Source organism: Rouxiella aceris, from assembly GCF_012933545.1.
GTDB lineage: Bacteria > Pseudomonadota > Gammaproteobacteria > Enterobacterales > Enterobacteriaceae > Rouxiella > Rouxiella aceris.
Genome location: NZ_JAADJU010000013.1, coordinates 56,345 through 114,015, shown reverse-complemented (window position 1 = coordinate 114,015; position 57,671 = coordinate 56,345). Strand labels below are relative to the sequence as shown.

Here is a 57,671-nt window from a genome sequence, read left to right as displayed (position 1 = left end):
GATAGGTCACCATCCTCAGGGTAAGGCGCTGTTCTCCCATCGGGTAATGGGGTGTAGTTTCACCTTGCAGGCTGGTCACTACGCGCGGCACCGGTAAGGTACTATCCTGACGGGCAATATGTGCAAGCATGGCGCTTTGAAATGCCATCTCGGCGGGCTGCTCGGCGGCATTGATAAAGCGCAGCATATAGCCCTGATTGTTGGCGGTGAGCAGGCGGAAATTGCTGTCACGCTCACCGGCCAAACCGCTTGGCGTCCCTTGCAAGCCATATAGCTCGGCGGCAATCTGTTGCACCTGCGGCAGCGACACCTGAGGCGCATCGCTGGTTAGCAGCGATGCCTCGGCCAGAGGTTCAGACATGTTGTCCTCCATTGACATGGATCTCGGCACCGTTGACATAGGAAGCCCCCGAGGTACAAAGAAAATAGATCAAGGATGCCACCTCTTCCGCCTTGCCCAAACGCTGCAAGGGAACACTGCGTTCAACGATTTCCCGGGTACCGGGAGAGAGAATCGAGGTATCAATTTCGCCGGGAGCGATGGCATTGACCCTGACGCCGTGAGGGCCAAACTCATGGGCCATTTCTCGCGTTAGCGTCGAAAGTGCCGCTTTTGAGCTGGCATAGGCGGCACCGGCAAAAGGATGAACTTTGCTACCGGCGATGGACGTGACATTAATAATGTTGCCTTGTGCCGCTTTCAGCTCATCAAATAAGCCGGTGGCAAGGATCGCCGTAGAGAACAGATTGACGTTAAATACCGAAAGCCAGGTGGCATAATCGGTATTTAACACCCCCAGGCGACCACCGTCCGGGGTTTTTGGCGAGATCCCGGCGTTATCCACCAGGGCATCCAACCTGCCGCCCAGTCGCTCTTTAATCATCGGTAACGCATGTTGCACGCTATCGATATCTTCGAGATCCAAATGGATATGATTGAGAAAACCTTCCGCCCATGGACATTCATCCACCCAGTTCTGGCGCGAGGCGGTAAAGATACGCCAGCCGGCAGCATAAAAGTGCTTTACGGTGGCATGGCCTATTCCCCGGCTTGCGCCAGTCAGTAACAGTGTTTTTTGCTCATTCATGACCGTCTCCCTTTTACTTTGGATGTTTGATGCATCAAAAACAGTGACAAAAAAGAAGACCACTAAGGTCTTCAGACTGCTGACAAAGTCCGTTATTAGGGAGAGTGCACCGTTGGGGTCGTAGCGGGCTTGCCCGCCGGAGCGCCCCTGGGTGTACTATGCCCGGGTATCTCGATCATCACGACGACTTTGTCATCAAACTCAAGACCACTAAGGTCTTGGACGACTTAAAAGCCCATTGTCAGGGAGAGCACACCGCTGGAGTCTTAGCGGGCTTACCCGCCGGAGATCTCCTGGATGTACTATGCCCTGCATCTCAATCTTCAAGACAAGCTGGTCATCAAATGCAAGACCATAAAGCTCATCTTTATAAAATGATAGTTAATGACCGGCCGTAGCGGTACGCAAGCGTTCACCGCGGCGACGTAATAACTCCATCACCAGTAATAAAATCAGCGAAGCGGCAACCATTAAGGTGGCGGCGGCGGCAATCGTCGGGTCAAGATTCTCGCGAATACCGGCAAACATCTGGATCGGTAAGGTGCGCTGACGCGGGCTGGCCAGGAACAGCGTGACCACCACTTCATCAAAAGAGGCCGCAAAGGCAAACAATGCACCGGAGAACACCCCGGGCGCAATCAGCGGCAGCGTGATTTTTCTAAAGGTGTACCAGGGTGAAGCCCCCAGATTGGCAGCCGCCCGCGACAGGTTTTTATCGTAGCTTTTCAGTACGGCAGTGACAGTGATCACCACAAAAGGCACCCCCAGCAACGCATGAGCCAGTACCAGGCCCAGATAACTGTTAAGCAGCGACATACGCGCAAAGAAGAAAAACATGCCGACGGCGATAATCACTACCGGTGCAATCATTGGCGAAATCAAAATCGCCATCACCAGCGATTTGCCGCGAAACTCACCGCGCGTCAGCCCCATTGAAGCCAGTACACCCAATGCAGTGGCCAGCAAGGTTGCCAGAGGGGCGATCAGCAGACTGTTACCCAGCGAACTTAACCACTCGTCAGAATGGAAAAAAGTATGGTACCAGCGCAAAGAAAAACCGTTTAGCGGATAACTCAGGAATGAACCCGAATTAAAAGACAGTGGCACAATAATCAGCACCGGGATAATTAAAAACAGCAGGATCGCCGAGCTGTAAAAATTAAAGGTCCAACGCCACAGTCTGAGTAAGGTATAACCTTTTGGTTTGATATTCATGTGGTTTTCCTTGCTATTAATGTGCAGCCGCTTCGGCTTTGGTACGGGTTACGCGGATATAGACCACGTAAAGCAAGACAACAATCACCAGCAACTGCGTGCCTAACGCGGCGGCCATACCCCAGTTCATGGTGGTATTGGTAAAGAAGGCCACAAAGTAACTGACCATTTGATCGCCCGGCCCGCCCAACAGCGCAGGCGTGATGTAGTAACCAATCGCCATCATAAACACCAGCAGCGCACCGGCAGTGACTCCGGCATAGGTTTGCGGTACATAGACTTTCCAGAAGGCGGCAAAAGGATGAGCGCCAAGGGAGATGGCGGCACGTACATAGTTGGGTGAGATACCTTTCATCACCGCATACAGCGGCAGCACAATAAACGGCAGCATAATATGGGTCATGGAGATATAGACCCCCAGACGATTGAACACCAGCACCAGGGGATGATCAATAATGCCCGTCGCCAGTAAACCGCGGTTGATTAAGCCACCGGATTGCAGCAGTACGATCCAGCTTGCAGTGCGCACTATCAGCGAGGTCCAGAACGGCAGTAACACCAGGATCATTAATAAATTGGCGCGACTTGCCGGTTGTTTTGCCAACCAGTAAGCCAGCGGATAACCCAGTAATACGCAGCAGAGGGTCACCACCATCGCCATCCATAAGGTGCGTAACAGCACCGAGCCGTACAAGGCCTGATCCGCCGGTAAGACTTTTATTTCTCCGCTCTCGACATCAACTTTTCGGTCAAAGGCTGCCAGCAGGTAATAGGCGGTCAGGGGTTTGGCCGCCCGTTGCAGACTTTGCCAGGTGCTAACCTTGCCCCACAGCGGCAAGGCGCTGATTAGCGTCTGACGCAGTGGTTCATTGTTGGCAGGAACGGCACGCAGGGTGCCGGTAAACAGGCTACGATATTGATCGTCTTCGTAGCTCATGCGTTTGGCCACCGAAGCCATTTGCCCGCTACTGCGCATAACACGCAGGTCGGCAACCAGTGCCGAAAATGTTGCTTCATCAGGAACGGATTGGCCGTCCCATTTCGCCAGTCGAGTCAGGGTTTCCGGCATGGCTTGCCCGACTTCCGGGTTTTGCACGCTTTTGATCAGTATTGAAGCGATCGGAAAAATAAAACTCACCACCACAAACAACAATAAAGGCGCGATCAGCAGTAAAGAGCGCCGCGTATACGCGGCCTCTACTTTACGTAACCGCTGACGGAGAGTCGCGCTTCCCTGTACTTGTTCTTCTGGCATCTGACTCGTCAACAATTCGGTCTGGCTCATGGCATTCTTCCTGCATTAATTTCTTGGCTGTCAGCGGATGACTAAAGTTACTTCGCCGCCCAGGCGTTAAAACGCTGCTCAAGCTCTTCGCCGTGTTCGATCCAGAACTTGGTATCCACCGGCAAAGCGCTGGCCAGGTTCTTGGCAGAGGTAGGCAAGTCTGCGGCGGTTTTCGCATCGATCATGGCGGTAACCGAGGTTTCGGTTGGGCCATAAGGGATGTTTTCGGCATAGACTTTCTGGTTTTCCGGTTTATTGGCAAAAGCAATAAACTGTTCTGCCAGTGCCTTGTGCTTGGAGCCTTTGACGATTGCCCAGTTATCGAGGTCATAGAGGCTGTTATCCCAGACCATCTTGAAGTCATGCCCTTCTTTTACTGCAGCGCTGACGCGGCCGTTGTAGGCAGAGGTCATCACTACGTCACCGGAAACCAGCCATTGCAGAGGTTGTGCGCCAGATTCCCACCATTGAATATAAGGTTTCAACTCATCAAGCTTTTTAAAGGCACGTTCCACACCCTGTGGCGTAGCCAGCACTTTATAAACGTCTTCACGTTTCACGCCGTCAGCCAGCAAGGCAATTTCGAGGGTAAATTTGGCGCTTTTACGCAGGGCACGCTTGCCGGGGAATGCTTTCTCGTTCCAGAAATCCGCCCAACTGGTCGGTGCCTTGGCGAGTTTTTTGGCATCATAGGTCAGCACGGTGGACCAGACGAAAATCCCGGCACCGCATTCGGTAACCGCCGCCGGAACATAGTGGCTCTTATCGCCTAACTTGCTCCAGTCGAGGGGTTCAAACAGACCTTCTTCACAGCCACGCACCAGTTCCGGGGTTTCCACTTCCACGACGTCCCAGCCTACCTGACCGGTTTCCACCATGGCGCGGATACGGGCCATTTCACCGTTATATTCACCAGGTTCGATAGTACCCAGGTTTGCGGCAGCAAAAGGTTTATAAAAGGCTTTATCCTGGGCGTCTTTATTCAGACCACCAAAAGAGATCACGGTCAGTGACTCGGCCTGGACTTGAAACATTAAACCGGCGAGCAGTGTGGTCAGTGCAATTTTTTTAAACATGCTGTGACTCCTTGGAGTTAAAAACGGATTAAAGTGGAAAATATTGCCCGTAACTTGCTGTTATAAAAATATGATGCATCATCATTAAGAAAAGCATAAACCATGCCATTTGTACTGATATAGCCAGGCCGGGAGCCGCAGATAGTACCGGGATGGCTAATTTATTACTGCCCCACGGCCAGCGCGCTGGATTAGCGTTGGACTGGCCGCCAGGTGCACTACTAAGGTGCATTGCCATACAACGGACGCACCGTCCGTTGCAATCAGTCGGTTAAAGCGCGGTCAAGAATAGTGAGTGCCTGTTTAAACTGCGCATCCGGAATGGTCAGCGGATAAAGGAAGCGGATAACGTTGCCATACACGCCGCAACTCAGCAGTAGCAAGCCGGCATCCAGCGCCTTGCGTTGATACCGGCGGGTCAATTCGGCAGAAGGTTTGCCGGTCGCTGGGTCCTTGAACTCCACAGCCACCATCGAGCCACGCGCACGGACATCGGCAATGGCCGGGCAGTGACTTTTCGCCTGCTGCAAGACTTCAACCAGCTCGGCACCCAGTCGTTGCGCCCGCTGGCACAGTTGTTCTTCTTCAATAATATCCAGTACCGCCAGTGACGCAGCTACGGCCAGCGGGTTACCGGCATAGGTGCCGCCCAGTCCGCCCGGTTCTGGCGCATCCATCACCGCCGCGCGTCCACTAACTCCGGAGATTGGCAGTCCACCGCCCAGGCTTTTGGCCATGGTGATCAGGTCCACTTTGGCATTCGGGTAGTAGTCCATGGCAAACATTTTGCCGGTGCGGGCAAAGCCGCTCTGCACTTCATCGGCAATCAGCAGCATGCCGTGGCGGTCGCACAGCTCGCGTAAGCCGTTAACAAAGGCTTCCGGAGCGATATTAAAGCCGCCCTCGCCCTGGATCGGTTCAAACAGAATGGCGGCGACGTCTTCAGGATTAATATCGCTACGCAGCAAATACTCAATGCTTTCCAGCGCATCCTCAACGCTGACACCTTGCACCGCATTAGGGTAGCGAGCATGGAAGATGGAGGCCGGGAAAGGACCAAAGCCTTTTTTGTATGGCGAAACTTTGCCGGTCAGCGCCATGGTCAGTAAGGTACGGCCATGAAAACCACCGGCAAAGGTGATAATGCCAGGACGGCCAGTAGCGGCGCGGGCAATCTTCACCGCATTTTCCAGTGCTTCGGCACCGGTCGTAAAAAATGTGGTTTTCGCCGGACCTTCAACGGGGGCAACGCGGTTGATGCGTTCAGCGAGGGTGATATAACTGGCGTAAGGCACCACCTGATAGGAGGTATGGGTAAATAAATCGAGCTGTTCTTTCACCGCGGCCACCACTTTCGGGTGACGATGTCCGGTGTTCAGCACCGCAATGCCGGCAGTAAAATCGATATACTCGCCACCTTCTTCATCCCACAGGGTGGCGTTTTCCGCTTTGCTGGCGTAGAAGTTGCACATCACTGAAACGCCGCGTGGTGTGGCTGCCTTGCGGCGTTGTTCTAATTCGCTATGATCCATTTCTTACTCCTGCCCTTTCGTTGCGTTGAATCATTGATCCAGTTAAATCGTTCGATGCGTTAATCATCACCCTTGCTTTTTAGCGCCAAACCGGTCCTATAATCTAGAACCAGTTCTATTTATTTTAAGGTACCAATTGCGCTCACTCCTCTCAGATCTGATTTTGCACCGGCTGGGCTCCACCTCCGACAGCAACCTCAACAAGCGGTTGTACCAGGCACTAAGGGGCACGATCCTTGACGCCAGTATCGCGCCCGGCAGCCGTTTACCCGCTACCCGCGACCTGGCTAAAGAGTTGGGCATTTCGCGAAATACCGTGTTGGCAGCCTATGAACAATTGCAGGCGGAAGGTTATTTACAGACCCGCGCCGGCAGCGGAACTTTTGTCAATGCCGATCTGCCCGAGGCGGGAATGGGCAGCGTGCAATCCCGTCCGGCCAGTTTGCCGGTGCGCGCCAACGTCAATCTGTCCAAACGCGGTACCCGCCTGCTGGGCAGAACCGGGGTGGCACCGCACCAGTGGGGGGCGTTTATGCCCGGTGTGCCCGATGTCACCCGTTTTCCCTACGATATCTGGCGCAAGCTGCAAAACCGGCTCAACCGCCGTCTGAGTCCGGAATATCTCACCTACTCCCGTCACGGTGGCTGCTCGCCGTTGCAGCATGCGCTGACCGACTATCTGCATATCGCCCGTTCGGTGAACTGCACCCCGGAGCAAATTCTGATCACCGCCGGCACCCATGAAGCCCTGGATTTACTGGCCAAGGTGCTTTGCGACCATGGCGATACTGCCTGGATTGAAGAGCCGAGCTACTGGGGAATACGTAATATTCTCAGTATCAACGGCATTACCATGAAGGCCATTCCGGTAGATGAAAATGGTATGGATCCTGCTGATATCTCAGGCGAAGATGAGACACCGCCCAAACTGATCTGCGTGACGCCTTCGCACCAGTATCCGCTGGGATCGGTGATGAGCCTGGCCCGGCGGCAACGAATTCTGGCGCTGGCGGTACAGCATGGCAGCTGGGTGGTGGAGGATGATTACGACAGCGAATTTCGTTACTCGGGCAGTCCGATCCCGGCGTTGCAGGGTTTATTGCCCGATGCGCCGGTGATTTACATTGGTACCTTCAGCAAAACGCTCTATCCGGCCATGCGCATCAGCTACGTGGTTTTACCGCGCGCGCTTGCGGCCAAGCTGAAGATCGCTCACTCGGAGCTGTATCGCGGCGGCAACGGGCTGGCGCAGTTGACGCTGTCGGAGTTTATTCGCGAAGGTCACTATGGGGCGCATATCCGCCGTATGCGCTTGCTGTATGGCAAACGACGCAACGCCCTGGCGCGGATGATTGAACAGGAGCTGGGAAAGGATTTTCTTTGTGAATACAGCAACGCGGGACTGCACCTGATTTTATCATTGCCAGATGCCATTGACGACGTGGCGCTAAGTGCCGAGCTGGAGCAGAAAGGCGTACTAACTCGCGCCTTATCAGGCTATTACATGTACAACACCCATCGTCGCGGACTGATACTCGGCTACGGCTGCGTGGAAATTCCGCAAATGGAAACCGCTTTTGCCACCATCGTTTCCTGCCTGAAACGCCGTCTGAAAATGCCGGAATAACGCTTTTTGCCTGTTTTCGGTGCAGCCCTGGTGAGTGATATTGGCTTGCCGGGGATTGCATAATCCTGCTGACAGAAAACCGCTTACAAAAAATGCCAAACAGAAAATTACAATAAAAAACATAAACCTGCGGACTCTCCCTCAGGCTTAAAATTTTCATGATTTTGTCAAAAACTACTTGTCAGAACGCTTTTCACAATGGTAAAGATTTTTAATAGCGCCATCCCGCCACGTTCTGCAAACAGGATCATGCATAAATCATGCCGGGTGGTACCAAACATGTGATAGTCAGTTTTCTGGGAGTAACCGTGATGAAAAGCTATGTCAGCTTTAAAAATATCGTGAAGAGCTACGACGGCGATAAGCTGGTTGTTAAAAACCTCAATCTCGAGGTACAGGAGGGGGAGTTTTTAACCATGCTCGGGCCCTCGGGTTCAGGTAAAACCACCAGCCTGATGATGCTTGCCGGTTTTGAAACGCCGACCCAGGGTGAAATTTTACTGCGCGATAAGCCATTACATAATTTGCCGCCGCATCAACGAGATATCGGCATGGTATTCCAGAATTACGCCCTGTTTCCGCATATGACGGTGGCAGAAAACCTGGCTTTTCCCCTGCGCATTCGCCGCCTGAGCAAAGCGGATATCAAAGCCAAGGTTGACCGCATTCTCGATATGGTAAAACTGACACCTCTGGCCGACCGTTACCCGGCACAAATGTCCGGTGGCCAGCAGCAGCGTGTGGCGCTGGCGCGCGCATTGGTATTTGAACCAAAACTGGTATTGATGGATGAACCTCTGGGAGCGCTGGATAAGCAGTTGCGTGAGCATATGCAGATGGAAATCAAGCAATTACATGAAATGCTCGATCTGACCATTGTCTATGTCACCCACGATCAGAGCGAAGCGATGACCATGTCCGATCGCGTTGCGGTTTTCAATGACGGGGTGATCCAGCAGATGGATACGCCCAATAAAATCTACGAAGAACCCACCAACTCGTTTGTGGCGCAATTTATTGGCGAAAACAACAGCTTACTGGCAACCAATGTACAAGCCGACGGCGATTATTACCGCACCAGCCTTGACGACGGCACGCAATTGGCGGCATTAAAAGTGCGTCCGAGCTCGCCGGGCAAAAAAATCATGTTATGCATTCGCCCGGAACATATCAGCGTCAATAATCCCAGCGCAGGTAGCCAGCAGGTAAAAGCCAAAATTCAGCAATTTATCTATCTGGGCGACCATGTGCGAATGCTGACCGAGGTGGCGGGACAGGGTAACTTTATGGTCAAAATGCCGGCGTCGCAGGTGCATGCCGACTGGACTCCCGGCAGTGATGTGATGCTGTCATGGCAAGCCAAAAATCTTAAAGCGTTGGATGTCGTCACCCACTAATGCCCCGCGCAGACGCAAAATAGCTCAAGCGCCGAGGGTATTTTCCCCCTCGGCGTAAGCGTTTTATGCTTTCGGCAAGGCGATAATAAATCGGGTGACTTGCGCATCGGAGGTCACAGTGATGGTACCCCGATGGGCCTGGATAATGGATTTGACAATCGCCAACCCAATACCGCTGCCCTCACCTTTGCGCTGCCGTGAAGGATCGACGCGATAAAAGCGATCAAACAGTCGATCCAGATGCGCCGAGTCAATGGCGCTGCCGGGATTTTCAACAATCAACTGAATATGATCGCTTAAATCCGTTATCCGCACGCTAACCGCCATACCAGCTGGCGTATACCGAATGGCATTGGAGAGCAAATTGCTGATAGCACGACGCAACATCAACGCATCGCCACTGATTGCCACATTTTGACCAAAGCATTGCAGACTGACCTGGCGTTCTTCTGCCCAGGCTTCAAAAAAATCAAAAACCTTGCCCACTTCTTCGCTCAGATAGAGCGTCACCCGCTCCGGGATCAGCAAATTATTATCCGCCTGAGATAAAAACAGCATATCGCTGACCATCTTTGCCATCCGCGAAAACTCTTCCAGATTGGAATAGAGAACATCTTCATACTCTTTGGCCGAACGCGGTTGACTGAGGGCAATTTCTGTCTGGGTCACCAGATTGGTAATGGGCGTGCGCATTTCATGGGCGATATCGGCAGAAAAATGCGACTGGCGGGTAAACACATCCTCGATGCGCTCAATCATCTGATTAAACGAGATCACCAATTGTGCCAGTTCGATAGGGACCTGTTGCGGCGATAAGCGGCTCGACAGATTCTCGGACGTGATGCCCTGTATTTTACGACTTACCTGCCTGATTGGCGCATGTCCCTGATAGACAATAAATAAAATCATCAACACGATTGCCGCACTAATGGCGATGGCAGTCATGATCAGGTTATCTTTCAGTGCCTGGATATAGTGCAGGTGGAAATCTATCGACAACGCAAGCAGCAGATTATAGCGCGTGGGTTTGCCGTCCACCCGGGTATCAATCGCCAGGGCAACAATGCGGTAACTGGCACGGCGCATGACATCATGCGGCATATTCGTCACCTGCGGATCCTGCCAGACTATCACATCACCAATATCCCCGGCAGCATTGAAAGTTACCGAGCTCAATACCTGCCTGAGATCCGGCCCGTCCGGCGACTGATAGAGTGGCTGATTCTGCGCATCGCCAAGATAAATATAACTGTTACGGTGATTCTCTCGGGCGTTAATTAATTGCTGCAGGCGCGTACTCTGCGATTCGTTCTCCTGGCTTAAAATAGTGCGTAACCCGCTGCTTAACTGGCGTAAATCATCAACATCCTGTTCGGCAAAATGGTTCTCAACCGAGTGGATCATAATCCAGGTGAAGATGGCAAAGGCGGCAACCGTTGCCAGGCTGATAAAGGCGGTTAAGCGCGCAGATAAAGATAAAGGACGACGCAACGTTTTATTCGCCATCCGGCGCCTCAAGAACATAGCCAACACCGCGCACGGTGTGGATCAGTTTCGGTTCAAAATCATTGTCTATTTTTGCCCGTAGCCGTTTTACCGCCACATCAATGGCGTTGGTATCACTGTCAAAATTCATATCCCACACCTGCGAGGCAATCAGCGAACGGGGCAGCACTTCGCCGCTGTGACGGATAAAATATTCCAGCAGGGTAAACTCCTTGCTGGTCAGGGTAATTTTTACCCCGCTGCGCGTTACCCGGCGAGTAACCACATCGAGCAGCAGATTGGCTACCTGAAACTGACTTTCCGCCATTACCACTGAACCACGACGCAGCAGAGTACGCACTCTGGCCAGCAGCTCGGCAAAAGCAAAAGGCTTGATCAGATAGTCATCGGCCCCGAGTTCCAGCCCTTTTACCCGGTGTTCGACGGTACCCAGAGCCGACAGCAGTAAAATCGGCATACCCTTGCCCGCCGAGCGCAGCAATTTGACACTCTCCCAGCCATTGATATCTGGCAGCATAATATCCAGCACCAGCAGATCATAATCCGTGGTCATGGCGTAGTGATAACCGGTCATGCCGTTATCAGCCAGGTCGACCACAAAACCGGCCTCGGTCAGTCCCTTGCTCAGATATTCACCGGTTTTAACTTCATCTTCGACGATTAATAGTTTCACGCGTCCTCCCACAGGTACGGTCAGACCATTCTAGTGTTGCGCTCGCTGATATCAACGACTTATCCGCTAAATGACAGCATTGTCATTTTCCTGTCACGGGTCCAACAGAGGCGATCCGTTAGGGTAGCTATCACCACCACCGCTAACCAATAACATCACTCTGTTATCCGGGGCCATTTGACGGGAAGCAACATGTTGACATTAAAAATAATAACGCTAAGCAGTTTATTGATCCTGCAAGGCTGCACTTCCCTTGCTCCGCAGTACCAGCGTCCGGCGTTACCGGTTCCGCAACAGTTTTCTGTTGGCCAAAATGCCCTGGTGACGGCCCGTGGCATCAATGATAGCGGCTGGCATAATTTTTTTACCGATCCGTTGCTAAAAAGCTATATCAGCGAGGCATTGCAGCATAATCCTGATTTGCGCATGGCGACGCTCAAGGTAGCCGAAGCGCGCTCGCAGTATAAAATTACCGATGCCGATCGTTATCCACAGTTAAATGGTGCCACTGACGGCACCTACTCTGGCCCGTTGAAAGGAAATGCAGCAACGTCACGACAATACAGTGCCGGGCTTGATATCAGTTATGATCTGGATTTTTTTGGCCGACTAAAAAACCTGAGTGAAGCGGACCGGCAAAGCTATTTTGCCAGCCAGCAGGCACAGCGCGCGGTGCATATTTTGCTGGTTGCCAGCGTAACGCAAAGTTATTACAGCCAGCGTCTGGCCTTTCAGCAATTACAGGTGGCCAGAGAAACGCTGATTAATTATCAGCAGTCCTATTCCTTTGTGGAAAAACAGTTATTGACTGGTAGTACCACCCTATTGGCACTGGAGCAGGCCAAGGGGCTGATAGCCACCACCCAAGCCGAGGTGGCGAAAAGAGAGGGCGAACTGGCACAGGCTAACCATGCATTATGGCTGGTGTTGGGAAGATCGAGTGCATTAGCCGAAAATAATAGCCAAAGCATCGAACATCTCGATGAAGTGCAGCTCCCCCCTCGTCTCTCTTCAACTATTTTATTGCAAAGACCGGATATCGCCGAGGCCGAACATTTAATGATGGCGGCCGATGCCAATATCGGTGCGGCGCGGGCGGCGTTTTTCCCGTCTATTTCCCTTACTGGTGATATCACCGGCAGCAGCACTAATCTTTCCAGTTTATTTAATGCCGCCAGCGGCATGTGGAATTTTATTCCTAAAATTGATGTGCCGCTGTTTAATGCTGGCCGTAATAAAGCCAATTTATCACTGGCTGAAGTTCGCCAGCAGCAAACCATTGTCACTTATGAACAGAGAATACAAACCGCCTTTAAAGAAGTCGCGGACCAATTGTCATTAAAAGACAGCTACCGCGCCCAACTTTTGGCACAAGAGGCTTATCTGACTTCGTTACAGGTCAGCCTGCAACGCGCCACTGCGCTCTATGCCCACGGTGCCGTCAGCTATATCGACGTGCTGGATGCCGAAAGAAACTTGTTTGCCACCCGACAGGCTATTCTCGATTTGAAATATGCCCGGCAGATCAATGAAGTTAATTTATTTACCGCCTTGGGCGGTGGATGGGTTGAGTAATTACACATTTACCCTTTATCTGAGGAGATATCATTATGCGTCGTTTAATTCAGGTTGCTTTAATTGCTTGCTCTTTAACCACGATCTTTTCTGTCCAGGCGGCGGAACAGGCTGCTTCTTCTGCCGCGCAACAACAGCTGGTGCAGGCACAAGGGGTAGTAAAAGAAATTGATTACCAAAATAGTAAAGTCAGCATTGCCCATCAGGCTATTCCGGCCATTAGCTGGCCGGCAATGACCATGCGTTTTACCTTTGCCTCGGCCAGTCAATTGTCCGCCATCAAGGTGGGCGATCAGGTTAATTTTTCTTTTGTACAGCAAGGGCCTCTGGCTGTGCTGAAAAATATTGCCGTGAAAAACTAATCAATATCGTCAAAACAACAGTGTCGCCGGGCAATTTATTTTCAGCATTGACCAGGCCGCAAAGCGACACTTTATATTTTTGCATATTATAAATTTACGCACCGGTAAGGTAGCCTATGTGTTCTCTCCTTGTTAAACGCACAGCGATAATAATAAGCAGTGTGCTGGTTATTCTGATTATCGTATTAGCTGCTTTTTACTCTATCAACGTTGTGCATAGTAAACCGGCTGTCACTGAGCGTAAGGTACTCTTTTGGTATGACCCAATGAGTCCCAATACCAAGTTTGACAAGCCAGGTAAATCTCCGTTTATGGATATGGACCTGTTGCCGAAATATGCCGACGAAGAGTCTGCCGGTGGCGTTACCCGGCCCGGAGTGCGTATTGATGCTACACAAACGCAAAATCTGGGTATGCGCACTGAGAAGGTACGTATGGGCAAACTGACCTATGCGCAAACCTTGCCGGCCAATGTCAGTTTTAATGAATATCAGTTTGTTATTGTCCAGTCCCGTGCCGAAGGCTTTATCGAAAAGGTCTACCCCCTTACCGTGGGTGACAAGGTAAAAAAAGCCACTCCGCTCATTGAGCTGACCATTCCGCAATGGGTCGAAGCACAAAGTGAATATCTGCTGCTTACCACTACTGGTGGCACGGCTACCCAGGTCGAAGGTGTGCTGGAACGACTGCGACTCGACGGTATGCCGGAAGAAGACATCCAGCAACTGCGCAAAACCAAAACGATACAAACACACTTTACCCTGCGGGCGCCTATCGATGGGGTGATCACCGCTTTTGCCTTAAGAACCGGCATGAATATCACCAAAGACAGCGTAGTGGCGCAGATTCAGGGGATGGACCCGGTGTGGATCAGTGCCGCGCTGCCGGAATCCGTCGCCTATCTGATCAAGGACTCTTCACAATTTACTGTGCAGGTCCCCGCCTATCCGGATAAAAACTTTAAAGTGCAGAAATGGAACACCCTGCCAAGTGTCGATACCGCCACCCGTACACTGCAGGTTCGGCTGCAGGTAGATAATCACGATGAATTGCTGAAACCCGGGATGAATGCGTCGTTAACCCTGACCACACAAAGCCCGGAGATGTTATTGATCCCTTCGCAGGCGGTAATCGATACCGGCAGTGAACAACGGGTGATCACCCTGAACGCCGAGGGACGCTTTGTGCCGAAAGTGATCAAAATATTTCATGAGTCACAGCAAGAAACCGCAGTAAGCGCCGGTCTGTCGGCCGGTGAGTCGGTGGTGATTAATGGCCTGTTTCTGATTGATTCCGAGGCCAATATTGCCGGTGCGCTGGATAATATGCGCCACGACAACGCGGCTATGGCCGATGTCACCCCTCCTTCATCCGCTGCTACTCAGCAATAAGGAAAGAAAAATGATTGCATGGATCCTGCGCTGGTCAGTGGCGAACCGCTTTCTGGTGATGATGGCAACCCTGTTTCTCTGCCTGTGGGGAACCTGGACCATTGTGCATACCCCGGTAGATGCACTGCCCGACCTTTCGGATGTTCAGGTTATCGTACAAACCAGCTATCCCGGTCAGGCACCGCAGATTGTCGAAAATCAAGTGACCTACCCGTTAACTACCACCATGCTCTCGGTGCCGGGAGCAAAAACGGTACGCGGTTTTTCCTCTTTTGGTGCTTCCTACGTTTACGTTATTTTTGAAGATGGCACCGACTTATACTGGGCCAGATCGCGGGTACTGGAATATCTCAATCAGGTACAGGGCAAACTGCCAACCGGTGTGACGCCGCAAATCGGCCCCGATGCCACCGGCGTCGGCTGGATATTTGAGTACGCGCTGGTCGATCGCAGTGGCCAACATAACCTGGCGGAATTACGTTCGCTACAGGATTGGGTGTTAAAATTTGAACTCAAAACTCTGCCGGGGGTAGCGGAAGTCGCGTCCATTGGCGGGGTAGTAAAAGAGTATCAGATCGTCGTTAATCCGCTAAAACTGGCGCAATACGGCATCCGACTGACGGAAGTCAAACAGGCGATTACCGCCTCCAACCAGGAAGCCGGGGGTTCATCGGTGGAACTGGCCGAGGCCGAATATATGGTCAGGGCCAGCGGCTATCTGCAAACGCTGGATGACTTTAATCATATTGTGTTAAAAACCAACGAAACCGGCGTTCCGGTCTATCTGGGTGATGTGGCTCGGGTACAAATCGGGCCGGAAATGCGGCGTGGCATCTCGGAATTAAACGGTGAGGGCGAGGCAGCCGGTGGCGTAGTGATCTTGCGTTCCGGCAAAAATGCCAGAGAGGTGATCTCGGCGGTTAAAGCCAAACTGGAGTCGCTAAAAGCCAGTCTGCCTGCCGGTGTGGAAGTGGTCACCACCTATGATCGCAGTCAGCTCATCGATCGCGCCATTGATAATTTACGCGATAAACTGCTGGAAGAATTTATCGTAGTCGCCGTAGTCTGCGCGCTGTTTCTGTGGCACCTGCGTTCCGCTCTGGTGGCCATTGTGTCGTTGCCGCTGGGCTTATGCATTGCCTTTATTGTGATGCACTATCAGGGGATCAACGCCAATATTATGTCGCTGGGGGGAATTGCCATCGCCGTTGGTGCCATGGTGGATGCCGCTATTGTCATGATAGAAAACGCCCATAAAAAAATCGAAGCCTGGCAACATCAGCATCCCGGACAACCGCTGGACAGCGCCTCACGCTGGCAGGTGATCACTGATGCCTCAGTCGAGGTCGGTCCGGCGTTATTTATCAGCCTGCTGATTATCACCCTCTCCTTTATCCCGATCTTTACCCTCGAAGGTCAGGAAGGACGGCTCTTTGGCCCGCTGGCCTTTACCAAAACCTATGCCATGGCCGGGGCCGCGGGATTGGCAATTATGGTGATCCCGATCCTGATGGGCTATCTGATCCGCGGGCATATTCGTGCCGAAGCCCGTAATCCGTTAAATCGCCTGTTAATCAAACTCTATCATCCAATGCTGATCCGTGTGCTGAACTGGCCAAAACTGACGCTGGGTATTGCCCTGTTGTCGATACTGACCGTTATCTGGCCACTGGGCAAAATAGGCGGCGAGTTTTTACCCAAAATCAATGAGGGGGATTTGTTATATATGCCCTCTACCCTGCCCGGTATTTCTGCTGCGCAGGCGGCAGTGCTGTTGCAGGCCACCGATAAACTGATTAAAACCGTGCCCGAAGTAGCCACGGTATTTGGCAAGACCGGGCGTGCGGAAACGGCCACCGATTCGGCACCGCTGGAGATGGTCGAGACTACCATCCAGCTCAAGCCGCAGTCTCAGTGGCGAGCAGGTATGACGCTGGATAAAATCATCGACGAGCTGGACGCCAGGGTACGTCTGCCGGGGCTGGTAAACCTCTGGGTGCCGCCGATCCGTAACCGCATCGATATGCTGTCCACCGGGATCAAAAGCCCCATAGGGATTAAAGTCTCAGGTAGCGTACTGGCCGATATCGATGCTTCCGCGCAGCAAATTGCCACGGCAGCCCGCCAGGTCCCCGGCGTGGTATCCGCGTTGGCAGAACGACTGGTGGGCGGGCGTTATATTGATGTGGATATCAAGCGTGAAGCGGCAGCAAGATATGGCATGACCGTCGAGGATGTTCAGCTTTTTGTCTCGTCGGCGATCGGCGGTGCCGAGGTGGGGGAAACCGTAGAAGGCATCGCTCGCTACCCGATTAATATTCGCTATCCGCAGAGTTTTCGCGACAGTCCGGAAACCCTGCGCCAACTGCCGATATTAACTGCGCAAAAACAGCAAATCACCCTGGGAGAAGTGGCCGATATCAAGATTGTCTCTGGACCGCCGATGTTAAAAACCGAAAATGCGCGCCCCACCAGTTGGATTTTTATTGATTCACGCGGGCGGGATATGGTGTCAGTGGTCAATGACCTGAAAAAAGTGATTGCCCGGCAAGTCCATTTGCAACCCGGTACCAGCGTCTCCTTTACCGGTCAGTATGAGCTGTTAGAGCGCGCCAACCAGAAATTGACCTTAATGGTGCCGATGACCCTGATGATTATCTTTATTTTGCTCTATCTGGCTTTTCGCCGGGTCAGCGAAGCATTGCTGATTATTGCCAGTATCCCCTTTGCCTTAATTGGCGGTATCTGGTTTCTGTACTGGCAGGGTTTCCACTTATCAGTTGCCACCGGTACCGGGTTCATTGCGCTGGCAGGTCTCGCCGCCGAGTTTGGCGTGGTGATGCTGATGTATTTACGTCACGCCATTGAACAGGATCCGCGCTTACTCGTCGCCGAAACCTTTACGGTACAGGGACTGGACAACGCGTTGTATCAGGGGGCGGTGATGCGCGTGCGACCAAAGGCGATGACCGTGGCGGTGATCGTTGCCGGATTACTGCCGATCTTGTGGGGCACCGGCACCGGTTCGGAAATCATGAGCAGGATAGCAGCACCAATGATTGGCGGCATGATCACTGCGCCGCTGCTGTCGATGTTTATTATCCCGGCCGCTTATAAATTGATCTGGTTACACCGACGTCGAAACTAGGGAACTAGTGGCAAAGCGGTCTATTATGTTAATAATAAAGTGGTATTTACCTTATTCTACTTACATGCTGTTAACTAATAAGCCGCAGCCAGGTTTATTTCCCCTGTGGAGGAATTATGTTTACTGTCTTACGCGCCGATCTGCGGTCACTCTTCGATTATGGCCCGTTTAAAATTCGCCGTATTCATCCCGGGCAGATCCTGCCCGCAGGCGATAATGACGCCTTTGGCCCGCTCAGTGTGATCGACCATGTCAACCTGGGCGTGGGCGCACAGATCAGTCTGCATGAACACAGAAATGATGAAATTTTCACTTATATCTGGCAGGGCTCTATGGTGCATGAGGAGTCCGACGGTCAACGGACTCCGCTTTCGCCAAAGAAACTGATGATGATTAACGCCGGACAAAGTTTTTGGCATCAAGAGTCAACGCCGATTGTGCCGGCAGAAGTGTTGCAGATATATATTCGCCCCGGACAAGCCGATTTGCCTGCCCGTATCCAGTTTGTAAGCCGTCCTGAGGGGATAGCAACCAATCAATGGACACTGCTGGCCGGTCCCGAGGGACAGTCGGCACCGCTGGAAATTCGCCAACAGCTGTTTATTTACGATATCCGCCTGGATCACCAAAGCCAGAGCCCGGTACCGCAGCAAGAAGGATTGGCCCAATGGCTGTATGTGATGGATGGTGAGGTCGCCATCGGTGGCCATGTGCTCTACAAGGGGGATGCAATAGCCAGTGAAAACCTTGCCCTGCCGGTTGTAACCTCGACGGGTAACAGCACCCTGCTCTGTTTTTGCGTCGATCTGGCGGCTAATGTGGTGACGGATGGCACTGTCAGTGGTTTGTAATCGGTTTCGGCATGGCGAACACGTTATTTCACGATGCCGACCAATGCCCCGGCCATAAACATCTCGACGGCGTTATTGACCAGTTGCCGAATTTGATGGCGTTCAAGGGGTTGCGGTTGGCGTTGATAGAGACGAAGTTCCGTTTCCGCAGTCAGCAAAGATAAAAACTGTAGCGCTCTCAACTGCGGATCGGCATCGGCAATTTCTCCCCGCGTCATCGCCTGGGCCAGTAATTTCGCCAGTGCCTCGATACATTGACTGGGGCCGGAACGATAAAACAACATGCCGACATCAGAATGGCTGGCTTCGGCAATAATCATGCGATAAATGGACAAGGCTTCACCGTCATTGGTTAGCACTACCAACATGCTTTCACCAAAGCGCAGCAATACCGTTTTCAGGTCTTCATTCTGCTGTTCTGTGGTCAAAGAGGTCATGGCTTCGGCTAAATGGCCGGTGGCATAAGCCTGTACCACTGCTACCAGCAGTTCTTCTTTTGAGGAGAAGTAATTGTACAGGGTGGCTTTAGATCCCCCTAAACGCTTCGCCAGTTCATTCATCGACGCACGTTCATACCCCGCCTCCTTAAAGAGTTCGGCGGCGGTGGCAATAATGGCGGATCTACGCGCTTCGCTACGGACTTTCATTTTGACTCCTGCAAATAAACCGCCCAGCTTTTCTGCACATGCAAAGGATAACTGTAATGTACGGTTCAGTTAACTCTAGCGCCCGCTGTCCGTATTGTAAACCAAAGCAGAACGCGTAAAACCGGCAAATAAAATCGACGCCTTACAGTGATAACCATACCGGGTTGTACATTTTATTGACAAGAGAATAAAGATCGCACATAAATGTACCGTACTGTACGGTTTATTTAAAAGCGTTTTTCTTCCTTCAATTTAAGGTTCAGCAAATGTGCAAAAACACCAGGTTTTTTCAGGCAGGGATCGTTTTGATGGCTATGGGGCTGCAGGCTTGCGCAGGGACGCAACCGGTCCCCTATAGCGGAATTTCGTCCTCTCCACGGCTACAACCCAACGCGCAAAATGACGCGGGGCATATGCCCTATTTCTACTCCGCACGTCCGGCATGGCGTGAATATTCGCGGGTGATCATTGAACCGGTTGTCATTTACCACGGCGCAGATAATCAGTTTGGCGACGTCACCACTGAGCAGCAGCAAGAACTGGCCGCTTATATGCAAAAACAATTCTCTCAAACCCTTGCCGAACGTTACCAGATCGTTCATCAGGTCAGTGCGGGCACGCTAAGAATAAGGCTGACATTAACGGGTGCGGAAACCACTACCCCGGTACTGGGTACCTTTACCCGCTTTGATCTGGCGGGGGGTCCTTACAATGTCGTGCAGTCAATCCGCGGCAAGCAAGGTTCATTTACCGGTTCGGTCAGCTATGCCGTGGAAATCTTCGATGCAAGCTCGCAGCAGCTTCTCGAAGCCTATGTCAGCAAGCAATATCCTAATGCCTTGAATATCGGTGCCAGTTGGGGCGCGCTAAACGCCGCTGAAACCGGAATTGATAAAGGAGCGGAGCAGTTGGCGGAGCGGATCAACCCTGCTCACTAGAGCGATGGTGTGGTGTGCTACGAGATACAGGCTTTTGTGGAGGCTGTGGCATATTTTGCACAGCTTTCCCGGTCGCTGGCTTGTTTCCACGAAACAGCGCCACGATCATCTCCAGCAACATCAGCCGCAAATAAAACGGCGAATGGCTGTACAGATGCATAACGCGTCGGATTTTGCTCATAAACTCTCTCGTGTGGCATTGCAAAAAATTTAACGTTGCTTTATTACTCAGGTATAGCACAGGCTATACTCCATAGCCAATGCAAAGTTTTCAGAAATTGGTGGTTCGGCACAGTTGGTTTACAATGCTACATAAATTCGCAAAATGCGTATAAGCGGTGAAAATCGTTGAGAAACCAGGAAGCAGGCGTTATGAAAAATAACAAATCAAATCCATTGCTGGACGTAGAAGAACATGCCCAGGGATTTGTGCAAGTACGCGCTGCCCATCGCCGAGAATTAATGGATGATTACGTCGAACTGATTGCTGATTTGATCCGCGAATTTGGCGAGGCGCGCCAGGTTGAACTGGCAGCAAGGCTCGGAGTTTCGCAGCCGACAGTGGCCAAGACCCTGAAACGTTTGGCCAATGCCGGTCTGGTACGCCAGCTTCCCTATCGCGGGACTTTTCTTACCCCTGCCGGTGAGAAACTGGCGCTGGAAAATCGTGAGCGGCATAATTTGGTCGAGGCATTTTTTATCGCCCTCGGCATTAGCCCGGAAACCGCCCGCCTGGACGCGGAAGGTGTAGAACACCATGTCAGTGAAGAAACGCTCGAAGCTTTCCGCCGTTTTACACAACGGCAAAGTCAATCATTATAAATTTTGCTTCGGCTTTTAAGGACATCACACAATGAAAGTCAAAAACATTACTGCCGCTGTGCTCTGTGCTTTTTTCATACCCTTGATGGCCTACGCCAAGCCGGTTGAACAAGTACAACTCGATGATATCATTCAGCCATTGATGACCAAGTTTCAGATCCCGGGCATGGCGATTGCCGTCAGTATTGAAGGCGAGGATCACTTTTATAATTACGGTGTCGCCTCAAAAGCGAGCCAGCAACCGGTGACCCGCGATACCCTGTTTGAAATCGGCTCGTTAAGCAAAACCTTTACCGGCACGCTGGCGACCTGGGCACAGGGTAAAGGCAAACTCAGCTTTGACGATGCAGCGAGCAAATATTTTCCCTCATTGCAAGGCACGGCATTTGACAATATCAGCCTGTTGCATCTGGCCACGCATACCTCTGGACTGCCGTTATTTGAACCTGAGGGGGTGACGACGGATGAACAACTGATGGTCTGGTATCAGCAATGGCAACCGGTGTTACCGGCGGGCAACCAACGTATCTATTCTAATATGGGCACCGGCCTGTTGGGATTGGCCACCGCCAAAAGTTTGGGACAGTCTTTCAACGACGCCATGCAACAGCGCATGTTACCGGCGCTTGGCATGAGCAACACTTATCTGCAAGTGCCAAAAGAGAAAATGGACAGTTATGCTCAGGGCTACAACCGCAAGGATCAACCGGTACGAGTCAGCCCAGGCATAGTGGATGCCGAGGCCTATGGGTTAAAATCCAGTGCCACGGATCTGATCCGTTTTCTGAATATTAATATGCAGGCTGTGCCTATCGACGCAAAATGGCAGCGGGCGGTGAATGCCACCCATACCGGGTATTACCAGGTAAACCAGTTTGTGCAGGACATTATGTGGGAAAGCTATCCGTACCCGACGCCGTTATCAACGCTGACCAATAACAACAGCCCGCGGATAATTTTTGAAAGTCATGCGGCAAGACTCCTTACCCCACCGCAAGCGCCGCAGCAGTGGGCAATGTACAATAAAACCGGTTCTACCGATGGTTTTTCATGCTACGTGTTGTTTGTGCCCGCCAAAAAGATGGCTATTGTTATTTTGGCCAATAAGTCTTATCCCAATATCGCCCGCGTCAAGGCGGCCTACGATATTCTCGCGTTGGTGGATCCGCAGCTCAAACCCATGGAGTAATCCCTGCCAGGAGTATGCTCGACATACTCCTGGCGAGTCACTCTCAAGCAGCATCAAAAGGTGGCTTGCCAGCCAGCAACTGATCGATAACGTTGAGCACGCCCTGTTCATTATTGCTTGTTGTCCGGTAACCGGCAGCCGCAACTACCTGCGGGCTAGCATTGGCCATGGCAAACCCGAACCCGGCGTGCTGTAACATTTCAATATCGTTATCGCTGTCACCAAGGGCGACCACCTGATTGTCGCTAATGCCCCAGCGGGATTGCAGTAATCTGATGCCATTGGCTTTATGTAAGCCAGGAACAATCAAATCCATAAAGCCAAAACCGCTGGAAACCGGCTTGACGATATCCCCCAGTTGCTCATCGAGTTTCTGCACCAGATCGGCAATCCGGTGGTTTTCCATATTCAGCGAGAATTTGAAGATAGTGTCGTCAATGGCATTGAAATCTTCAATGCGTTGTAATCGACGGTAATGATTGGACATTTTGTCGATCACTGCCTGCGGCATGGCGGTTAACGCATAGGCGCTGTTTTTGGCACAAACCACCAGATTGATATCAGGTATGCCGGTTATAACCGCCAGAATGCGTGCGACCTGCTGTTCAGAGAACTGGCCGCAATGGATTTCTTGCCCGGCATCCACCACATAAGCACCATTCTCCGCCACAAAGGCAATTTCCTGGTGGATCTCGGGAAAGTAGTGCAGCAATTGATAATACTGATTGCCACTGGCGACCACAAAACGGATCCCTCGCTGTTTCAACAGAGCATATTGCTCCAGAAAACGCGCCTTGTCGTAGCGCTTATCGTCAGTAAGAAATGTCCCGTCCATATCTACAGCAAACAATTTTATTGGCATGAAGAGTCCATGATCAGTCAAGGGTCAATAGTGATAACGGCGGATATCCCCCGTACTTAACCCGTTATTTTATCAAATGCAGGAATGATCATCTAATCGATTCTCATTTTTAATTGTCACGCTAAGACAACGACAAAAATGTTATGAAACAGTGTACAGACTTGTCTTCATGTGAAGTTAGTGTAATCTTCCGCACGCAAAAATGTGTTCCAGATCACATCAGCACATTACCAGGGTTTGATAACAGGCCCGGATCATTAACCGGCACGTTATTTTCAGTCAGAGACACCCTCCAGGTGGATAATCTGACGGTGATAAGCAACAGGAAGAGGCATGAAAGAAAAATCAATAAGTTACAAAGGGCCATTGGCGCTATTAACGGCGCTATTTTTTATGTGGGGGCTGATCACCTCTCTCAACGATATCCTGGTTCCCCATCTTAAATCCCTTTTTGCATTAAGTTATGTGCAGGCATCGCTGGTCCAGTTCAGCTTCTTTTTTGCCTATTTTGTGATGTCCTATCCGGCAGGGAAAGTAGTCAGCAAACTGGGTTATAAAACCGGTATCATCCTCGGCCTGCTGGTGGCGGCCGTCGGCTGCGCGCTGTTCTATCCTGCCGCCGCACTGCGCTCCTATCCGCTATTTCTTTTGTCACTGTTTATTCTGGCTTCTGGTTTGACCCTGCTGCAGGTTGCCGCCAATCCTTACGTTAACTCCCTTGGCACTGCCGATACCGCCGCCAGCCGCCTGAACCTGACTCAAGCCTTTAACTCGCTGGGCACCACCGTTGGTCCGGTGCTGGGCGGGATGTTTATCCTCTCTGCCGCCGTACTGGGTGCCGATCAGATTAAGCAACTGCAGGGAGATGCACTTTCGCATTACTACGCCGCCGAATCGGCTTCCGTGCAAATGCCCTATCTGCTGCTGACCGCCGCGTTGATCCTGATTGCCCTGGTAATCAAATTCAGTAAGCTGCCGGTATTAAGTAATGAAACCGAGCAAATCCAGGACGGTAAGGATCACAGTCTGTGGCAGAAAAAACACCTGGTGTATGGCGTGATCGGCATCTTTGCCTACGTCGGGGCCGAGGTTTCCATTGGCAGCTATCTAATCAGTCTGCTTGAACGCCCGGATATCGCCGCGCTGTCGGCAATTGACGCCAGCCAAAAGCTGTCGCTGTACTGGGGTGGCGCGATGGTAGGTCGTTTTATTGGCAGCGTGCTAATGACCAAAATCAAGGCTAACCGTTTGCTGGCAATCAATGCCCTGATGGTAGTACTGCTGATCGCCTTAGCCATTGCGGTCCATAACCGCTTTAGTATGTGGGCGATTTTAGCCATCGGTCTGTTTAACTCGATTATGTTCCCGACCATTTTCTCGCTGGCACTCAATAAGCTGGGCGTGATGACGGGGCGTGCCTCGGGGGTGCTTTGTATGGGGATTGTTGGCGGTGCGCTGGTGCCGATCGTTCAGGCTCTGGTTGCTGACCATCTTTCACTGCTGGCCTCCTTTGTGGTGCCGCTGGTTTGCTATCTGTATATCGCCTGGTATGGCTGCCAGGGCTACCGGCCTGCCCACTGACCGACATGGCAGCTCCTTTATTACACAGGGGCTGCCATGGTTGTTTTCATCGGCTTAATGCACCTATTGTTGCCACAGTGAAACAATCACAGAATGTGACGCTGTATACTCGCGGTTTCGCCAAAAATTGGTAGGATGGGTTCACTGATTCGGTAACCCCGAATGTCCCCAACACGAGCAAGTAAAAGGTATGAACATGACTGATAAAAAAATTCAATGGAATGGTGCCTTACAGCCAGAAGCAGTAGAGATCCTGTCAAAAGATGGCGGTATGATCGTCTGCCCGACTAAAGTTGGCTATATCATCATGACCTCAGATGCTAAAGGACTGGATCGTAAATTTGAAGCCAAAGAGCGCAACCGCAATAAACCTGGCGTAGTGCTGTGTGGTTCCATGGAACAGCTGAAACAACTGGCGCAACTGAACCCGGAAATTGAAGCCCTGTATCAACAACACTGGGATAAAGATGTGCTGTTGGGCTGTATTCTGCCATGGCAAGAAGAAGCTAAAGCGCGTATTCCGGATGATGGCTCCAAAACCATGATGATGGACAAACGCGATACCAGCTGTTTTGTGATCAAATTCGGTAAGCCGGGTGAGATCCTGGCCAAAGAACTGTGGGAAAACCACGGCAAATTCTCCTTTGCCAGCTCTGCCAACCCATCAGGTAAAGGTAACCGCGGTAAAGTAGAAGGCATCGGCGAACGTATCGAACAACGTGCCGACCTGATTATCGAAGCCAACGAATATGTGACCTCCATTCAGCCAAACGAAAGCGAGAAAACCCGCTATGAACAAGGCGTTATGGTGTCAATGGTTGATGAAAACGGCAAACTGGTGCCAGAGCAGAAAGGCCAGCGCAATGTCACCCCTTGCCCAATGCTGATCCGCAAAGGTCTGGATGTCGATAAGATCATGTCAATGATGTCTGATATCTTCCTGACCTGGGATTACCGTCAGGGCAACTACTACTAAGTCCTGTCAACGGGTGCCAATGGCACCCGTTACTTTGATACTGCCATAACCTCCCCACCGGCTCTCTGCAAATCAACCCGGATATTTCTGCCGCAGTCTCTTTTCCAAATCGTCCACAAACAATCTGACCCGCGCTGATAGCATATTTTCCGCTTTAAACAACACCCAGGAATGGTAAGTATCCATCTCCCATTGCGGCAATAAGCGCAGCAGTTTGCCTTCACTGACCGATTCTTGCGCAATATAGTCAGGCAAATAGGCAATACCGCCACCGGCAATCGCTGAACTCATTAGCGCCACGCTGTTATTGACGCGAAAACGGCTGCGCACATCAATATCCATTTTTTGTTTGTCTTTATAAAAAGGCAATGAAATGGTGTGGGCCGGGCCGCGAAACAGAATGTAATTATGGCGAGGCAGATCCTCTGGCTTGCTGATAGTAGGCAGTTGCGCCACATAATGCGGGGCAGCATATAAACCCCAGGTGATGGGAATAAGGGCTTTGACCTGGCCATGTTCGGGTTTGGCGCGAGTGATGGCAATGGCAATATCGTAAGGTTCATCGCTCATATTAACCGCGCGATCGGTAAGATCGAGATCGACATTGACGTGAATATTTTGCGCAATAAAACTGTTGAGTATCGGCACAATGCACTGACAGCCAAAGGTAACAGGGGCAATCATGCGCAGATTACCCATTGGCTCTTCATGAAAATGACGAATAAAATGCTCGGCCCCCTGGATCTCATGCAGGATGCGATTGCAGTATTGGTAGTAACTTATACCAACTTCGGTCACCGCTATCTTGCGCGTGGTGCGGGTTAACAGTTGCGCGCCGAGACGAACTTCAAGATTGGCGATCTCACGGCTGACCGACGATTTTGACAATCGCAACGTTTTTGCAGCCTCGGTAAAACTCAGGGTCTCAACGACGCGGGCAAAAACCACCATCGCCGTCAGGTTTTCAATATTGTCCATATTTTGGTCTGTGGGTAGCCAAGGCAGGCACTAAAATAACATAGTTGCTACCGGACTGCGCAAGTCGGCTGGAACTTATTTCGCTAAAAAATAACCCAAGGTGTATAGCCGGACTATAAATTTTTTCTTATATTTATTTATGTTATTTCCAATCATTGACTTTTATTTTCACCCTAAGGTGAAGGTTTAAACACCAGAAAAGGGCCAGGATGAATAATATTCCATCAGCTAATTTGTCAGCAAAAAGCATCCCCGCTTACACTGGGGCGATGGCGGATAAAAGCAATCAGCAAGCCATTAACGAAATAAAAAAAAGCAGCATTACTTATACCAGTGAAATCGCCCCACGCGGCCAACGCTGTAAAAGAGGTGCCCTTAATGGCCTTACCAGTGGTGACTCCTTTTTCAGGCGCTTATTGCTTGGCGGAATTTTAGAGTTTGTGCCCATTTTGCGACATATCAACCCGCAGGGTGCCGCTTATAACCGGTTATTCCCTGCTGCGTCGCCACCAGTCGCCAGCCAGTCCGCATCACCGGTCAGCAGTACCACCACCAGAGCCAATAGCAGTGCATCGCCGCTGCCACCGCCGATCACCAGTACCCGCAATCCGTTTGCTCAAGAGACAATAAGTATCGTAAAAGAAATAAACAGTAACGTCGTGGCAATTATTGCGCAAAGTGAAAGAGTGACGCAAATCAACCGCATGGTGGATATAGCCATTCAACAAAGAAATAATCAAAGACTTAATGATTATCTTGCAGAACTTATTTCACGGGGAAGTGATATTTTCCGACTTAATCATCAATTGACTTATTTAAGGTGCCAATTGCAGCAGCGCTTAAATCAATTAAATCGCACCGTTGAACAGCATACCTTAATTAATACGCTTAATGATTTATTGAATCAAACCCGGGTGTCATTGGGTCAAATCAACACTCTGTCAACCCGAGTCGCCCAGATTCGTCAAAGCATTTTGCACGCCTTAACGGTATGCAACAACGGCAGGTGCTTTAAGCAACGCAGCCAGTGAGGCGCATGGTTGGATAAAAAAACGGGAGCCAGTTTTGGCTCCCGCAATGATGCAGATTAGAAAGGCAACTTAGTACTGATCCAGCAAGGCATAAGGAGCGTTATTTCTCAACGCCGGTTGCGCCAGGCTATTGGCAGCAGAGTTATCGACTTTGAAAATCGCCATGGCTTCAGACAAACGAACCGCCTGCTCCTCAAGAGACTGGGCAGCAGAGGCAGCCTGTTGCACCAACGCGGCGTTTTGCTGCGTTACGGCATCCATTTGTGTGATTGCCATATTGATCTCATCAATACCGGAACTTTGTTCGGTGCTGGCAATGGAAATCTCGGCCATGATATCCGTCACGCTCTTGACGCTGGATACCACTTCTTCCATGGTCAAACCGGCTTTGGCCACCAGATTACTGCCCTCGTCTACTTTCGAGACCGAGTCTTCAATCAACATCTTAATTTCTTTGGCGGCAGAGGCAGAACGCTGCGCCAGGCTACGCACTTCAGAGGCTACCACGGCAAAACCACGACCCTGCTCACCGGCGCGTGCAGCTTCAACAGCCGCATTCAGCGCCAGAATATTGGTCTGGAAAGCAATACCATCAATAACGGCGATAATATCAACAATTTTACGTGATGAACTGTTGATCGCGTCCATGGTATTCACCACTTCGCTGACCACCTGACCACCTTGAATTGCCACGCGAGATGCCGATGCTGAAAGCTGATTGGCCTGACGGGCATTATCAGCGTTTTGTTTCACCGTTGCGGTGATCTCTTCCATTGCTGAGGCGGTTTCCTGCAACGAGCTGGCCTGCTGTTCGGTGCGGGAGGATAGATCCAGGTTACCGGCGCTGATCTCGCCAGACGCTGTTGAAATGGTATCGGTTCCGGCGCGAACTTCAGTCACAATTCTTAGCAGGTTGCTGTTCATGTTCTTCAGCGCATGCATCAATTGTCCGGTCTCATCGTTGGAGGTCACCTGAATATCGCTTCTCAGATCCCCTGCCGCCACGCTTTCAGCAATCTGCACCGCTTTGCTTAATGGACGCACAATCGAACGAGTCAGGAAAATACCAAGAATAATTGCTACTGCCATCGCCAGCAATGAGAACACCAGGGTGACAGAGATGGCCAGAGAGCCTGCTTGCAGAGCTGCATCGCCTTCTGACTGGAGTTGCTGTTCCTGAGATTTGGCAAATTCAGTTGCCAAATTCAGATAGGCATTCTGTGACGCGGTGAGTGAACGCAGCACATAGTTTTGTGCCCCATCAGTGTTCCCAGCTTTTACCAGTGACAGCAACTCTTCTCGCGCCTTATCAAAGGCAACACTGGCGTCTTGCATTGCCTGAATTTTGCTTTTGCCATCTTCAGATGTTTGGATAGCGGCAATATGCTCTAAAATTTTGTGGGTTTTTTCAGTGGCGGTTGCCAGGTCTAAAAGACGCTGGGCATTCAGATCGGGCCTGGTGATATCAAGCACAATACCGCGCGAAAATTTGATTTGATCGTTCACCCCGTCACGCACATCAAAGGCTAGCCTGACCTTCAAATAGCGATCATTAACAATCTGATCAATCGCGTTGTTAATATTATGGATCTTGGTAATGGCAGTCAGGCTGACGATCACTAAAAGCACGATCACCAAACCAAACGCCGCACCCATGCGGACGCCTACCCTCATATTCTTAATCGCTGCCATTCTTACTATTCCTTCTGGAAGTGTGGAAAACTCTCAAGTGCTGCAAGATGTAAAACCAAGGTTGAATTTGCCTTCATTTCATCTTCGGTCACCGAGTGTCATCGTCGGTAAACTGCAATCATCCATGTAACAGAACTAACATAATTCCGCGCAGCGATGCATTTACCAGGCAATAAGCGAGATGATAAATTTGAATAAAATGAAGTAATTGCAGTAACAGATATCGGCTAAGCGGGCTAAAGCTTTAGAAAATAGCGACGATTATGCTAAGGGGGTCACATAATTGGTTTTTTCTTGCGGGGAAAGGGGGTAATTAACCTCCTGCAGACTGCTGACAAAGTCCGTTATTAGGGAGAGTGCACCGTTGGGGTCGTAGCGGCTTGCCCGCCGGAGCGCCCCTGGGTGTGCTATGCCCGAGTATCTCGATCATCAAGACGACTTTGTCATCAAACTCAAGGAGGTAATTAACCTCCTGGTTTTAGTCAATACTTGCGGCGTTGTCGTTAACAATCACTTCGTGACCAATGGCATAGAAATGGCCACCCGCCACATAATGCAAACTGCGCAGTGCCGGGTCAGCCTGATCAAACTGCCAATGTCCCTGTTTAAATACTCGGCTATCGGCCCAGGCTGCGGTGACCTCGGCGATAAACAGATCGTGAGTTTGCTGGTTGTGCGGCTCAGGGATCAGTCGGCACGACAACCAGGCTGAGCAGCCGCTGACAAAAGGCAAATCCTCGCCTTCCATTGCCAATAACTCAACTCCTGCCCGCTGCAGCTTATCAGCATACTGATACAGACTTTCGCTGCCCAACTGATAGGTCATCTCAGCCAAGGCTACCGTCGGGATCTGAATCACAAACCGTTCACTTTTTTCAATCAATTCCCGGGTTTTGGCGATTTTATCCAGTACCAGGGTCAATTTGGGCGGTGAGAAATCCAGTGCACAGCACCATGCTGCCGCCATCACATTATCGACGCCGTTATAGCGGGCTGAAACCAACACCGTGGGTCCATGATTAAGCAAGCGGTAAGCCTTGTCTAACGGCACCGCAACAATAGAATCGCTCATAAGGTTCCTTGTGACTTACCGGGCAGTATTGGGTGGAACCATTAGTCCATGGTATAGCCGGGTTTTTTCACCAGACTATTCATATTGGCCTGGATAATTGGCTGATAAACTTCACTTTTCCAATCGTCGGCCGGAATTTCATGCATCATGATCGAGACCGAATCGTCGCTGCTATTAAAATGCTTTTTCAGCACCGCGATAAGATCATCTGAAATCGCCTGTTGCTGGTCGGCAGTCAAATTACGGGTTATAAATTTCAGATCAACGTGTGGCATACTCTACTCCGCTGTAGTCAAATGTTTTGCTGCCATCTAAGTGGCGATAGCAATAATTTGTACAGCATTTAAATGGGCAAAAAAAGCGTTAACTCTCGGATATCTGTTAGAAATTGTTAGCATAAACTGTCGACGGGCTTTTTCGATGAGCAGAGTGATTCGGGCGGATTTTGTGGCCATTTTTCAGCACAGCAAGTGAAAAAAACATTAATTGTCTGGCGTAGTCGGCTCTAAAATCAAAAGCCCCAGGACGGGGCTTGTATAACCTTCTGCTTAAAATTTTTTCACTGCAGTTACATTGCAGCCAAAAACACTTCCAGGCCTTTATCTTCAATTACATTGATGATACGCAGTGCAGCCTGATTAGGTTTACTTTCATCACGTTCCCATTTGGATACACTTTCCACTGACATACCGGTAGTAAGGGCAAGAGCCGACTGAGACATTTTATAACGCGCGCGCACTTCCCTGATTTGACTGCCGGTCATGGGACGAACTTTAGGGATACTGCGGGCATCAACCGCAGCGTCTATTGCAAAGACAGTTTCGTCATCAACTACGCCCAATTTGTTATAGCGTTGTGCCATACCTTGTATACGTTTCAGACGCTCACTCATCGCATGTTACCTCTATCAGTTCTTTCTTTTTCAACAAGTTTTGTTTCTTTTCTTTCGACATGTAAAGAAATTGGGGGGCTAGCAAGCAATATGCTTCGATTTCATCATCTTCAAGTTCTTTACCCTTCTTCTTTGATAGCTCACTTTTCAGGTACATATCAAAAAAGTAAACATCTGTTCCATTGTTGAAAAATATAATGGAACGAGCACCATCTCGCGGACTCATCGCAGGTAACGCCAGACGTTTTTTGAATGTAAACTTCCCTAATTGATCACCAGTAAGCCCAGACTGTATAGCCTTCGCCGCCTTGCACAAAATTTTATCACTTATGCGCGCCTTTTTACGCTCATCCTCAAATTCAGGCGTTAAATAAATATCCATTAATCCCTGCGCCTCGCACAAATCCGTAATCTTTACTATAGTCATGATTACGGATTTGTGCAATATTCACCCACTAGAAAAAGTGGCAATGACCGGGTTTATTGCACAGGCTCAGATAAAATAATAATCATATTTATAGCTTCAGGCGATCGGCGGTAAGCCGAGATTTTCACGTAACGTCGCATACTCATAGCGTTCGCGGAACAGGCCGCGCGTTCTGAGTTCCGGGATCACCAGCTCAATAAACAGCTCCAACTGCTCGGGAATAATCGCTGGCATAATATTGAAACCGTCGGCAGCGCCTTGCTCAAGCCACAGCTGAAAATCATCGGCAATATCCACCGCGTTACCCACCACCACACGGTGCCCACGGGAACCGGCAGCAATAGCCGCCAGTTCGCGCAGGCTGAGATTTTCCCGCTCGGCCAGATCGGTAAGCAACTTGACGCGGCTCTGCCCACCTTCACCTATCGGCGCGGAAGGCACTGGCCCATCCAGCGGATATTGGCTTAAATCCATACCAAAGCGCGCCGAAAGCTGCTTGATGCCGTTATCAATATCAACCAGCAGATTCAGTTGCTTCCAGGTTTCCTGCGCTTCTTCGCGGGTGCGGCCGACAATGGGCATCACGCCGGGTAAAATTAACAGGTGCTGCGGATTGCGTCCGGCATCTTTTACCTGCTGTTTCTGCCGCTGATAAAAGGTTTGCGCCTCTTCCAGGCTGGCGGCAGCAGTAAATACTACTTCGGCAGTCGCCGCCGCCAACTGCTGCCCATCTGATGACGATCCGGCTTCAATAATCACCGGTCTGCCCTGTGGCGAACGACTGATATTGAGCGGACCTTGCACCTGATAGTGTTCACCCTGATGATTAATGGCATTAATTTTTTCATCAATAAAATACTGGCCACTTTCGCGATTAGCGATCACCGCCCCTTGCTGCCACCCTTCCCACAGTTTAAATGCCACCTGCAAAAATTCATGCGCTTTGCCATAGCGCTCTGCATGATCGGGCATATCATCACGACTGAAATTGCGCGCTACATCGGTAGAAAATGAGGTCACAACATTCCATGCCGCGCGGCCACGGCTGATATGATCCAGGGAGGAAAAACTGCGCGCCAGGGTAAAGGGATCGCTAAAGGTGGTAGAGGCCGTCGCTGCCAGACCGATATGCCGGGTATTGACCGCCAGCGCCGCCAATAAGGTAAGCGGCTCCAGCCGCGCCATGGTCGAGGGTAGACGATGCACATTGGTGGCCAGCGCGTCGCCAACAAAGAACATATCAAACATGCCCTCTTCGGCCTTTTTGGCAATGGCAATCAACCAGTCAATATCCGTTGGCGAGCCAAGTCGCTGAGTTAATCGCCAGCCACTAATATGATGACCGAGGGGTTGTACAAAAAGTCCAAGGCGTAATTTCCGGCCGGTGTTTGCGGTGTTGGGCATGGTTTTCCTTATTTTTTATTGTAATGACGGGCAAGAGGAGGAATATATTTATTCACTAGCGCACACAGGATGAACAGAAAATGATGGTGTAGCGGCGAGTTGATAGTTGGCACTGTAGTAACCTGTCTACCTTATGCTAATAGCTATCTCAATTGATTAAACCCGGCATCTTGCTGATAAATATTACCCATTGATTTTTATTGTATAAATGGATCACTAACGATAATTAAATCCTGCCATTATGCTACGAGAATTAAATAAATAAGCAATAACTTACTGGCTAATTCCTTTTCTAAAATAATCATTAATATAGATAAAATTTAGCTATAGAAATGAAATGGCTTGCAAATTGTGCTGGATCAAAGAAATGATAGGGGCTGATGAGGCTTATTAAAAAAGCATCCGTAGCGGAATGATTTTAATAAATACTATCTCCGCCGACTTTTAATTTCCCCATCAGGTATTACTGAGGCCCTTATGCCATCCCATCCTATCGACTATCTTTTACTGGGTAATAATTTTGGCACAGCAGAAATGCGCGACATCTGGTCGGAAACAAAACGACTGGAAAAACAGATTGAGGTTGAAGTGGCATTAGCGGTAACCGAAGGCGAAATGCAGATTATTCCTGCCGCCGCCGCACATACCATTGCCGAATGCGCCGATGCCAGCAAGCTGGATCTCGCCGTACTGGCCCGTGATGGCCTGCGGCTGAAACACTCCCTGATGCCAACCCTTAACGCTTTGCAACAGCAATGCGGCGAAGCCGGGGAATATATTCACTATGGCGTCACTACCCAGGATATTGTCGATACCGGAACAGTGCTGCAGTTGAAGCAAGCGCTGGCGATTATTGATCGCGATTGCCGGGCGGTTGCTGCCGCGCTTAAGCAACTCGCCGAGAGCCATCAGTACACATTAATGGCCGGGCGCACCCATGGTATGCAGGCACAACCGACCACCTTCGGTTTTAAAGTAGCGGTGTGGCTTGATGAGTTTATTCGCCATCTCACCCGCATTGCGGAAATTCGCCCAAGGCTGTTGACCGGCAACCTGAGCGGCGCAATCTGTACCTATGCCGCGATGGGCCCCGAGGGACCAGAAGTTGAACGACGTACCCTGGAACGCCTTGGATTGCACTGCCCCAATATTGGCTGGCAGGCAGCACGTGACCGTTTCTCGGAATTCGCCTCGGTGGCAGTATTAATTAGCGGCACGCTGGGCAAAATCGGCAACGAGCTATACAACCTGATGCGCACCGAGATCAACGAGGTCGAAGAGCCTTTCTCGGCAGGCAAAGTAGGCTCTTCTACCATGCCGCACAAACGCAATCCGGCAGCGCTGGAAGGACTGGCCAGTCTGACCGCCCCGGTGCTGAAAAGCGCCTCGCTAATGTACGAATCTATGCACGTTGAACATGAACGTGATGCCATGAGCTGGCGTGCCGAATGGCTGGCTCTGCCAGAAATTTGCATCTATCTTTCGGCCCAGTTGCAGAATGCGCAGGGGATCCTTAGCGGACTGAAAGTGAATCAGGCACGTATGCTGGCCAATCTACAACTCCAGGATGGTTTGTTGATGTCGGAAAAGGTGATGTTTGAACTGGGCAAGAAACTCGGTAAGCAGAGTGCACATCACCGGGTCTATCAATGCGCCATGGAGGCTTTTGAATCGCAGCGCGCCTTTAAAAGCGTACTCCTTGAAGATAGCGTAATAAGTGACAGCGTCACGCCAGAACAACTCGATAGCTGGCTGGATCCGGCGCAATACATTGGCAGTGCGGCGCAAAAAGTGGCGCAAACACTGCGCTTTGCCGATGCGTCGGGCTTTCTTTCTCCCCTTTAGGTAACAGGATTAATGGATCTCGAATTTAGACAACTGACCCTTGAAGACAACCATGCCTATCTGACGCTGATGCTGGCCGCCTATGCGCCAATTCGCGAACTGGGGATCCATTTTGATGCCGCCACCGCCGATCTGGCCAGGGTTAACCGCCATCTGCACGATCACGGCGTCTACGCGCTGTCGGTTGATGGTCAAATGATGGCGTCCCTGACTCTGCGCTATCCCTGGGGGCCGTTGCCTGGTCCTTTTGGATTGCCGCATATTGGCTGGTTTGGCGTCCATCCCGCCTCTCAGGGCCAGGGGTGGGGCAAAAAACTGCTGGAGTGGATCGAAGAAGAGATATTACGCAAGCAGCTTAAAGCCCCTGCGGTCTCTCTCGGCACTGCCGTCAGTCATCCCTGGTTACAGGCCATGTATCAAAAACGCGGTTTTATCCCTATGCACCAGGTGGATCTCGGCAAGGGGCATATCACGCTGTATATGCAAAAGATCCTCGATCCTGCTGGCCATCAACACTGGCTATCTGCTCAAACTACCCGCTAACGGCGACCCGATCCGGTCTTGCCCTACAGGAAAACCATTATGAACATCCTTCCTGAACATCAGGACATCGCGCACTTTATTCAGGCCTTTCGCCTTGAAATGCACCGATTCCCTGAACTATCCAACCAGGAATTTGCCACTACGGCCCGCATCAAGGCAGCATTGGCTAAGCATCAGATCCGCATTCTCGACCTGCCGCTAAGTACCGGGCTGGTGGCCGAACTGGGTGATGCACAGTCACCACATTTGGTGGTATTGCGCGCTGATATCGATGCCCTGCCCATTGAAGAACAGTCTGGCGTCGAATATGCCTCGCAACATCCCGGAGTGATGCATGCCTGCGGTCATGATTTTCACGCCTCGGCGGCATTGGGGGCGGCTATTTTGCTTAAACAGATCGAGCATCGCCTGCCCGGTCGGGTGCGAGTGTTGTTTCAGGCGGCTGAGGAAACCGGTCAGGGAGCACCGGCACTGATCGCTACCGGCGCACTCGATCAGGCCAGGGTGATCTTTGGCCTGCATAACGATCCTTCGCTACCGGTAGGCGTGATTGGCAGTAAGGCCGGAGCCTTAACCGCCGGGGTCGATCGTTTTGATATTAAAATTGCGGCCACCGGCAGCCATGCGGCCCGCCCCCATGAAGGTAATGATCCTATTATTATTCTGGGTCAGGTGATAGGCGCGGTACAAACCCTGCTTAGCCGCAATGTACCTTCCGATCACAACGCCGTGGTGTCGATTACGCAAGTCCATAGCGGCACCACCTGGAATGTTATCCCCGATCAGGCCTGGCTTGAAGGTACGGTGCGCACCTTTAACCCGCAAACTCGTCAACTGATCGAACGTCGTTTACGTCAGTTGTTGCAGGGTATTGGCGAAGCTTTTGACGCAAAAATCACCCTTAACTGGCAGCCAGGACCGCCATCGGTGGTCAATGATGCGCAATGGGTTGAGTTTGCGCTGGCTCAGGGGCCGGCCGCCGGTTTTACCGCACGCATCCTGGAAGCCAGTCCGATAGGTGAAGATTTTGCGTTTTACCAGCAACAGATACCTGGCGCATTTATTATGGTTGGCTCCGGCGGGCCTTTTGCCCTGCACCATCCGGCCTTTCGCGTCGACGATCGGGCGCTGTTCCCTGCTGCTGATTATTTACATCTGCTGGCCGTTAATGCGCTGGAAAAGCTGCAATGAGCCAGCAATCTGAGAAGCAACGGCAGATAACCCGGGACCTGGCTGAATGCATAGTTCATTCCCAACCGGACGCAGAGGCGCGAAGCAAAGCCCGGGCCGGCATCCTCGACTTTACCGCCGTCGCCCTGCCGATTGTTGAGGGCGATATTAACGACAGCGGCTTAGCCGCTGTGCGTCAGGTGTTTTATGGCCAAGACGCACAAACCCGGGCGCTATTGCTGGGTTATGCCGGTCATGCATTGGATTTCGACGATTTTCATGCGGATTTTCGTGGCCATCCCAGTACGGTGATCCTGCCGGTGCTGTTTGCCCTGGCGCGCGAGATCCCCGACCTTGTTGGCGAGAAACTGCTTGATGCCTATATTATTGGCATCGAAACCGCAGGCAGACTGGGACTGGCCGCCGGACCTCGCCATTATCTGGCCGGATTTCATAATACTGCCACTCTAGGTACTCTTGCTGCGGCCGCCGCTGCCGCCAGACTGCTTAACGCCAGCGTTGCCGTTACCGCCAATCTGTTGGGGATTGCCGCCACCCGGGCCAGCGGCCTGCGTGCGCAGTTTGCGTCGGCGGTAAAACCGCTGCACGCCGGCTTTGCCGCCCAGTCGGCGGTGATCGCCTGTCAACTTAGCCTGGCCGGGCTGCAAGGACAACACAGCCAGGTACTGGAGGCTTTTCTTGCCAGCAGTGGCGGCGGACAACAGCGGCCAGATCTGCTGACAGCAAACTGGGCCGCCCCCTGGCGTATCGTTACGCCGGGGCTGGAGTTTAAGCCTTACCCCACCTGCGCGGGCACCCATAGCGCTGCGGATGCTGCCCGGCAACTGCGTACCCAGTGGTTACAGTGCAGCGGTAGACCGCTAGCCTCCCTGTACGACGATCTGAACAGCATAGTTGTCACCTTCCCTCCTGGTGGCGATATTGCCGCGTCAGTACGCCAGCCTGGCAGCGGCGTTGAAGCGCGCTTTAGTCTGGAATATGTGATAGCCGCCAGCTTGCTGAACGGGCAACTGAAGCTGCAGGATTTTGCGGAAGGCCCGGTGCAGGCCGATATCGCGGCATTGGCCACTAAAGTCCAACGCTGCGCGGATATCACTGCGCCGCCAGATGAGATAAACCCTGGCCTGCGTTTTCATCAGGTCACGCTTTATCGACAAAATGGCGAACAACTGCAATGCCGCATTAGCCGCCAGCAAAGCCTGGCGATGGGCATTGACCTGCAACAGAAACTGCATAGCTGCCTGCCAACGCGTAGTGATCAGCAAAGGGATGAGATCGCGCAACTGTGCCAACTGACAACGCCCGCTGCCGTACAACAGTTAGCCCAACGCCTCACCACCTTTGCGATTTCCGCCAACAACTAGCCGATCGCCAATGGTCGGAGGCTCAAACGCCCTGACCTGCGGCGGTGTTCCCTGATAACGGGCAATCTCTACCAGGGTGATCTGCCCGCAGCAGCCTTGCGCCAGCGAGGATGTGCCGATATCCAGGGTTAATACATTGGGATTGCCATGACGGCACAAGGGCTGCGCGGCCTGGGGATCTTGCGGGTCGTACCAGGCCCCGGTGGGTAACTGGATCACCCCGGCCATAATCTGCTCACTGATCTCGACGCTGGCCAACACCGCCCCCCGTGCATTACTGATTTTCACCGTATCGCCATCAACGATACCTCGCGGCGCGGCATCTTGCGGGTGCATCCGGCAAACCTCGCGACCATCCCGTTTCTGGTTGACGCTATGCTGGCCGTAGTCCAGTTGGCTATGCAGCCGTGAAGCCGGTTGATTGGCAATCAGATAGAGTGGATGCTTGGCATCAGGTTGCTGCTGTGGCGTCAGCCATACCGCATGACCCGGACAGTCGGCGTCATTAAAATCGGCGATGGTCTGTGAGAATATTTCAATTTTACCACTGGGCGTCGGCAACGGATAACGTTCGGGATCGCGCCGCAATTGACGCAATAGCCTGCCGCCATCTTTAAGCTGCGGCAGGGTTAGCTGCCCTTGTTGCCAGAAAGTGTCAAAGTCCGGTACCGGGATCTGCTGCTGCTGACATTTTTCCTGCATTTGCTGATAAAGATGTTCTAGCCATTGACGCGCAGTACGTCCTTCGGTAAACGCCTGTTCCCGGCCAAGTTTTTTTGCCAGTTCGCTAAAAATGGCATAGTCATCTCGCGCCTGGCCGTACGGTTCAGCCAGTTGTTGCATGGCAAAAAGATGGCGATCCGTTGGCGCGCCGCCGACATCTTCACGTTCGAGCGTCATGGTGGCAGGCAGGACAATATCCGCATGACGGGCAGTGGCGGTCCAGGCCACTTCATGGACAATCAGCGTATCCAGACGGTTAAATGCCTGCCGTAAGCGCGCCAGATGCTGATGATGGTGAAATGGATTGCCCCCTGCCCACCAGGCCAGCTTGACCGTGGGATAGTGCCGGGTTTGCCCGTTATAGCGAAAGGCTTCTCCTGGGTGCAAGAGCATATCGGCAATACGAGCTACCGGGATAAATGCTTCAACGCCGTTTTTCCCCTGCGGCAGTGCCGGGAAAGAGACCTGGTTATGATGTTTGCCATAATGCCCCAAGGCCCCCAGCGCATAACCATAGCCGCCACCAGGCAGTCCCGGTTGCCCCAGTGCCGCCGCCAACACCAATCCCAGCCATACCGGCTGTTCGCCGTGCTCGGCGCGCTGCAACGCGTGAGCTACCGTAATCATCACCCGCTTGCCATAGAGCTCGGTGGCCAGTGCGCTGATCCGTGCCGCGTCAATACCACAAATGTCGGCAGCCCAGGCGGCGTCGCGCACCAGACCGTCTTCTTTGCCCTGCAGATAAGCGACCATTTTGTCCCAACCAACGCAGTAGCGCGCCAGAAAAGCTTCGTCACTCCACTGCTTGCTAACCAGCACATGTAGCAAACCGAGGATCAGTGCGGCGTCGGTTCCCGGGCGAATGGCCAGCCACTCACCCTGTGCTTCTTGGGGTAAATCGGTTTGCAACGGGCTGACCGAGATAAATTGGGTACCACGCCGGGCTGCCTGCTGAATAAAGCCGCGTTCGGTGTGCTCACTTAACCCACCGCTGGCGACCTGCGAGTTTTTTAGCGCCAGACCGCCAAAAGACAACACCAGTTGGCTATGTTCGGCGATCTCCTCCCAGCTCACGCCACGGCGGGCAATTTCATTCATATCACCGACAATATGCGGCAAGATCACCGACGCCGCCCCGGAGCTGTAACTATTGACCGAGCGGACATAGCCACCAATAGTGGTATTAAGAAAACGGTGAACCTGGCTCTGGGCATGGTGAAAACGTCCGGCACTCGACCAACCATAGGAACCGCCAAACACCGCCTGCGGGCCAAACTCTGCCGCCACGCGCGATAGCTCCCCCGCCGCCAGCTCAATGGCCTGCGGCCAACTAATGGCGATATATTCATCCATTCCCCTTCGATCGTCGGGTCCGGGGCCATTTTCCAGCCAGCCGCGACGCACCATGGGTGTGGCGATGCGTACCGGGTGACGTAAGGCGTTAACGAAGTTGTTTAACAACGGGCTGGGATCGGGGTCGCCGGCAAAGGGGGTGATCAGCAGTTTGTCATCTTGCAGTTCAGCGCTAAAAGCGCCCCAGTGGGCGCTGTGAGTCCTGGGTTTTACCGTCATGGCAGAGGAGTGTCCTGGCAGAAAAAGGGCCAACAACGGACGGGGAACCTGAGGGTTCCCTGAGTTTGATGACAAAGTCGTCTTGATGATCGAGATACCCGGGCATAGCACACCTAGGGGCGCTCCGGCGGGCAAGCCCGCTACGACCCCAACGGTGTACTCTCCCTAATAACGGACTTTGTCAGCAGTCTGGGGGAACCTGAGGGTTCCCTTAGAGTACCGTTGCTAAGAAATTGCGCACGCGAAGGTTTTGGCGATCGTCGAGGATCTCCCGGGTAGGACCGGCGGCCACGATCTTTCCCTCTTCCATAAAGACTATATTGTCTGCCACTTCGCGGGCAAAGCCGACTTCATGGGTGACAATCACCATGGTGATACCGGAATGCGCCAGCTTTTTAATCACCTGCAACACTTCACCCACCAGCTCAGGGTCAAGGGCCGAGGTGGGTTCATCAAACAGCATCACCTCGGGATCCATCGCCAGAGCACGTGCAATGGCCACACGCTGCTGTTGCCCACCGGATAACTGTTGCGGCCAGTCATTTTCCCGCGCGGCCAGACCCACCTGCTGCAGTAGCGAGCGCGCTTTCAGTACTGCCTGCTGCCGCCGCTGGTTTTTGACCCGCATCGGAGCATCAATAATATTCTGTAATACCGTGCGATGCGGAAACAGGTTGAACTGCTGAAAGACCATGCCAATCTGCGCACGCTGGGCGGCGATCTGCCGGCTGTTTAATTCATATAGCGCCTGGCCTTTTTGCTGATAACCCACCAGATTGCCGCCAATGCGGATGGTACCGCCGTCGAGCTTTTCCAGATGATTAATACAGCGCAGCAGTGTCGATTTTCCTGAACCGGAAGGGCCTAAAATCACCGTCACCGAGCCTGCTGCAATATCCAGATTAATACCGTCGAGAATCGTATTGCCGGAAAAGCGTTTGGTAATATTGCGTAACTCAATCGTCTCAGCCATTGCTTACCCTCTGGTGGTTGACTGCCAGCGCCAGCGCTTTGCGTTTGATCCATTCGCGCTTTTCCTGGCGCACGGTGCCGCGGCCAAAATAGCGTTCCACATAGTATTGGCCAATCGACAGTACCGAGGTCATCAGCAGATACCACAGGGTGGCCACCAGTAACAGCGGGATCACCTCGTAAGTCCGCTGATAGATAATTTGCGCCGAGTAGAGCACATCCTGCAGCGAAATCACCGAGACCACGGCGGTCGTTTTTAGCTGACCGATCACTTCATTCCCCGCTGGCGGCAAAATAGCGCGCATCGCCTGCGGCAAGACGGTATAGCGAAAGATCTGTCCGCGGCGATAACCAAGAGCACGGGCGGCTTCAAGCTGGCCCTGGCTGACACTCTGGATCCCGGCACGTACAATCTCGGCGGCATAGGCCGACTGGTGCATCACCAGCGCAATCACCGCCGCGCTAAAAGGACTGATCAGCGAATTGGCAGAAGCACTCCATAAATCGCCAATCCAGGGTAAGGACAGCGAAATTTTCGGATAGAGTGCTGCAATGTTGTACCAGAGAAACAGTTGTACCAGCATCGGCACACCGCGAAAAAACCAGGTATACCCCCAGCTGACCGCCACCAGAACCGGATTGGAAGAGAGCCGCATCAAGGCCAGCAGTGTGCCACCGGCAAAGCCGAGCACCACCGAGATAGCCGTCAGTTGCAGCGTCATCCACACCCCTTGCAGAATGGAAGTTTCGGTAAAGCTATGCGCGATTACCGACCATTCAAAGCGTGGGTTATTGATCACCGAATGGCCTACGGCCAGCAAAACAAGCCCAACCAGCAGCGCACTTAGCCAGCGGCCATAGTATTTTTTACTGATAATACGCAGCTCACCCGGCTGCTCGGCTGTAAGCTTGTGCATTAGAAGATCTCTTGGTTGCGTTTGGCTTCTTTGACCGCGCCGTAGCCAATATTCCACTTATCAAGGATCTGTTGATAGGTACCGTCCTTAATCAGCGAGTTAAGCGCTGCCTGAACCGCATCCTCCAGCGGGGACTGTTTGGCAAAGGCAATAGAGACAGGGGCATCGTTAACGGTGATTTGACCGCTCATGGTCAGAGCATCGACTTTGCTTACCTGATAGGTAAGACCTTCATAAGGTCCAAAGAACATGGCGACGCGGCCACTGACCACGGCCTGGACACCCGCAGGTCGATCGGGGAAAACCGCCACGTCGATAGCTGCTTTACCGGCGGCAACGCACTCTTTACTGGCGGTATCCAGACGCAGCAATTGGGTAGTGCCCGCCCCGGCGCCGACCTGCTTGCCGCAGACATCGGCCAACTGGGTAAAGGGGGCAATGTTTTCATCTTTGCGAGAAATAATACCCAGGCGCGATGCATCGAAGTAGCCAATAAAATCCACCTGATCGAGGCGTTTTTGCGTGGCATTGATATTGGAGAGCGCAACGTCATAACGGCCAGATTTCAGACCAGGAATAATATTGTCAAAACCGCCGGTGTCACGCCACTGTACGCTAACACCCAGCCGCTCGGCGACGGCGGTCATAATATCAATCTCCCGTCCGGCCAGGGTTTTGTTATCTTCCTGATAAAACGTGGTCGGTGGCGTATTGGGATTGGTCCCTGCCACGATATAACCACGCTGGGCAATATCAGCAGGCAGTTTACTTTTTAAGGCATTATCGGCCGCAATATGAAAGGTCGTCGATGCCGGGACATTCTGATCGGCTGCCCAAAGTGTCTGTATATTTCCGGCAATAACCAGCGGGAGCAGCAAGTTTAATAACTTCATTTTAATTAAAACCTTTTTCCTGATGAAAATCCGACAAACGGCAGGAATTTATTTTCAGTGCAGGGCTGTCTGCTTACAACTGCTTAAAAAAGCTAAGTAATGCCAGTTTTTCGATAAGGTGAGGGATGTAAAGAAGGGGACCACGGATAGAGATTCTATGTCGAAAGGGATAGCACATCCTCCACAAGCCAGTCATGGAACATTTTAACCTCATTGCGCATGGCTGATTGCTGCGGAGTGACGATGTAATACGACCATTTCAGTGGCCAGCAATGATCGGGATGAAGTTGGATCAACTGCCCTGTCGCTATAAGTTGCTTAACCAGAGTATGTCGTACAATAGCCACCCCCCTTCCGCTCAGGGCTGAAAGAATCACCGCTGAGGTGGAGTTGATATGCAGGCCATTCTCTCTGGCTTCTGGGGCATTCACGGTAACAAACACATCCTTCCATGATGGAAAATCTGCACCGGGATGGGGTGTGTCATCGTGGATCAGTTTCTGCGTGGCAAGCCATTCACTGCAGGCTATTTTTTCTGGTGGCACAAGACGTGGACTGCACACCAATACAGCTTCTTCATCCATCAGCCAGGTTTTATTTATGCCCTGCCAGGTGCCTTGGCCACAGCGGATGCCAATGTCTGCCTCGCCATGTAAAACATCCATCAACTTTTCGGTGACGTTCAGACGCAGGTCAATACCTTCGTGTGTTTCTGAAAACCGGTTTAGCCGCTCCATCAGCCAATTCATCACCAGAACCTGGGATGCGGTGATCACAATAATTGAACGGGAACGGCGACCGCGGAGTTTATTCAAACCGGTTTCCAATTTATCCAGGCCCTGCGTGATGTCCTGAAGGGCATCCTGCGCTTCACTAACCAGGGTGAGACGTTCTTTCCCTGAGCGGGTGCGATGAAGCAGAGGATGACCAACCCAGTCTTCCAGCGCCCGAACAAGCTGACCCACGGCGGCAGGCGTTACGCCCAACTCCCCCGCAGCACCGGTAAAACTGCCATGGCGAGCAGTAGCTTCAAATGCATGTAACCATTTCAGCCGGTTAAGCGTTCGCATTCCAACTCCTAAATTTTGGTTATGCCAGACAGTATATCTCACCAAGATAGATTTTCTTTCCTGCATCGCAATTTCTTCTTATTCGCCGACTAAATTTAACAGTGGCATTCTGGCTTCACACGATGAGGAGCAGGACTTCTCTGCAATGACAATCACCTGTTGTAAAAGAGGCTAACGATGAATGCATTATTTTCCGGTAAAAAACTATTAGTGGTTGGTGGTACCAGCGGTATCGGTTATGAAACTGCAAAACATGTGCTTAAAAATGGAGGCAGCGTCGTGTTGGTCGGTAACCGTCAGGATAAAGCAGAGCAGGCACGTCAGAGGCTGGCTGCTAATGGACAGATTTCCATCATCGTTGCTGATTTGATGACTGAAGCAGGTATGAAGCACGTTGTTGACACCATCAACGCTGAACACAAAGAGATCAGTCTGCTGGTTAACGCAGCCGGTGTCTTCTTTCCGAAACTGTTCATCGAACATGAAGCCGCTGATTACGATATGTATATGAGCCTTAACCGTTCCACTTTCTTTATCACCCGCGATGTCGTACGTAATATGGTTGAAGCTGGGATTAAAGGCTCAATCGTGAATATCGGCTCCATGTGGGCACAGCAGGCTGTCGGTACCACCCCGTCGTCTGCCTACTCGATGGCAAAAGCCGGTCTGCACGCGCTCACCAGAAACCTGGCGATTGAATTGGGAAGTCAGGGGATTCGTGTGAACGCTGTTTCGCCAGCGGTAGTGCATACCCCAATTTACGAAGGGTTTATTGCTAAAGACGACGTAAAAGACGTGATGACCAGTTTTGACAGCTTCCACCCGATCGGTCGTGTGGGTACTGTCGTGGATATCGCTGAAACCGTGGCATTTCTGCTGTCTGACAAGGCAGGCTGGGTCACTGGTGCCATATGGGATGTCGATGGCGGAGTGATGGCTGGCCGTAACAGTCCGCAAGCAGAATAAGTTCAGGGCTTGCTGGCGCTTATCTTGGGTACACTCCCAGGAACAAAAAAATAAGCGACCCGTCGGCTGACGCGATCGCTTATTAAACGCTATCAGATTTACCCATTAACGGAACGGCGGTTCTTCAAAGGTACGCAGTTTGCGCGAGTGCAGCTTATCGCCTTCGGCGCGTAGCAAATCGATGGCTTGAATGCCGATTTGCAAATGTTCCGAGATGGCACCGTCATAGAAATGATTGGCCTGCCCCGGCAATTTGATCTCACCGTGCAACGGCTTGTCAGATACGCAGAGCAAAGTGCCGTAAGGCACGCGGAAACGATAGCCCTGGGCGGCGATGGTGGCACTTTCCATATCTACCGCCACAGCACGACTAAGGCTAAAACGGCGAGCGGAAGCCGAAAAACGCAGTTCCCAGTTTCGGTCGTCGGTGGTCACCACAGTACCGGTACGTAAACGCTGTTTAACTTCTTCGCCGGGCATGCCGCTGACCAGTTTGGTAGCGTCATAGAGCGCCCGTTGCACTTCGGCAATGCTGGGAATAGGAATATCCGGCGGCAATACCGCATCCAGTACATGGTCATCACGCAAATAGGCATGGGCCAGCACATAGTCACCAATCGACTGGCTTTCACGTAACCCGCCGCAATGGCCAATCATCAACCAGGCATGAGGTCGCAGCACGGCCAGATGATCGCAAATGGTTTTGGCATTGGAAGGCCCGACGCCAATATTGACCAGGGTAATGCCCTCCCCATGTTCAGCAATCAGGTGATAGGCTGGCATCTGGTGTTTCTTCCACGCCAGATCGGAGGCGGTAACCGAAGGATCATTGTCCTCAGCGGTAATATAACTTCCCCCGGCGCAGGAAAGCGCCTGGTAAGGTGTGTTCGGATCGGCAATTTGTGCGCAGGCCCAACTGATAAACTCATCTACATAGCGGCTGTAGTTGGTAAATAATATAAACGGCTGCATATGCTCCACCGGCGTACCGGTGTAATGCTTAAGTCGCGCCAACGAAAAATCGGTGCGTAAGGCATCAAAGTGCGAAAGCGGAAAACTATCGGCGGTGGTTGATACGCCGTCAGTAATATCATCACCGATTTTGGCCAAATCGGTGGTGGGAAAATGTAAAGCCAGGCCGGCAGTCATCGAGCGGTCGAGCTGTAGATCCGAACCGTCAATCACAAAGGGATAAGGCATTTCCAGTTGTGACGGCGTCACAATAAAGCTGGCACCGTAATCGTTTTCCAGAATAGTCAGTTGGCTGGCGAGATAGCTGCGAAACAGCTCGGGGCGGGTAATAGTGGTGCTGTATTTGCCTGGACGAACAAATCGCCCATAGGCTCGGGTGCGATATTGCGTTTGCGAGCTACCGTCCCAACTGACTTCCAACTGCGGATAACAGAACAATCCGCTGGCTCGCGCCTGGAGATCGGGCACCGTCCCCTCTTTGATATACAGACTGATGGCATCACGTAATGCTGCCAGTGACGCCTGATATAAGGCTTCAAGGCGGTCGATGGCCTGACTGGCATTTAAATATTGACTCGATCCTGGTGTACTCAAAATAGCTCCTCAACGCAGTTAACGGCTGTCGCGCGTATAACGGCAATCATAGCCTATCGCCGAATGCGCGGCTGCGGATAAGAGGTAAAAAATTTTTGCGATAACGCCAGGTCAACAAACTGCCGCCCTCACCAACAAAACTAAATCAGCAAAGGGCGGACTGGCATCAACAATAGACAGGGAACGGCAACATTAGGCGTCGACAGTGGTTGCTGGCGAAGGCGCAGGTGGGGAAAAGTAAGTCATCACATAAATAGCGTCGGCTTCATTTTCTTCACCCAGTTCGACTTCCTCCTTTGTCTGGGTATCCACAACGGGTGGATTGAGACTTTGTTGCACAACCTCAGCTAACAGCTGCGGCGTGAGGACTGTCTCAGCCGCTAGCGGAGTGCGCTTATCGCGTGCTGGTGATAACACTGATAATTTTTGCTCCAAATGGTAGATAAAACCAACCATCGCATCGGGATGCGGACCCACCAACAGCTGCCAGCGCTCATTTTCATTTCCTGGCTTATAAAGTTCCTTAAAGAACTTCAAAATTGTCAAATTACGCAGCGGCAGATCGGCATGGGAGGTGAAGTCGATATTTTGGTAAGCCATGGCTTCGTTGCTATGCCAAAAGGATCTGAGGTTATTACTCTGTTTGCTTTTTATAAAGGTGATCCTCTTCTGCAGATTTATCGCAAACGCACTGTCATGACTGGCCATACCATAAGCCACATAAGGTGATTTTTGAATATCTTTGAAATTTGTGGCAATTTTACCTGGATCATCAGAGCGCATCCCGCCACCAAAAAAACCGTAATACACTTCTGAGGCCCCACTCGCCCCCGCCTGATGGGAAAGCTCATGCATCAGCAGGCCACGTTTATGGGCAATGCTGCTCAGGGGATCAATCGCCAAATTATAATATACTTCACCGGCCTTGCTGCCTTTTACATAAGTAAATGCCTCGGCATCCATAACTACCCCCAATTTGGCAAGTGGGTTATCAGGCTCAATAAAGAACCGCCCTTGCCGGTCATGCCAGGGTTTAATCAGCGTAATATTCTTATATACTGAGCCGGAATCGAACTTATTGTATACCGTGGCTATTATCTTGCTAAATTTAGACTTTTCCTCCGGGGCGAGCAGGTTGGGATCAAGGTTAAAATAGTCTTTAAAATGCTGCCATCGCGGATCATCCTCTGGCCACACCTTACCGATTTTTCTAAGTATATTTGTAATGCTAATCTCAGCCGACTTAAATTCACTCAATAACCCAGCATAACGAAGTGCTGCCTGCTTATTATTGCGGTCAACCTTTTTATATGTCCACTCATCAGTTTTTTCAATCGAAGGATCAAAAAGCTCAGTGAGTTTTAATACCCGACGATAAAAAGCCCGACTGGATTCTAACTCGGTAAGTTTTTTATTTTCCATCATCTCCTCTCTTTTGAGTTCAAGGAGGGTGAATACTTGCCGTTTTATAACCAGCTGATGTGCGCTTTCAGCGAGGCTGCCGAGCCAGTCAAGTTCGGCGATATACTGGGGGATTTTCGTTGATTCGAGGTGACTCCCCGGCTGATGAAATTTACGATATATTTCAGAATTTTCAGTGGATTGTGACAGTTTCCTGGCAATACTGCGGAAAAAATTACCTGCCAACAGCAGTGAAGACTCATCAAGATTGAATATTCTGCCATTAATAATATTGCCAGCCATTCGTCTTATTAGTGATATCTGCCCATGGGACATCGGAACGCCGCTGAGTACAGAGAAATCGCGGTCACTCCATCCGCCTTTTTCTAACTGGCTTTCGGCAAAATATGACAAAATCTCGGGCTCGCCCTTACCTTCAAGCTGTAAATAAGCGTTAATGATTTCACGTGAAAAGTTTTCGGTGACCAGTTTACGGTCCAGTCTGAATAGCTCCTGATTTATCGCATTGACTTGTATATCACGCTTATCTACCTGTGACAAAGGTATGCCATCATAGTGACCATTGCGCTTACTCTGCTGCATAAAGACTTTACTGCCGTTATCGGCTAATGGCCAAAATTTTCTGTCACTACCGAGTTTGCGATAATGGATTTTTTCATCTTTAGGGTTTTTCATCGCCAAAATATAGTCGTTATTGCTATTGCCGATAGCATATAGCCCCTGGTAAATCATGCCGCCTATATTTTTAACGAATTTTTCCGGACCTTGGCTATGTTGCACCAATATTTGTGATGCTTCTGCGGACACCAACTCAGAAACATTGTCAATCACGACAAAATAGTCACCCGACTTACTTTCATTAATGACAAAGCGTAGATCGCTGGGCATATCATCTTTGCCCAAAACACGATAGTAGCGGCTATTGAGCTCACTGATAATGTCACAACGGAAGTAACTGTCACCTACGGGCAGATAGGCATAACCTCCGCTATAGACAATGCGGCGCGGCGGGGAAAAAAAAGCATGATCCGGCAGTTCGGCATTTGGTTTAACTCGACTGGGAAAACCGGTCGGGGTGATTTCCGGCAGAGGTTCAGCATAATCCTTGATAAAATTAAATTGTTTTTGCAGCGCGACGGCATTTGCCAGTTGATTATAAGACATTTCATTGTTGATATATTTACTGATAGCATTAACAACAATATTGCCATAGACCATATCCTGATGATAAATGCCATCGGCATCGGTGATCCGGGTAAATTTGTTCTCTTCTACTCTGCTGGCATATTTAGCCTGCTGCCCGTGCTCAAGGCTGGGTTCAAACTCCAGCACCAATTGCCCTGGCAAAGCCAGCGAAATGCCGAGCGGATTTTTCCCCTGGAATTCCGTACGCTGCAATACCTTTTTATTTGACTTGATAAAGTCAAGGCGGGGTTTAGGCTGAATTTCACGAGCATTATGGTACAAATTATCAATTTCCAGCTTAATTTGGGCCCCTGAGCCAATATGAGTTGCCGACTGTGAATCACCCTCCTCGTCTGTTCCGGACAGCCACTTTTTCAACCGGTTATAGACCAGTGACTTCACCCCTCCAGTAACGATTTTTCCTGCGGTCACTTCCTCTTTAATGGCCGCCAGCAGAGAAAGGAAACAGGCAGTGGAGTCTGAACCCAAGGCCTCAATTTCACTCTGTTGCTGTAGCGTACCTGACGTGCTGCCTACTTTGATGATATCCCAGGCAGCACTCAGGCAGACCAACGGAGTCATGGCAACCAATTGATTGCCAAGCTCTTTTAAAAAATCCGCCAGGGTAACGCGATCTGGTGCAACTTCAGCCGCTTCCTCGCCACGTTGCCGCGAAGAGAGCCGGAAATTGATCGCATCTTCCGCGACCAATATTTTGATAAAATCACGTTCATTCTCAATCTGTTGAAATGAAGCCAACTCTGCGCTTTCTTGTAAGCGGTAAGAGTTCGGCACATCCGCTGCCATCACAGCTTTTTCTGTCTCGCGTTGTTTTTGTGCCTGATCGGCGGGCGGTATACGCAGCAGTTGAACCGGAGGAAAAGTCGAGGCTGCATTGGCGATAGAAATCACATATTCCCGCGCTATAGCATGGGTACTTTCGGCCGCAGGCGGTACTTTGATGTGATAAGCCAACGAGGTCATGGTCAACTTTTCATTGCCCGTATCTTTTGACGTTAGATAGTAACGGCTTACTGTTACCCGATGTTGTTTGATCGCCTGTACCAGTTGCGTACGTTCAGCGGGTAATAAGCTATCCAGCGCCATACGGTATAAGTTTTTTTCAACGCTCCTCTTTTTACTTAACAGTTCGGCTAGCCGGTGCTCATTTTCTGAGGCCAGCAAGGGTTGTTTTTTATTGTGCTCTATAACCTGGCTGATACTGGCGATGGTCTGAGCATATTCCAGCGCTACCTGTATTTGCGGGTCAACATAGCGATGCAAGCGGGCATAGGCATATTTTAAACGCGCGAGTTGACTGAGCTGACTGCCATGTTCGATATTCCAATGTCCAGCCTGTTGCACCAGCATCTGATCGGCAATCAGACTATTGGCATCCGGGTAGTAGCGAATATTATCAGCGCCGGCCAACGCCAAAGCGCTCGGCCAGTACTTTTCATGACTATCGGCAGGTAAACGCGCGGCACCCATATTATATAAGGTCGCCAACTCACTGGCCAATGGCAGTGCTAGTACTGGCGGTGCAAGCCGTTCAAGCTGTCGAGCCACAGGGAAGAGCTGCTGTAATTTGCTGTTGACCAGTTTACTCACGGCGGGTGCCAGAGTATCAGGGACATCAGCATAGTTTGCTAATACGCTGTTGCCAATCGCCTTTGTCCAGGTGATCTGCCCAAGTGTGGCAAGGGTGGGCTGTTGCAGACGTACCCATTCTGCGGTCTGGTCCAGGATCAGTGGTTCAAGGGGGATCGCGGTGTGCAAAGTTTGATCAACAAGACCAGAGAGAAGATTGAGCAGGATGTTTGCGCGATCGCTACGCGCCATCAATTTGTCAATCAAGGGGCCAGCGCTCTCGTTCAGGCTTAGAGTCCGTTTGACGGCTCCTGCTATTGGGCCGGTCAATAACTGTTTAAAAAAAAAGCGCATCTCTTTAATATTGATATCAATACCGCCGCTATTATTGCTATTTAGCAGACGGTGTATACAGCAAGCGATATCGGCATTGTTAAGCGCCGTTGGCGGCGGCTTGAGCTTTTGTAAGTCGATACCTTCCTCACGAGTACTATCGGCACTTTTCGCCAGCCGAAGATAGGCGCTGATCCCCGATGCCAGAGTGCTGCTGTGGTTGGCAAACAGTTTACCCAGACTGCTGATATAGGTTGCTAACCGCAAGGCATTGGCGGAAGAAACCGTGATGGCAGCATCCTCTTGTGCTAACCATGCCCCACCTACGCCAACGATGTCCATTTGTTGTTTATGGCTTATCTCACGACGTTGCCGGCTTAAATAGTTGCGGATGTGTAGCGAAGTCTTTGGCGAGGGAGCATTACCCGGGATAGGGGATCGGAAAATCCTTTTCGCCGGCGTTACCTGCGGTGACGGCAGGACTGATATATCAGGTCTTTTAATATGTATATCAGACTGATGTTGGTAAATAATATTCATGATATTCTCCTTGGTGATTTAAATTCTATCAAGCCAGCGCCTGCAACAAAAATTGGCGCTTTAAATAAGGGTAAAACCAAATAAGAAATAAAGGAACGCAACAATAGTGCTTTATCACAAGAGTGTATTATTGCTGCCATAGGATCTTATTTACTGGGCTAATCCTTTTTACTCTATAAAATCAACTCACTTTCTGATCTTGATCCGCCAGGAAATAAGTCCGCACATACACAGCCTCAGTGCTAATTTTATAGTCATTATCCTCCGTTTGCTGTTGCTCCTGCGGCGAATTTATTTGCGGTGAAAGTGAAGGATTACTGGTAGATGGCGGTATAAGATTAACCGCGGAAATAGATTGACGTGCAACTTGCCGCAGCAAAAGAGGCGGCAGCAATTTATTTTCTAGTGATTGACTACGTTTATCACGTGTTTGAGAACTTGACGGCTGAGGTTCCGGCGCTGTTGACTGTTTTAGTTTTCCATACATATAGTAAACAAAACCCACCAAGGCATCAGGGTGCGGCCCGGCCATAATATGCCATCTTAATCTCACATTTTGTGGTTCATAGAGTTTTTTAAAAAAGTCCAATACTGCCGGGCTATTACGCAACTGCACGTTTTGCGAACCGAAGTCAAGGAACTGGTAGGTTGCTACCTCTTTCGAATGCCAAAAAGTACTATCAAAATCAATACCTTTATCTTGGACATAATGTAATCGGTTTTGCAAGGATGTCGCAAAATTCAGATCGTTACAGGCCATACCATAGGCAATATAGGGTGACTGCTGAATTTTGGTAAAATTCTCGGCGACCCGTGATGGTTCCCCTACCCGCATTCCGCCCCGAAAGAAACCATAGTAAATTTCATCATGACCGCTGGCCCCCACCTGATGAGCGACTTCATGCAATAATACGGTGCGCTTGTGGGCCTGGTCACTTAGCGGATCGATGGCCAAATTATAGAATACCCGCTTGGCGCCTTTACCCTTTTTATAAGTGTAAGACTCGGCATCCATCGCAATACCAAGAGGAGCATTTTTATTATCTGGTTCAATAAAACGTCGCCCCTGTTTATCATGTACAGGCTTTAAGAGGACAATATTTTTATAAACAGAATCGGAATCAAATTTATCATAGAGTTTTGCCATGATGGCGCTAAAACGTTCCCTTTCTTTTTTAGTCAGTAAATCAGGGTCAATATTAAAGTAGGTTTTAAAGTGTTCCCAACGTGGATCATCACCCGCCCAATCCTTGCCAATGATCTTTAGCATATCGCAAATTGTATTACTCGCTGATTTAAATTCACTCAGCAATCGGTGATATGCACTCGTCTCTGTGGCACTATCATGGTCAACTTTCTTATAGGTCCAGTTTTCGGTTTCTTCTATTGTAGGATCAAAACTTTCTGTTAACTTAAGAAGTGTATTATAAAAATAGCTGCCAGGTGTAAGCTCAGCCTTTTTTTTATTTTCTATAACCTCGCGCTGTGCCTCTTCCAGAATTTTTATCTTTTGGCGCTTTGCCACCAGGCGATGCGCCCTCTCAGCCAGATTTCCCAGCCAATGTAACTCATCGATATAAGACTGAACTTTATTTTTTTCGACTTCCTTTCCTCTATCACCAAACATACGATAAAGCTCTGAACCGGAAGCAGACTGTGACAATTGATAACCTATCTTACGGAAAAAAGTGGCCACATCGGCTAACGAGGGTTCTTCAATGGTGAATATTTTTCCATTAATAATATTGCCAAAAAACTTGCGAATCCCCATTACTTGCGCATATGACATTGGGGTTTCGGTTAACGTAGAAAAATCCTTATCACGCCAGCGATAACCACCGCGGCCTAAATGAGGTTCGGCGAAATGTTTTAATACTTCCGGTTCATTTTTGCCATCAAGAATTGAGTAAGCATTAATAATTTCATCAGCAAAATTATGGTCAATCAACTGACGATCAACGGCTAACAGTTTATTGTGGATCTCGCTTTTGAATAAGTTACTGTTTTCTACCTTTGTAAGTGAAACACCATCATAATGATCATGCTGTCCGGATGACTGCATAAATAGCTTATCCTCCGAAGATAAAGGCCAAAATTTACCATCGCGTCCCATATGTCGGTAGTGTATTTTATTGTCAGCGGGAGAAGTTAGCGCCAAAATATAATCTTTGCTTTTGTTATTAACAGCATAGAGTCCCTGAAAGACCATGTCCCCCGATGTATTGATAAATTTTTCCGGACCATCACCACGATGTGGCAATGATTGCGCCCCTTCATCAGCAACAAGTTTATTGGCATTATCCGATTTTACAAAATAAAAACCTCCACTTGACTCATAAATATTAAACTGTAAATCCTCAGGCATATTTTTATTGCCAATAATTTTAAACACCCGCCAGCCTTCACCATTGACAATCTCACAGCGAAAGTACTTATCCCCAACAGGAATATAGGTTTTTCCTGACTCGTAAATAATCTGTTTACCTGGTGAAAAGGCAGTATGATCCGGTAACCCTCGTAAACTGGTAACCGAAGGGTATTCGGCATAAGCCGTAATAAAATTAAAATGCTTTTGCAGCACCGCCGCGTGCCGCAATTGACTATAAGGGATATCCCCCTGCAGATAGCTGGCAAGGGCCTTTTCGATGACTTTTCCCCGCACCATTTCCTGTTGATAGAAACCTTCAGTATTAGTGAGTTCAGAAAATTTATTCTCGCCAAGACGCGTGGCATACTCACCTGCCCTCACCTGCCGTTCGCCCGAGTTGGGTGCAAACTCTATGACCAGTTTTCCCGGCAAAGCGAGCGACATTCCTGTCGGGACTCTCCCTGTAAACTCTTGCAGACGGTAGGTTGGCCTGGCTAAAGGCAACAAACGGAGTCGCGGCTGTGGCTGAGGCTCCGAGTTTTTATAATAAATATTCTCTATGGCATTTTTCAGCCAGGCATCACGGCCAATATTGCTATCCTCTGACGATAATCGTTCTTTTGCATCAGCGGATATCCAACCCTTGAATTGTTTTGCCACCAGTGATGTCACCTGGCGCTCAATAAATTTGCCGGCGGTGACCTCAGCTTTAAGGCCTCCTAATAAAGAAAGGAAACAGCCCAGCGAATCAGAGCCCACCTCTTGCAGTCGCTGTTTTAATTGTTCTTCGCTGGTCGCACCGCCGGTTTTCACTAAATCCCATATCGCTTCAAGGCAGACTAACGGGGTCATGGAGACCAGTTGACTGCCCAATTCCTTTAAAAAATCACTTAGCTTAACGCCTTGCGACGGAACATCGTCATCGGCTACGCGGCTGGTATGGCTGGCGATTTTAAAATTAATCGGGTCTTCAGCGACCAGCGTCTTAATAAAATCCGTCTCGTTATCTATGGTGGAAAATGCAGATAACAGAGGGGTTTCTTGCAGTCGGTATTGCTTAAGCACGTCAGGATCAAGCACCAACACTTTTTCAGTTTGGCTCTGTCGCTGTGTATCATCGGTAGCGCTGACAGGATCGACACCTAGCATTTGCACCGGAGGAAATGCCGCTGCTGCATAGCTGATAGCCAGCAGATATTGCGGCTGCATGCCAGGTGAAAGCTCCCCGGCGGCAGGCAACACCTTAATAAGATAACCCAGTGACGTCATAGTCAGGTTTTCTGCGCTGGTCTCTTTTGATACCAGCGAAAAACGGTTTACGGTGACGCGTTTTTCCTTGATAGCCTGGCTCAAAAGCTTTCGATCCTCCACGGGTAGATGATCGAAAGCCATATGATAAAGTGCATTTTCAGCCTCAGCCTTTTTTGTTAACAATTCGCTTAAGCGATTGAGATCTTCTGAATCTGCCAGCGGTTCTTTTGCGTTCTGCTGCAAAAAAGTATTGATGTTGCTGACCGCACGGGAGTAACGCAGCGCCTCCTGCATGCGGGTGTCGACGTAGTCATGCAATCGGCCATAACCCTGCTTTATTTGGGCTAATAAAGTTAATCGTCTTGGTGAGTCAGAAGATCGTCGCCCGGCAAGCTGTACCAGCATTTGATCGACAATCTGACTGTTGGATGCCTGGTAGTGCCGGATGAAATCGGCCCCGGCCAAAGCAAACGACCCTGACCAATATTTCTTATGTGTTCCTACCGGAATACAAGCAGCGCCGATGTTGTAGAGCGTGGCTAATTCGCTGGCGAGGGGGAGTGACCGAACGACGTCCGTTAGTCGGTCAACGTCGTTGGCAATGGGGAACAGATTTTTTAATTTAACCTTGATAATTTGCTTAGCCGCTGATTCCTCAGCAAAATCCCAGAGTGAATAACGCGATAATACACGCTGGCTAAGCATTTCACTCCACTGCTTGCCTTTAAGGCTGGCCAGGGAGGGTGATGGCCAACCATTGCCCTGCACCCAATCGGCGGTTTCGTCCAATATCAGATGTTCAAGCGGAGTTGTGGCGGACAGCGCCTGATCAAACAGATCGGCCAGCAGATTGATAACCAGATTTTCTCGGTCAGGCAGCGCCATAATAATCTCAATCAACGCCTCACTCCGGTCTTGCAATCCTAACAGCCGTTTGAACTCCCCCTCCAGTTTGCCCTCTAACAACTGCTTTAAAAAAAAACGCATTTCCTTGCTATTGAGTTCCGACTCATTGCTGATAATGCGATTAATACAGGCCAGAATGTCCTGACGGTCGAGGGTTAACTGCGGGGTTAACGCCTGTAAATCCATACCATCTTCACGCGTACTATCGGCACTGGTGGCAAGTTGCAGATAGGCTCTTATTCCCTTGCCTAAAGTCGCACTATGTTGCTTAACCAGATTGCCCAGACTGTTAATATGTTCCGACCACAGCGAGGCTTTATTAATCTCGGAAGTGAATTTGATCCCTGCGCGCTCGGCCAGTGGGCCATCCTGTGCCATTGCCTCCCTGGGTCGCCGGGATAAAACCGTTTTTTTTCTCAGTAGATTGCCGGTTTTCTGCATGCTCGGTAAGTGACAGGCTTTGTCTGCCAGGATGAGACCATTGTTTGCCCGTAGCACAGGTGCACTGCGCTGCCCGAATCGCCAGGTATTATGCGTCGGGATTTTTTTCTCCATGAGACTGCTCTTTACGTTCGGTGCATCAAATTGATTCCTGCCGGTAATATTCATTTTATGCCCTCGTCAGCCTGATTAATTGTGCCTGCGGTCTTATATGCCAAACAAAAAACCGGCTCCGGGCGAGACGCCTTCTCTTTATGCGACAAAAGTCCATTTAATTTTTGGTGGCAAATTATAGAGGGCCGTTCCCGTGTTGTTGACCGGGGAGCAATAGATAACCACACAACCGCATTGGCGGTTATATCGTCAGGCAAGGTATATCAATGAGTTAAACCAGGTGTCGAGCGAAAAAAATAATCCGTGGCTATTTTAGCAACGGATTATCAGTAGAGTAATTACGGATCGAAACTTATTACTTAAATATTTTCACCATTGCTGGCAATAACCTGTTTATACCAGTTAAAACTTTTCTTTTTTGAACGTTTTAAGCTGCCGCTATGGTCATCGTGTTTATCGACATAAATAAAACCGTAGCGTTTATTGTATTGTCCGGTGGTGTAAGAAACACAGTCAATACACCCCCAGGGGGTATAACCCATTAAATCAACACCGTCCTCAATAACCGCTTTTTTCATTTCTGCAATATGGGCACGCAGATAATCAATGCGGTAATCATCATTAATGGTCCCGTCCTCAGCGGGGATATCCACTGCACCAAA

The 57,671-nt window shown here is 50.6% G+C and carries 46 protein-coding genes (2 of these 46 running past the window's edge); 18 read left to right on the top strand and 28 right to left on the bottom strand.

Translation table 11 applies throughout. From position 1 onward, the window contains the following. The 6 genes from GW590_RS21100 to GW590_RS21075 form a co-directional block, all read right to left on the bottom strand. On the bottom strand, positions 1–361 hold the 5' end (the start) of the coding sequence (locus GW590_RS21100) for a phosphotransferase (protein ID WP_235956006.1). It extends 701 nt beyond the left edge of the window; only the first 361 of its 1,062 coding nucleotides appear in the window; the start codon lies at positions 359–361; the stop codon falls past the left edge of the window. Beyond that, complete coding sequence (locus tag GW590_RS21095; RefSeq protein ID WP_169405053.1) at positions 354–1,088, bottom strand: SDR family NAD(P)-dependent oxidoreductase; 735 nt, start codon at positions 1,086–1,088, stop codon at positions 354–356. Before GW590_RS21095 ends, GW590_RS21100 begins: the two co-directional genes overlap by 8 nt. A gap of 381 nt (positions 1,089–1,469) precedes the next feature. Beyond that, on the bottom strand, positions 1,470–2,303 hold the full coding sequence (locus GW590_RS21090; RefSeq protein ID WP_169405052.1) for an ABC transporter permease: 834 nt from the start codon (positions 2,301–2,303) through the stop codon (positions 1,470–1,472). A 16-nt stretch (positions 2,304–2,319) separates the two neighbouring features. Then, positions 2,320–3,588 carry an ABC transporter permease gene (locus GW590_RS21085; RefSeq protein WP_169405051.1) on the bottom strand — a complete coding sequence of 423 codons (1,269 nt, stop codon included), beginning with the start codon at positions 3,586–3,588 and terminating at the stop codon, positions 2,320–2,322. A 47-nt stretch (positions 3,589–3,635) separates the two neighbouring features. Next, positions 3,636–4,664, bottom strand: a complete 1,029-nt coding sequence (locus GW590_RS21080; protein ID WP_169405050.1) for an ABC transporter substrate-binding protein — start codon at positions 4,662–4,664, stop codon at positions 3,636–3,638. A gap of 263 nt (positions 4,665–4,927) precedes the next feature. After that, positions 4,928–6,196 (bottom strand): 4-aminobutyrate--2-oxoglutarate transaminase, encoded by a 1,269-nt coding sequence (locus tag GW590_RS21075; RefSeq protein ID WP_169405049.1) that lies wholly within the window; start codon positions 6,194–6,196, stop codon positions 4,928–4,930. A gap of 136 nt (positions 6,197–6,332) precedes the next feature. On the opposite strand from GW590_RS21075, the gene pdxR reads away from it, so the two are divergent. Both pdxR and GW590_RS21065 read left to right on the top strand, forming a co-directional pair. Beyond that, entirely contained in the window at positions 6,333–7,823 is a 1,491-nt protein-coding gene (gene pdxR, locus GW590_RS21070) for a MocR-like pyridoxine biosynthesis transcription factor PdxR (RefSeq protein WP_169405048.1), read from the top strand. A 311-nt stretch (positions 7,824–8,134) separates the two neighbouring features. Next, entirely contained in the window at positions 8,135–9,220 is a 1,086-nt protein-coding gene (locus GW590_RS21065; protein WP_169405076.1) for an ABC transporter ATP-binding protein, read from the top strand. 63 nt (positions 9,221–9,283) lie between these two features. Here the strand turns inward: GW590_RS21065 and GW590_RS21060 are convergent, their stop codons facing one another. Both GW590_RS21060 and GW590_RS21055 read right to left on the bottom strand, forming a co-directional pair. Beyond that, positions 9,284–10,726, bottom strand: a complete 1,443-nt coding sequence (locus GW590_RS21060) for a Cu(+)/Ag(+) sensor histidine kinase (protein ID WP_169405047.1) — start codon at positions 10,724–10,726, stop codon at positions 9,284–9,286. Further along, positions 10,716–11,399, bottom strand: coding sequence for a copper/silver response regulator transcription factor (locus GW590_RS21055; RefSeq protein ID WP_169405046.1), 684 nt, complete (start codon positions 11,397–11,399; stop codon positions 10,716–10,718). Before GW590_RS21055 ends, GW590_RS21060 begins: the two co-directional genes overlap by 11 nt. A gap of 192 nt (positions 11,400–11,591) precedes the next feature. Between GW590_RS21055 and GW590_RS21050 the strand changes: the two genes are divergently transcribed. The 5 genes from GW590_RS21050 to GW590_RS21030 all read left to right on the top strand — a co-directional run bounded on the left by GW590_RS21050 (position 11,592) and on the right by GW590_RS21030 (position 18,726). Beyond that, a complete protein-coding gene (locus GW590_RS21050) occupies positions 11,592–12,974 on the top strand; it encodes a Cu(I)/Ag(I) efflux RND transporter outer membrane protein (RefSeq protein WP_169405045.1) in 1,383 nt (460 codons plus the stop codon). Between the two features lie 35 nt (positions 12,975–13,009). Beyond that, on the top strand, positions 13,010–13,336 hold the full coding sequence (locus GW590_RS21045) for a copper-binding protein (protein ID WP_169405044.1): 327 nt from the start codon (positions 13,010–13,012) through the stop codon (positions 13,334–13,336). Between the two features lie 116 nt (positions 13,337–13,452). Beyond that, entirely contained in the window at positions 13,453–14,727 is a 1,275-nt protein-coding gene (locus GW590_RS21040; RefSeq protein ID WP_169405043.1) for an efflux RND transporter periplasmic adaptor subunit, read from the top strand. Between the two features lie 10 nt (positions 14,728–14,737). Beyond that, complete coding sequence (locus GW590_RS21035) at positions 14,738–17,875, top strand: CusA/CzcA family heavy metal efflux RND transporter (RefSeq protein WP_169405042.1); 3,138 nt, start codon at positions 14,738–14,740, stop codon at positions 17,873–17,875. 116 nt (positions 17,876–17,991) lie between these two features. Further along, a complete protein-coding gene (locus tag GW590_RS21030; protein WP_169405041.1) occupies positions 17,992–18,726 on the top strand; it encodes a pirin family protein in 735 nt (244 codons plus the stop codon). A 23-nt stretch (positions 18,727–18,749) separates the two neighbouring features. Here the strand turns inward: GW590_RS21030 and GW590_RS21025 are convergent, their stop codons facing one another. Then, positions 18,750–19,373, bottom strand: a complete 624-nt coding sequence (locus tag GW590_RS21025) for a TetR/AcrR family transcriptional regulator (protein WP_169405040.1) — start codon at positions 19,371–19,373, stop codon at positions 18,750–18,752. Positions 19,374–19,681: 308 nt separating this feature from the next. Between GW590_RS21025 and GW590_RS21020 the strand changes: the two genes are divergently transcribed. Next, positions 19,682–20,311, top strand: coding sequence for a DUF3313 domain-containing protein (locus GW590_RS21020; protein WP_235956005.1), 630 nt, complete (start codon positions 19,682–19,684; stop codon positions 20,309–20,311). On the opposite strand, the gene mntS is transcribed toward GW590_RS21020, so the two are convergent. Then, on the bottom strand, positions 20,295–20,492 hold the full coding sequence (gene mntS, locus GW590_RS21015) for a manganase accumulation protein MntS (protein WP_169405038.1): 198 nt from the start codon (positions 20,490–20,492) through the stop codon (positions 20,295–20,297). The genes GW590_RS21020 and mntS overlap by 17 nt on opposite strands. A gap of 191 nt (positions 20,493–20,683) precedes the next feature. Between mntS and mntR the strand changes: the two genes are divergently transcribed. Next, positions 20,684–21,133, top strand: coding sequence for a manganese-binding transcriptional regulator MntR (gene mntR / locus GW590_RS21010; protein ID WP_169405037.1), 450 nt, complete (start codon positions 20,684–20,686; stop codon positions 21,131–21,133). Positions 21,134–21,164: 31 nt separating this feature from the next. Further along, a complete protein-coding gene (gene ampC / locus GW590_RS21005; protein WP_169405036.1) occupies positions 21,165–22,322 on the top strand; it encodes a class C beta-lactamase in 1,158 nt (385 codons plus the stop codon). Positions 22,323–22,365: 43 nt separating this feature from the next. Here ampC and GW590_RS21000 read toward each other — a convergent pair whose 3' ends face one another. Then, complete coding sequence (locus tag GW590_RS21000) at positions 22,366–23,184, bottom strand: Cof-type HAD-IIB family hydrolase (protein WP_169405035.1); 819 nt, start codon at positions 23,182–23,184, stop codon at positions 22,366–22,368. Positions 23,185–23,517: 333 nt separating this feature from the next. On the opposite strand from GW590_RS21000, the gene fucP reads away from it, so the two are divergent. Further along, positions 23,518–24,765, top strand: a complete 1,248-nt coding sequence (fucP, locus tag GW590_RS20995; RefSeq protein ID WP_169405034.1) for an L-fucose:H+ symporter permease — start codon at positions 23,518–23,520, stop codon at positions 24,763–24,765. Between the two features lie 196 nt (positions 24,766–24,961). Then, positions 24,962–25,741, top strand: a complete 780-nt coding sequence (locus GW590_RS20990; protein WP_169405033.1) for an L-threonylcarbamoyladenylate synthase — start codon at positions 24,962–24,964, stop codon at positions 25,739–25,741. A gap of 72 nt (positions 25,742–25,813) precedes the next feature. Here the strand turns inward: GW590_RS20990 and GW590_RS20985 are convergent, their stop codons facing one another. Both GW590_RS20985 and GW590_RS24485 read right to left on the bottom strand, forming a co-directional pair. Next, on the bottom strand, positions 25,814–26,719 hold the full coding sequence (locus tag GW590_RS20985; protein WP_169405032.1) for a LysR family transcriptional regulator: 906 nt from the start codon (positions 26,717–26,719) through the stop codon (positions 25,814–25,816). A 478-nt stretch (positions 26,720–27,197) separates the two neighbouring features. Next, positions 27,198–27,326: a hypothetical protein gene (locus tag GW590_RS24485; RefSeq protein WP_268952821.1), complete on the bottom strand. Its 129-nt coding sequence runs from the start codon at positions 27,324–27,326 to the stop codon at positions 27,198–27,200. Between the two features lie 52 nt (positions 27,327–27,378). Here GW590_RS24485 and GW590_RS20980 point away from each other — a divergent pair, with 52 nt between their 5' ends. Then, entirely contained in the window at positions 27,379–27,750 is a 372-nt protein-coding gene (locus GW590_RS20980) for a hypothetical protein (RefSeq protein ID WP_169405031.1), read from the top strand. Between the two features lie 69 nt (positions 27,751–27,819). On the opposite strand, the gene GW590_RS20975 is transcribed toward GW590_RS20980, so the two are convergent. The 6 genes from GW590_RS20975 to GW590_RS20950 form a co-directional block, all read right to left on the bottom strand. Further along, complete coding sequence (locus GW590_RS20975; protein ID WP_169405030.1) at positions 27,820–29,442, bottom strand: methyl-accepting chemotaxis protein; 1,623 nt, start codon at positions 29,440–29,442, stop codon at positions 27,820–27,822. A gap of 478 nt (positions 29,443–29,920) precedes the next feature. Further along, entirely contained in the window at positions 29,921–30,514 is a 594-nt protein-coding gene (locus tag GW590_RS20970; protein WP_169405029.1) for a flavin reductase family protein, read from the bottom strand. 41 nt (positions 30,515–30,555) lie between these two features. Next, positions 30,556–30,789: a tautomerase PptA gene (gene pptA, locus GW590_RS20965; RefSeq protein ID WP_169405028.1), complete on the bottom strand. Its 234-nt coding sequence runs from the start codon at positions 30,787–30,789 to the stop codon at positions 30,556–30,558. Positions 30,790–31,082: 293 nt separating this feature from the next. Next, positions 31,083–31,406, bottom strand: coding sequence for a helix-turn-helix domain-containing protein (locus GW590_RS20960; protein ID WP_169405027.1), 324 nt, complete (start codon positions 31,404–31,406; stop codon positions 31,083–31,085). After that, entirely contained in the window at positions 31,399–31,788 is a 390-nt protein-coding gene (locus GW590_RS20955; protein ID WP_169405026.1) for a type II toxin-antitoxin system RelE/ParE family toxin, read from the bottom strand. The genes GW590_RS20960 and GW590_RS20955 overlap by 8 nt, the downstream gene beginning before the upstream one ends. A gap of 141 nt (positions 31,789–31,929) precedes the next feature. Then, a complete protein-coding gene (locus GW590_RS20950; RefSeq protein WP_169405025.1) occupies positions 31,930–33,237 on the bottom strand; it encodes an LLM class flavin-dependent oxidoreductase in 1,308 nt (435 codons plus the stop codon). Between the two features lie 477 nt (positions 33,238–33,714). Here GW590_RS20950 and purB point away from each other — a divergent pair, with 477 nt between their 5' ends. Genes purB through GW590_RS20930 form a run of 4 tightly spaced genes read left to right on the top strand, consistent with a single transcriptional unit; the run spans position 33,715 to position 38,180 of the window. Next, complete coding sequence (gene purB / locus GW590_RS20945; protein ID WP_169405024.1) at positions 33,715–35,082, top strand: adenylosuccinate lyase; 1,368 nt, start codon at positions 33,715–33,717, stop codon at positions 35,080–35,082. A 12-nt stretch (positions 35,083–35,094) separates the two neighbouring features. Continuing rightward, on the top strand, positions 35,095–35,625 hold the full coding sequence (locus GW590_RS20940) for a GNAT family N-acetyltransferase (protein WP_169405023.1): 531 nt from the start codon (positions 35,095–35,097) through the stop codon (positions 35,623–35,625). Between the two features lie 39 nt (positions 35,626–35,664). Then, a complete protein-coding gene (locus GW590_RS20935; RefSeq protein ID WP_169405022.1) occupies positions 35,665–36,816 on the top strand; it encodes an amidohydrolase in 1,152 nt (383 codons plus the stop codon). Continuing rightward, positions 36,813–38,180, top strand: coding sequence for an MmgE/PrpD family protein (locus GW590_RS20930; RefSeq protein ID WP_169405021.1), 1,368 nt, complete (start codon positions 36,813–36,815; stop codon positions 38,178–38,180). Before GW590_RS20935 ends, GW590_RS20930 begins: the two co-directional genes overlap by 4 nt. On the opposite strand, the gene GW590_RS20925 is transcribed toward GW590_RS20930, so the two are convergent. The 5 genes from GW590_RS20925 to GW590_RS20905 form a co-directional block, all read right to left on the bottom strand. Continuing rightward, a complete protein-coding gene (locus GW590_RS20925) occupies positions 38,136–40,475 on the bottom strand; it encodes a molybdopterin-dependent oxidoreductase (protein WP_169405020.1) in 2,340 nt (779 codons plus the stop codon). The two genes, GW590_RS20930 and GW590_RS20925, sit on opposite strands and share 45 nt — an antisense overlap. 211 nt (positions 40,476–40,686) lie before the next feature. Next, positions 40,687–41,448 (bottom strand): amino acid ABC transporter ATP-binding protein, encoded by a 762-nt coding sequence (locus GW590_RS20920; RefSeq protein ID WP_169405019.1) that lies wholly within the window; start codon positions 41,446–41,448, stop codon positions 40,687–40,689. Then, a complete protein-coding gene (locus GW590_RS20915) occupies positions 41,441–42,364 on the bottom strand; it encodes an amino acid ABC transporter permease (protein ID WP_169405018.1) in 924 nt (307 codons plus the stop codon). The genes GW590_RS20920 and GW590_RS20915 overlap by 8 nt, the downstream gene beginning before the upstream one ends. Then, positions 42,364–43,257, bottom strand: a complete 894-nt coding sequence (locus GW590_RS20910; protein WP_169405017.1) for an ABC transporter substrate-binding protein — start codon at positions 43,255–43,257, stop codon at positions 42,364–42,366. Before GW590_RS20910 ends, GW590_RS20915 begins: the two co-directional genes overlap by 1 nt. Positions 43,258–43,412: 155 nt before the next feature. Further along, a complete protein-coding gene (locus tag GW590_RS20905) occupies positions 43,413–44,327 on the bottom strand; it encodes a LysR substrate-binding domain-containing protein (protein WP_169405016.1) in 915 nt (304 codons plus the stop codon). 177 nt (positions 44,328–44,504) lie between these two features. On the opposite strand from GW590_RS20905, the gene GW590_RS20900 reads away from it, so the two are divergent. After that, positions 44,505–45,293: an SDR family NAD(P)-dependent oxidoreductase gene (locus tag GW590_RS20900; protein WP_169405015.1), complete on the top strand. Its 789-nt coding sequence runs from the start codon at positions 44,505–44,507 to the stop codon at positions 45,291–45,293. 105 nt (positions 45,294–45,398) lie between these two features. On the opposite strand, the gene GW590_RS20895 is transcribed toward GW590_RS20900, so the two are convergent. The 4 genes from GW590_RS20895 to GW590_RS20880 all read right to left on the bottom strand — a co-directional run. Beyond that, entirely contained in the window at positions 45,399–46,859 is a 1,461-nt protein-coding gene (locus tag GW590_RS20895; protein ID WP_169405014.1) for an AMP nucleosidase, read from the bottom strand. Between the two features lie 192 nt (positions 46,860–47,051). Further along, positions 47,052–51,929, bottom strand: coding sequence for a hypothetical protein (locus tag GW590_RS20890; RefSeq protein ID WP_169405013.1), 4,878 nt, complete (start codon positions 51,927–51,929; stop codon positions 47,052–47,054). Positions 51,930–52,110: 181 nt separating this feature from the next. Then, positions 52,111–57,063: a hypothetical protein gene (locus tag GW590_RS20885; protein ID WP_169405012.1), complete on the bottom strand. Its 4,953-nt coding sequence runs from the start codon at positions 57,061–57,063 to the stop codon at positions 52,111–52,113. Positions 57,064–57,368: 305 nt separating this feature from the next. After that, positions 57,369–57,671 carry the 3' end of a 6-phospho-beta-glucosidase gene (locus tag GW590_RS20880; protein ID WP_169405011.1) on the bottom strand. It continues 1,134 nt past the right edge of the window, so 303 of the gene's 1,437 nt are visible here — the last part of the coding sequence; the start codon falls outside the window, past its right edge; it ends in the stop codon at positions 57,369–57,371.

What these genes read in the sequence shown, in the direction of transcription:
- GW590_RS21060 (WP_169405047.1), bottom strand. Translation starts at nt 10,726, where the DNA reads ATGGCGAATAAAACGTTGCGTCGTCCTTTATCTTTATCTGCGCGCTTA.
- ampC (WP_169405036.1), top strand. Translation starts at nt 21,165, where the DNA reads ATGAAAGTCAAAAACATTACTGCCGCTGTGCTCTGTGCTTTTTTCATA.
- GW590_RS21045 (WP_169405044.1), top strand. Translation starts at nt 13,010, where the DNA reads ATGCGTCGTTTAATTCAGGTTGCTTTAATTGCTTGCTCTTTAACCACG.
- mntS (WP_169405038.1), bottom strand. Translation starts at nt 20,492, where the DNA reads ATGAGCAAAATCCGACGCGTTATGCATCTGTACAGCCATTCGCCGTTT.
- GW590_RS20970 (WP_169405029.1), bottom strand. Translation starts at nt 30,514, where the DNA reads ATGAGCGATTCTATTGTTGCGGTGCCGTTAGACAAGGCTTACCGCTTG.
- GW590_RS21035 (WP_169405042.1), top strand. Translation starts at nt 14,738, where the DNA reads ATGATTGCATGGATCCTGCGCTGGTCAGTGGCGAACCGCTTTCTGGTG.
- GW590_RS20920 (WP_169405019.1), bottom strand. Translation starts at nt 41,448, where the DNA reads ATGGCTGAGACGATTGAGTTACGCAATATTACCAAACGCTTTTCCGGC.
- GW590_RS21040 (WP_169405043.1), top strand. Translation starts at nt 13,453, where the DNA reads ATGTGTTCTCTCCTTGTTAAACGCACAGCGATAATAATAAGCAGTGTG.
- GW590_RS21025 (WP_169405040.1), bottom strand. Translation starts at nt 19,373, where the DNA reads ATGAAAGTCCGTAGCGAAGCGCGTAGATCCGCCATTATTGCCACCGCC.
- fucP (WP_169405034.1), top strand. Translation starts at nt 23,518, where the DNA reads ATGAAAGAAAAATCAATAAGTTACAAAGGGCCATTGGCGCTATTAACG.
- GW590_RS20900 (WP_169405015.1), top strand. Translation starts at nt 44,505, where the DNA reads ATGAATGCATTATTTTCCGGTAAAAAACTATTAGTGGTTGGTGGTACC.
- GW590_RS20975 (WP_169405030.1), bottom strand. Translation starts at nt 29,442, where the DNA reads ATGGCAGCGATTAAGAATATGAGGGTAGGCGTCCGCATGGGTGCGGCG.
- GW590_RS20955 (WP_169405026.1), bottom strand. Translation starts at nt 31,788, where the DNA reads ATGGATATTTATTTAACGCCTGAATTTGAGGATGAGCGTAAAAAGGCG.
- GW590_RS21085 (WP_169405051.1), bottom strand. Translation starts at nt 3,588, where the DNA reads ATGAGCCAGACCGAATTGTTGACGAGTCAGATGCCAGAAGAACAAGTA.
- GW590_RS20915 (WP_169405018.1), bottom strand. Translation starts at nt 42,364, where the DNA reads ATGCACAAGCTTACAGCCGAGCAGCCGGGTGAGCTGCGTATTATCAGT.
- GW590_RS20925 (WP_169405020.1), bottom strand. Translation starts at nt 40,475, where the DNA reads ATGACGGTAAAACCCAGGACTCACAGCGCCCACTGGGGCGCTTTTAGC.
- GW590_RS20890 (WP_169405013.1), bottom strand. Translation starts at nt 51,929, where the DNA reads ATGAATATTATTTACCAACATCAGTCTGATATACATATTAAAAGACCT.
- GW590_RS21050 (WP_169405045.1), top strand. Translation starts at nt 11,592, where the DNA reads ATGTTGACATTAAAAATAATAACGCTAAGCAGTTTATTGATCCTGCAA.
- GW590_RS20960 (WP_169405027.1), bottom strand. Translation starts at nt 31,406, where the DNA reads ATGAGTGAGCGTCTGAAACGTATACAAGGTATGGCACAACGCTATAAC.
- mntR (WP_169405037.1), top strand. Translation starts at nt 20,684, where the DNA reads ATGAAAAATAACAAATCAAATCCATTGCTGGACGTAGAAGAACATGCC.
- GW590_RS21090 (WP_169405052.1), bottom strand. Translation starts at nt 2,303, where the DNA reads ATGAATATCAAACCAAAAGGTTATACCTTACTCAGACTGTGGCGTTGG.
- GW590_RS21095 (WP_169405053.1), bottom strand. Translation starts at nt 1,088, where the DNA reads ATGAATGAGCAAAAAACACTGTTACTGACTGGCGCAAGCCGGGGAATA.
- GW590_RS20885 (WP_169405012.1), bottom strand. Translation starts at nt 57,063, where the DNA reads ATGAATATTACCGGCAGGAATCAATTTGATGCACCGAACGTAAAGAGC.
- GW590_RS20940 (WP_169405023.1), top strand. Translation starts at nt 35,095, where the DNA reads ATGGATCTCGAATTTAGACAACTGACCCTTGAAGACAACCATGCCTAT.
- GW590_RS20950 (WP_169405025.1), bottom strand. Translation starts at nt 33,237, where the DNA reads ATGCCCAACACCGCAAACACCGGCCGGAAATTACGCCTTGGACTTTTT.
- GW590_RS21065 (WP_169405076.1), top strand. Translation starts at nt 8,135, where the DNA reads ATGAAAAGCTATGTCAGCTTTAAAAATATCGTGAAGAGCTACGACGGC.
- GW590_RS20905 (WP_169405016.1), bottom strand. Translation starts at nt 44,327, where the DNA reads ATGCGAACGCTTAACCGGCTGAAATGGTTACATGCATTTGAAGCTACT.
- GW590_RS20985 (WP_169405032.1), bottom strand. Translation starts at nt 26,719, where the DNA reads ATGGACAATATTGAAAACCTGACGGCGATGGTGGTTTTTGCCCGCGTC.
- GW590_RS21030 (WP_169405041.1), top strand. Translation starts at nt 17,992, where the DNA reads ATGTTTACTGTCTTACGCGCCGATCTGCGGTCACTCTTCGATTATGGC.
- pptA (WP_169405028.1), bottom strand. Translation starts at nt 30,789, where the DNA reads ATGCCACACGTTGATCTGAAATTTATAACCCGTAATTTGACTGCCGAC.
- GW590_RS21075 (WP_169405049.1), bottom strand. Translation starts at nt 6,196, where the DNA reads ATGGATCATAGCGAATTAGAACAACGCCGCAAGGCAGCCACACCACGC.
- GW590_RS21020 (WP_235956005.1), top strand. Translation starts at nt 19,682, where the DNA reads ATGGCTATGGGGCTGCAGGCTTGCGCAGGGACGCAACCGGTCCCCTAT.
- GW590_RS20930 (WP_169405021.1), top strand. Translation starts at nt 36,813, where the DNA reads ATGAGCCAGCAATCTGAGAAGCAACGGCAGATAACCCGGGACCTGGCT.
- GW590_RS20990 (WP_169405033.1), top strand. Translation starts at nt 24,962, where the DNA reads ATGACTGATAAAAAAATTCAATGGAATGGTGCCTTACAGCCAGAAGCA.
- GW590_RS20935 (WP_169405022.1), top strand. Translation starts at nt 35,665, where the DNA reads ATGAACATCCTTCCTGAACATCAGGACATCGCGCACTTTATTCAGGCC.
- purB (WP_169405024.1), top strand. Translation starts at nt 33,715, where the DNA reads ATGCCATCCCATCCTATCGACTATCTTTTACTGGGTAATAATTTTGGC.
- GW590_RS21000 (WP_169405035.1), bottom strand. Translation starts at nt 23,184, where the DNA reads ATGCCAATAAAATTGTTTGCTGTAGATATGGACGGGACATTTCTTACT.
- GW590_RS20910 (WP_169405017.1), bottom strand. Translation starts at nt 43,257, where the DNA reads ATGAAGTTATTAAACTTGCTGCTCCCGCTGGTTATTGCCGGAAATATA.
- GW590_RS21080 (WP_169405050.1), bottom strand. Translation starts at nt 4,664, where the DNA reads ATGTTTAAAAAAATTGCACTGACCACACTGCTCGCCGGTTTAATGTTT.